Annotated in this window: 52 protein-coding genes and 1 pseudogene; 26 read left to right on the forward strand and 27 right to left on the reverse strand. The window is 61.3% G+C overall.

All coding sequences use genetic code 11. The features are described from left to right. Positions 1-115: 115 nt before the first annotated feature. Positions 116-1,682 (forward strand): annotated as a pseudogene (gene istA / locus AO692_RS27325) (IS21 family transposase). Continuing rightward, a complete protein-coding gene (istB, locus tag AO692_RS27330; protein ID WP_054308547.1) occupies positions 1,615-2,343 on the forward strand; it encodes an IS21-like element helper ATPase IstB in 729 nt (242 codons plus the stop codon). The pseudogene istA and the gene istB overlap by 68 nt, the downstream one beginning before the upstream one ends. A 66-nt stretch (positions 2,344-2,409) precedes the next feature. Here istB and AO692_RS27335 read toward each other — a convergent pair whose 3' ends face one another. After that, positions 2,410-3,384 (reverse strand): site-specific integrase, encoded by a 975-nt coding sequence (locus AO692_RS27335; protein ID WP_152979988.1) that lies wholly within the window; start codon positions 3,382-3,384, stop codon positions 2,410-2,412. A 134-nt stretch (positions 3,385-3,518) separates the two neighbouring features. Here AO692_RS27335 and dusA point away from each other — a divergent pair, with 134 nt between their 5' ends. Continuing rightward, on the forward strand, positions 3,519-4,508 hold the full coding sequence (dusA, locus tag AO692_RS27340; protein WP_054313214.1) for a tRNA dihydrouridine(20/20a) synthase DusA: 990 nt from the start codon (positions 3,519-3,521) through the stop codon (positions 4,506-4,508). Positions 4,509-4,535: 27 nt separating this feature from the next. Here the strand turns inward: dusA and msuE are convergent, their stop codons facing one another. Genes msuE through AO692_RS27365 form a run of 5 tightly spaced genes read right to left on the reverse strand, consistent with a single transcriptional unit; the run spans position 4,536 to position 9,017 of the window. After that, positions 4,536-5,096: an FMN reductase gene (gene msuE, locus AO692_RS27345; protein ID WP_054313215.1), complete on the reverse strand. Its 561-nt coding sequence runs from the start codon at positions 5,094-5,096 to the stop codon at positions 4,536-4,538. 28 nt (positions 5,097-5,124) lie between these two features. Continuing rightward, positions 5,125-6,276: an FMNH2-dependent alkanesulfonate monooxygenase gene (gene ssuD / locus AO692_RS27350; protein ID WP_054313216.1), complete on the reverse strand. Its 1,152-nt coding sequence runs from the start codon at positions 6,274-6,276 to the stop codon at positions 5,125-5,127. A 35-nt stretch (positions 6,277-6,311) separates the two neighbouring features. Then, positions 6,312-7,166: an ABC transporter permease subunit gene (locus tag AO692_RS27355; protein WP_054313217.1), complete on the reverse strand. Its 855-nt coding sequence runs from the start codon at positions 7,164-7,166 to the stop codon at positions 6,312-6,314. After that, a complete protein-coding gene (locus AO692_RS27360) occupies positions 7,163-7,951 on the reverse strand; it encodes an ABC transporter ATP-binding protein (protein ID WP_054313218.1) in 789 nt (262 codons plus the stop codon). The genes AO692_RS27355 and AO692_RS27360 overlap by 4 nt, the downstream gene beginning before the upstream one ends. Positions 7,952-8,006: 55 nt before the next feature. Continuing rightward, a complete protein-coding gene (locus tag AO692_RS27365; RefSeq protein ID WP_054313219.1) occupies positions 8,007-9,017 on the reverse strand; it encodes an ABC transporter substrate-binding protein in 1,011 nt (336 codons plus the stop codon). A 421-nt stretch (positions 9,018-9,438) separates the two neighbouring features. Between AO692_RS27365 and AO692_RS27370 the strand changes: the two genes are divergently transcribed. Beyond that, the gene (locus AO692_RS27370; protein ID WP_244483508.1) at positions 9,439-10,206 is read left to right on the forward strand and encodes a copper homeostasis protein CutC; all 768 of its coding nucleotides are present in this window, start codon (positions 9,439-9,441) and stop codon (positions 10,204-10,206) included. Beyond that, complete coding sequence (locus tag AO692_RS27375; RefSeq protein ID WP_054313220.1) at positions 10,203-10,697, forward strand: GNAT family N-acetyltransferase; 495 nt, start codon at positions 10,203-10,205, stop codon at positions 10,695-10,697. Before AO692_RS27370 ends, AO692_RS27375 begins: the two co-directional genes overlap by 4 nt. Before the next feature lie 176 nt (positions 10,698-10,873). On the opposite strand, the gene AO692_RS27380 is transcribed toward AO692_RS27375, so the two are convergent. Together AO692_RS27380 and AO692_RS27385 are read right to left on the reverse strand one after the other, a co-directional pair. Further along, a complete protein-coding gene (locus tag AO692_RS27380; protein ID WP_054313221.1) occupies positions 10,874-12,250 on the reverse strand; it encodes an OFA family MFS transporter in 1,377 nt (458 codons plus the stop codon). 322 nt (positions 12,251-12,572) lie between these two features. Beyond that, entirely contained in the window at positions 12,573-13,211 is a 639-nt protein-coding gene (locus tag AO692_RS27385) for a class I SAM-dependent methyltransferase (RefSeq protein WP_054313222.1), read from the reverse strand. A gap of 194 nt (positions 13,212-13,405) precedes the next feature. Here AO692_RS27385 and AO692_RS27390 point away from each other — a divergent pair, with 194 nt between their 5' ends. After that, a complete protein-coding gene (locus AO692_RS27390; protein ID WP_054313223.1) occupies positions 13,406-14,266 on the forward strand; it encodes an NmrA family NAD(P)-binding protein in 861 nt (286 codons plus the stop codon). 52 nt (positions 14,267-14,318) lie between these two features. Here the strand turns inward: AO692_RS27390 and AO692_RS27395 are convergent, their stop codons facing one another. From AO692_RS27395 to AO692_RS27405, 3 genes are all read right to left on the reverse strand, one after another. After that, positions 14,319-15,128: a xanthine dehydrogenase family protein subunit M gene (locus AO692_RS27395; RefSeq protein WP_054313224.1), complete on the reverse strand. Its 810-nt coding sequence runs from the start codon at positions 15,126-15,128 to the stop codon at positions 14,319-14,321. Between the two features lie 111 nt (positions 15,129-15,239). Beyond that, positions 15,240-17,582 (reverse strand): xanthine dehydrogenase family protein molybdopterin-binding subunit, encoded by a 2,343-nt coding sequence (locus AO692_RS27400; RefSeq protein WP_054313225.1) that lies wholly within the window; start codon positions 17,580-17,582, stop codon positions 15,240-15,242. Between the two features lie 125 nt (positions 17,583-17,707). After that, complete coding sequence (locus AO692_RS27405; RefSeq protein WP_054313226.1) at positions 17,708-18,208, reverse strand: (2Fe-2S)-binding protein; 501 nt, start codon at positions 18,206-18,208, stop codon at positions 17,708-17,710. A 224-nt stretch (positions 18,209-18,432) separates the two neighbouring features. On the opposite strand from AO692_RS27405, the gene AO692_RS27410 reads away from it, so the two are divergent. Together AO692_RS27410 and AO692_RS27415 are read left to right on the forward strand one after the other, a co-directional pair. Further along, entirely contained in the window at positions 18,433-19,635 is a 1,203-nt protein-coding gene (locus AO692_RS27410; RefSeq protein ID WP_244483509.1) for an FIST N-terminal domain-containing protein, read from the forward strand. Positions 19,636-19,640: 5 nt separating this feature from the next. Then, positions 19,641-20,975 carry a hybrid sensor histidine kinase/response regulator gene (locus AO692_RS27415; protein ID WP_054313227.1) on the forward strand — a complete coding sequence of 445 codons (1,335 nt, stop codon included), beginning with the start codon at positions 19,641-19,643 and terminating at the stop codon, positions 20,973-20,975. 75 nt (positions 20,976-21,050) lie between these two features. On the opposite strand, the gene AO692_RS27420 is transcribed toward AO692_RS27415, so the two are convergent. Then, entirely contained in the window at positions 21,051-21,734 is a 684-nt protein-coding gene (locus AO692_RS27420) for a response regulator transcription factor (RefSeq protein ID WP_054313260.1), read from the reverse strand. Positions 21,735-21,965: 231 nt separating this feature from the next. On the opposite strand from AO692_RS27420, the gene AO692_RS27425 reads away from it, so the two are divergent. From AO692_RS27425 to AO692_RS27435, 3 genes are read left to right on the forward strand one after another with little or no spacing between them, the layout of a single operon-like run. Beyond that, complete coding sequence (locus AO692_RS27425) at positions 21,966-22,661, forward strand: fumarylacetoacetate hydrolase family protein (protein ID WP_054313228.1); 696 nt, start codon at positions 21,966-21,968, stop codon at positions 22,659-22,661. Beyond that, positions 22,658-23,311 (forward strand): maleylacetoacetate isomerase, encoded by a 654-nt coding sequence (gene maiA, locus AO692_RS27430; protein ID WP_054313229.1) that lies wholly within the window; start codon positions 22,658-22,660, stop codon positions 23,309-23,311. Before AO692_RS27425 ends, maiA begins: the two co-directional genes overlap by 4 nt. A 48-nt stretch (positions 23,312-23,359) precedes the next feature. Further along, positions 23,360-24,400: a zinc-dependent alcohol dehydrogenase family protein gene (locus tag AO692_RS27435; RefSeq protein WP_054313230.1), complete on the forward strand. Its 1,041-nt coding sequence runs from the start codon at positions 23,360-23,362 to the stop codon at positions 24,398-24,400. Between the two features lie 106 nt (positions 24,401-24,506). On the opposite strand, the gene phaZ is transcribed toward AO692_RS27435, so the two are convergent. From phaZ to AO692_RS27455, 4 genes are all read right to left on the reverse strand, one after another. Continuing rightward, on the reverse strand, positions 24,507-25,337 hold the full coding sequence (phaZ, locus tag AO692_RS27440) for a poly(3-hydroxyalkanoate) depolymerase (RefSeq protein WP_054313231.1): 831 nt from the start codon (positions 25,335-25,337) through the stop codon (positions 24,507-24,509). A 48-nt stretch (positions 25,338-25,385) separates the two neighbouring features. Then, positions 25,386-27,140, reverse strand: coding sequence for an alpha/beta fold hydrolase (locus AO692_RS27445; protein WP_082407589.1), 1,755 nt, complete (start codon positions 27,138-27,140; stop codon positions 25,386-25,388). 3 nt (positions 27,141-27,143) lie between these two features. Next, positions 27,144-27,629: a MaoC family dehydratase gene (locus AO692_RS27450; RefSeq protein WP_054313232.1), complete on the reverse strand. Its 486-nt coding sequence runs from the start codon at positions 27,627-27,629 to the stop codon at positions 27,144-27,146. Positions 27,630-27,704: 75 nt separating this feature from the next. Beyond that, positions 27,705-29,402, reverse strand: a complete 1,698-nt coding sequence (locus AO692_RS27455; RefSeq protein WP_054313233.1) for a long-chain-fatty-acid--CoA ligase — start codon at positions 29,400-29,402, stop codon at positions 27,705-27,707. 230 nt (positions 29,403-29,632) lie between these two features. On the opposite strand from AO692_RS27455, the gene AO692_RS27460 reads away from it, so the two are divergent. Together AO692_RS27460 and AO692_RS27465 are read left to right on the forward strand one after the other, a co-directional pair. Then, a complete protein-coding gene (locus AO692_RS27460; RefSeq protein ID WP_054313234.1) occupies positions 29,633-31,075 on the forward strand; it encodes a wax ester/triacylglycerol synthase family O-acyltransferase in 1,443 nt (480 codons plus the stop codon). A gap of 99 nt (positions 31,076-31,174) precedes the next feature. Beyond that, positions 31,175-31,951, forward strand: a complete 777-nt coding sequence (locus tag AO692_RS27465) for an alpha/beta hydrolase (protein WP_054313235.1) — start codon at positions 31,175-31,177, stop codon at positions 31,949-31,951. 37 nt (positions 31,952-31,988) lie between these two features. On the opposite strand, the gene AO692_RS27470 is transcribed toward AO692_RS27465, so the two are convergent. The 4 genes from AO692_RS27470 to AO692_RS27485 form a co-directional block, all read right to left on the reverse strand. After that, positions 31,989-33,494, reverse strand: coding sequence for an ATP-binding protein (locus AO692_RS27470; protein ID WP_054313236.1), 1,506 nt, complete (start codon positions 33,492-33,494; stop codon positions 31,989-31,991). A gap of 293 nt (positions 33,495-33,787) precedes the next feature. Then, a complete protein-coding gene (locus AO692_RS27475) occupies positions 33,788-35,056 on the reverse strand; it encodes an alpha-hydroxy-acid oxidizing protein (protein ID WP_054313237.1) in 1,269 nt (422 codons plus the stop codon). A gap of 15 nt (positions 35,057-35,071) precedes the next feature. Next, entirely contained in the window at positions 35,072-35,500 is a 429-nt protein-coding gene (locus AO692_RS27480) for a phasin family protein (protein WP_054313238.1), read from the reverse strand. Positions 35,501-35,598: 98 nt separating this feature from the next. Beyond that, positions 35,599-36,897 (reverse strand): DUF445 family protein, encoded by a 1,299-nt coding sequence (locus AO692_RS27485; RefSeq protein WP_054313239.1) that lies wholly within the window; start codon positions 36,895-36,897, stop codon positions 35,599-35,601. 300 nt (positions 36,898-37,197) lie between these two features. Between AO692_RS27485 and AO692_RS27490 the strand changes: the two genes are divergently transcribed. Continuing rightward, positions 37,198-37,683 (forward strand): phasin family protein, encoded by a 486-nt coding sequence (locus AO692_RS27490; protein ID WP_054313240.1) that lies wholly within the window; start codon positions 37,198-37,200, stop codon positions 37,681-37,683. A 253-nt stretch (positions 37,684-37,936) separates the two neighbouring features. Here the strand turns inward: AO692_RS27490 and AO692_RS27495 are convergent, their stop codons facing one another. Together AO692_RS27495 and AO692_RS27500 are read right to left on the reverse strand one after the other, a co-directional pair. Then, complete coding sequence (locus AO692_RS27495) at positions 37,937-38,194, reverse strand: DUF1344 domain-containing protein (protein ID WP_054313241.1); 258 nt, start codon at positions 38,192-38,194, stop codon at positions 37,937-37,939. Between the two features lie 95 nt (positions 38,195-38,289). Further along, positions 38,290-38,739: a universal stress protein gene (locus AO692_RS27500; RefSeq protein ID WP_054313242.1), complete on the reverse strand. Its 450-nt coding sequence runs from the start codon at positions 38,737-38,739 to the stop codon at positions 38,290-38,292. Positions 38,740-39,083: 344 nt separating this feature from the next. Between AO692_RS27500 and speB the strand changes: the two genes are divergently transcribed. The 3 genes from speB to AO692_RS27515 all read left to right on the forward strand — a co-directional run bounded on the left by speB (position 39,084) and on the right by AO692_RS27515 (position 41,944). Then, a complete protein-coding gene (gene speB / locus AO692_RS27505; protein WP_054313243.1) occupies positions 39,084-40,073 on the forward strand; it encodes an agmatinase in 990 nt (329 codons plus the stop codon). Positions 40,074-40,107: 34 nt separating this feature from the next. Beyond that, the gene (argC, locus tag AO692_RS27510; RefSeq protein ID WP_054313262.1) at positions 40,108-41,040 is read left to right on the forward strand and encodes an N-acetyl-gamma-glutamyl-phosphate reductase; all 933 of its coding nucleotides are present in this window, start codon (positions 40,108-40,110) and stop codon (positions 41,038-41,040) included. A gap of 67 nt (positions 41,041-41,107) precedes the next feature. Then, positions 41,108-41,944, forward strand: coding sequence for an aminoglycoside phosphotransferase family protein (locus tag AO692_RS27515; RefSeq protein ID WP_054313244.1), 837 nt, complete (start codon positions 41,108-41,110; stop codon positions 41,942-41,944). A gap of 23 nt (positions 41,945-41,967) precedes the next feature. On the opposite strand, the gene AO692_RS27520 is transcribed toward AO692_RS27515, so the two are convergent. Beyond that, positions 41,968-43,062, reverse strand: coding sequence for a COX15/CtaA family protein (locus AO692_RS27520; RefSeq protein ID WP_152979991.1), 1,095 nt, complete (start codon positions 43,060-43,062; stop codon positions 41,968-41,970). Between the two features lie 152 nt (positions 43,063-43,214). Here AO692_RS27520 and AO692_RS27525 point away from each other — a divergent pair, with 152 nt between their 5' ends. Continuing rightward, the gene (locus tag AO692_RS27525) at positions 43,215-43,430 is read left to right on the forward strand and encodes a DUF2842 domain-containing protein (RefSeq protein ID WP_054313245.1); all 216 of its coding nucleotides are present in this window, start codon (positions 43,215-43,217) and stop codon (positions 43,428-43,430) included. 105 nt (positions 43,431-43,535) lie between these two features. Continuing rightward, positions 43,536-44,762 (forward strand): GNAT family N-acetyltransferase, encoded by a 1,227-nt coding sequence (locus AO692_RS27530; RefSeq protein ID WP_054313246.1) that lies wholly within the window; start codon positions 43,536-43,538, stop codon positions 44,760-44,762. Positions 44,763-44,801: 39 nt separating this feature from the next. Here AO692_RS27530 and AO692_RS27535 read toward each other — a convergent pair whose 3' ends face one another. Further along, positions 44,802-47,045, reverse strand: a complete 2,244-nt coding sequence (locus AO692_RS27535; protein WP_054313247.1) for an exopolysaccharide transport family protein — start codon at positions 47,043-47,045, stop codon at positions 44,802-44,804. 276 nt (positions 47,046-47,321) lie between these two features. Here AO692_RS27535 and AO692_RS27540 point away from each other — a divergent pair, with 276 nt between their 5' ends. After that, positions 47,322-47,885, forward strand: coding sequence for a polysaccharide biosynthesis/export family protein (locus tag AO692_RS27540; protein WP_054313248.1), 564 nt, complete (start codon positions 47,322-47,324; stop codon positions 47,883-47,885). A gap of 28 nt (positions 47,886-47,913) precedes the next feature. Next, positions 47,914-49,026 carry a glycosyltransferase family 4 protein gene (locus AO692_RS27545; RefSeq protein ID WP_280138683.1) on the forward strand — a complete coding sequence of 371 codons (1,113 nt, stop codon included), beginning with the start codon at positions 47,914-47,916 and terminating at the stop codon, positions 49,024-49,026. Between the two features lie 10 nt (positions 49,027-49,036). On the opposite strand, the gene AO692_RS27550 is transcribed toward AO692_RS27545, so the two are convergent. After that, positions 49,037-49,483, reverse strand: a complete 447-nt coding sequence (locus AO692_RS27550; RefSeq protein ID WP_054313250.1) for an iron-sulfur cluster assembly scaffold protein — start codon at positions 49,481-49,483, stop codon at positions 49,037-49,039. A 241-nt stretch (positions 49,484-49,724) separates the two neighbouring features. Here AO692_RS27550 and folE point away from each other — a divergent pair, with 241 nt between their 5' ends. From folE to AO692_RS27565, 3 genes are all read left to right on the forward strand, one after another. After that, positions 49,725-50,363: a GTP cyclohydrolase I FolE gene (gene folE, locus AO692_RS27555; RefSeq protein ID WP_054313264.1), complete on the forward strand. Its 639-nt coding sequence runs from the start codon at positions 49,725-49,727 to the stop codon at positions 50,361-50,363. A gap of 36 nt (positions 50,364-50,399) precedes the next feature. After that, positions 50,400-50,858 (forward strand): phosphoribosyl-AMP cyclohydrolase, encoded by a 459-nt coding sequence (hisI, locus tag AO692_RS27560; RefSeq protein WP_054313251.1) that lies wholly within the window; start codon positions 50,400-50,402, stop codon positions 50,856-50,858. Between the two features lie 85 nt (positions 50,859-50,943). Further along, positions 50,944-51,915 carry a patatin family protein gene (locus AO692_RS27565; protein WP_054313252.1) on the forward strand — a complete coding sequence of 324 codons (972 nt, stop codon included), beginning with the start codon at positions 50,944-50,946 and terminating at the stop codon, positions 51,913-51,915. A 26-nt stretch (positions 51,916-51,941) separates the two neighbouring features. On the opposite strand, the gene recJ is transcribed toward AO692_RS27565, so the two are convergent. Further along, positions 51,942-53,726, reverse strand: a complete 1,785-nt coding sequence (gene recJ, locus AO692_RS27570) for a single-stranded-DNA-specific exonuclease RecJ (RefSeq protein WP_054313253.1) — start codon at positions 53,724-53,726, stop codon at positions 51,942-51,944. Between the two features lie 62 nt (positions 53,727-53,788). Continuing rightward, complete coding sequence (gene glpX, locus AO692_RS27575; protein ID WP_054313254.1) at positions 53,789-54,772, reverse strand: class II fructose-bisphosphatase; 984 nt, start codon at positions 54,770-54,772, stop codon at positions 53,789-53,791. 310 nt (positions 54,773-55,082) lie between these two features. On the opposite strand from glpX, the gene AO692_RS27580 reads away from it, so the two are divergent. Together AO692_RS27580 and AO692_RS27585 are read left to right on the forward strand one after the other, a co-directional pair. After that, positions 55,083-55,721 carry a GntR family transcriptional regulator gene (locus AO692_RS27580; RefSeq protein ID WP_054313255.1) on the forward strand — a complete coding sequence of 213 codons (639 nt, stop codon included), beginning with the start codon at positions 55,083-55,085 and terminating at the stop codon, positions 55,719-55,721. Continuing rightward, positions 55,631-56,893 carry an amidohydrolase gene (locus AO692_RS27585; RefSeq protein ID WP_348271481.1) on the forward strand — a complete coding sequence of 421 codons (1,263 nt, stop codon included), beginning with the start codon at positions 55,631-55,633 and terminating at the stop codon, positions 56,891-56,893. The genes AO692_RS27580 and AO692_RS27585 overlap by 91 nt, the downstream gene beginning before the upstream one ends. Positions 56,894-57,183 lie beyond the last annotated feature (290 nt).

Genomic DNA, 57,183 nt, shown 5'->3' on the forward strand with positions numbered 1-57,183 from the left:
TGTGTTTCGGCGTGGAATAAGGACCCCGTTTCAGGGGTGACCGGCGTCCAAAAAGGACCCCTGTAACGCAGGGTTGTCACACTGCCTTCGGTTTCATCGGGGGCATTTGTTTTGGATGTTGGTTGTGGAGACGATTGCGAAGATACGTCGGCTTTCGCTGGTCCAGGGGAAGTCGATCAAGGAGATCTGCCGCGAGTTGAGGATATCGCGGAAGGTTGTCCGGAAGGTGCTGCGGTCGAACGCGACGGAGTTCCGTTACGAGCGTGAGCATCAGCCGATGCCAAAGATCGGCCCCTGGCAGGATCAGCTCGACGGGCTTTTAGGTGGCAATCACGGCAAGGCGGGGCGCGAGCGGCTAACGCTGATCCGAATCTTTGAGGAGCTCCGCGGTCTCGGATACGACGGCAGCTACGACGCGGTTCGCCGATACGCCAAGAGCTGGGCGAAGGCGCAGGGATCAGCGACGGCGGAAGCCTATGTGCCGTTGTTCTTCGCGCCGGGTGAAGCCTACCAGTTCGACTGGAGCCACGAGATCGTCCTCATCAATGGCGTGACTGTGACCGTGAAGGTTGCCCATGTCCGGCTTTGCCACAGCCGCATGATGTTCGTCAGAGCCTATCCGCGCGAGACGCAGGAGATGGTGTTCGACGCGCACGACCGGGCCTTCGCCTTCTTTGGCGGCACCTGCACGCGCGGCATCTACGACAACATGAAGACGGCGGTTGAGACGGTATTCGTCGGCAAGGACCGGCAATACAATCGCCGCTTCCTGCAGATGTGCAGCCATTATCTGGTGCAGCCGGTCGCCTGCACGCCGGCGTCGGGCTGGGAGAAGGGTCAAGTCGAGAACCAGGTCGGGCTGGTGCGCGAGCGCTTCTTCACGCCGCGGCTGCGCTTCAAATCCTATGAGGAACTCAACGCCTGGCTGCTCGACAAATGCATCGCCTACACCAAGACGCACCGTCATATCGATCAGCCGGAGCGCACGATCTGGGAGGTGTTCGAGGAGGAGCGCGGCAAACTTGTCGAGTATCGCGGCCCCTTCGACGGCTTCCACACGGTCCCCGCCTCGGTATCGAAGACCTGCACGGTGCGCTTCGACAACAACAAATACTCGGTGCTGTCGACTGCCGTGGGCCGACCGGTCGAGATCCAGGCCTATGCCAGCAGGATCGTCATCCGGCAGGATGGCGTTGTCGTCGCCGAACACGCCCGTTCGTTCGGGCGCGGTGAGACCATTTACGATCCCTGGCACTATGTCCCCGTGCTCGCCCGCAAGCCCGGCGCATTGCGCAATGGCGCGCCGTTCCAGGACTGGGTTCTGCCCTCGGCGATGGAGCGGACCCGGCGCCGACTGAAGTCCTCGGATGACGGTGATCGCCAGATGGTGGCGATCCTGGCTGCGGTGTTGACCGACGGGATCGATGCCGTGGAGGCCGCCTGCCAAGAGGCGCTCGACCAGAACGTCTGCTCGTCAGCTGTCATCATCAACATTCTGGCGCGGCGGCGCGATCCGGCGCCAGCCATCACCATTCTCACCCCGGACGCTCTTCGCCTGCGCCATGAGCCGCAGGCCGACTGTGCCCGCTACGACAGCCTCAGGAGGGCAAGCTGATGGAACGCACGCAGGTTCTGGATCTGATGGGAACGTTGAAGCTCTACGGCATGCGCAGTGCCTATGACGAGGTTATGGCGACCGGCATCAAGCGCCAGCACGAGCCGCCGAGGATCGTCGGCGATCTGCTGTCGGCCGAGATCGCCGAGAAGCAGGCGCGCTCCATCAAATACCAGCTCACCGTCGCAAAGCTGCCGATCGCCAAGGACATCGAGGAGTTCGACTTCGACGGCACGCCGGTCAACGAGGTGCTGGTCAGGGACCTTGCCAACGGCACCTTCGTCGCCGACCAGCGTAACGCCGTTCTCATCGGCGGCACCGGAACCGGCAAGTCACATCTGGCGATTGCCCTTGCCCGATCCCTCATCCGCAACGGGACGCGCGGTCGCTTCTTCAATGTCGTTGATCTCGTCAACCGGCTCGAGACCGAGCACCGCGGTGGCAAGCAGGGCCGTATCGCTGACTACCTGACCCGATTGGACTTCGTCGTCCTCGACGAACTCGGCTATCTGCCCTTCGCGCAAGCCGGCGGGCAGTTGCTCTTCCACCTGATCAGCAGGCTCTACGAGCGCACCTCGATCATCGTCACCACCAATCTGGCGTTCGGCGAATGGCCCGCTGTCTTCGGCGACGCCAAGATGACGACGGCGCTGCTCGACCGGCTCACCCATCACTGCGAGATCATCGAGACCGGAAACGAATCCTGGCGATTCAAGAACCGCGCCTGATCACCCCATAACGCCGATCCGCGCTCGCCGGCCTGCGCAACCCAGACCAGCTTCGCCCGGCGAGCGCTAACCGTGGTGCCCTACAGGGGTCCCTTTTGCGCGCCGATCCAGGGTCCCCATTCCAGGCCGATTGACATCATGGAAATGAAGGTCGGCAATCTCTAGGAACTGGCACGCCCTCGTGAAGCCCGCCGATATCGCGTCGGTGCCAAACGGGAAAATTTCGGCCTTCGTGCGCGGCATGATCTTTATAATGCGCAACGCCTCGGCCGGCAGGTCGCACCATACATCATTTCCGATTTTCTGGCCCGGATGCTTTAGGTCGCGCACAAGCACGCGACTATGCGCCTCGTCGAGGTCCACCCATCGGATACGGGTTACTTCCTCCTGCCGGCGCGTTGAGAAAAGCGCAAAGGCAATAATCTTGCACATCGGTGCAGCGTGAGGCGCGCGCACCTGCCTGTCGGCAAAGTGCTGCATCAAGAGGTCAATCTCAGCTAGCGAAGGGCGTCTATCCCGTTTCGCCGACTTGGTGGTGGTGCCGCGCTTGTTGAGCACAATCATCGCGGCCCGCATCTGCTCGTAATCCAAAGGGATATCGAAGCCAGGCTTTGCCTCGCGAAAGACAGCCTGTAGGTGTGACATGTAGTTCATTACGGTCTGCGGCTTCCTATCGCCTGCGGCCAGTTCTTCGGCGAAGGCGACAATCTGCGGCGAGCGGATAGTGTCGCACCGCATCTTGGCGATTTCGTACGTCTTGGTGCTTTTTAAAACCTGCTCTTTGGTTCGACCGATGTGGCGGTGCGCTCCGATGTACTTGTCAATGGCGTCGGCAAGCGTGGCCGTCTGCACCGCAGCAGCGTCGAGCGCGCCGGGCTTGCGCATCTCGGTTTCTTTCCAGCCGGCCCAAGCCTTCGCTTCGCGCGGGTTATCGAAGGTCTTGGCCTCGCGGAAGACGATTTTGCCTTTTTGCTTTATCAGAATTTGCGCGGTATAGCCGGTCGTTCCGTCTTTGCGCTTACGCGCCGCAATGGTCGCCATCGGTACTACACGCCTCCGCTTCAGTACGACATGTAGTACTATCGTGTGAAAAACCGTGCAATAGCGGGAAAAAGGCTGCTAAAGCAGGAATCGAAATGAACACGCGCAACGCATTGAATTTATATGATAATTCAATGAAATCAAAGGCTTCCGTCGTAGCCATTGCCCCAATGATGGACTGGACGGATCGTCATTGCCGCTTCTTTCATCGGCAGCTCACGCGGCGTGCGTTGCTGTACACCGAAATGGTTGTGGCCGACGCAGTCATCCACGGCCAGCGCGAACGGTTGCTGGGTTTCGATGCGGTCGAACACGCGGTCGCGCTGCAACTTGGCGGATCCGACCCTCGGAAACTGGCCGAGGCGGCGCGCATCGGCCAGGATTTCGGTTATGACGAGATCAACCTCAACGTCGGCTGTCCCTCCGATCGCGTTCAGTCCGGCACGTTCGGCGCCTGCCTGATGAAGACACCGGCACTCGTTGCCGACTGTGTCGCGGCAATGAAGGCAGCGGTGAAAGTCCCCGTCACCGTCAAATGCCGCATCGGCGTTGACGATCAGGATCCGGAGCCGGCGCTCGACACCTTGGCCGATGGCGTCTTTGCCGCCGGCGCGGATGCCTTATGGGTGCATGCACGCAAGGCCTGGCTGGAAGGGTTGAGCCCGAAGGAAAACCGAGACATCCCGCCGCTCGACTATCAGCGGGTCTATCGGTTGAAAGCCCGGCTGCTGGAGCGTTTCATCGGTATCAATGGTGGCATCCCGTCGGTTGAGGATGCCGTTGGCCATCTCGACCATGTCGATGGCGCGATGCTCGGCCGGGCCGCCTACCACACGCCTGGCATTCTGGCTTCCGTCGATGCCTCCTTGTCCGGTGAACAGGCCACGGCGTTCGACTTTGCCGCGCTGATCGACACCATGGCCGGCTATACGGCGCGCCACATCGAACAAGGCGGCCGGCTTGGCCATGTCACGCGCCACATGGTCGGCCTGTTCCATGGTCTGCCGGGCGCGCGCCGCTGGCGGCAGATCCTGTCCACAGGTGCCACACGCCCGGGCGCAGGACCGGACGTACTGAAAGCGGCATTCGCTTCGATCGATTTCAACGCCGAGGCGGCCGCCTAGACGTGGAACGCTGTGGCGAGCGGCGCTTTACTCAGCCGCTACAGCAAGCGGCGCCCGGCTGCCGAGCACCGTCTCCGCCTCACCGATCGCTTGCCCTACCCGCCGCAGCAACGGTTCGGAGACAGGCACGCCGTTATCGAAATCACGGTCCGTGGCATAGACGGCGGTCGGCAGAGCGAAGGCTTCAAAGAAACCGAACAGTGGTCGCAATTGATGTTCGACGATCAGCGCATGACGGTCGCCGCCGCCGGTCGCGGTCAGGAGCACCGGTTTGCCTCGAAGTGCCGTCGGGTCGAGCAGATCGAAGAAATGCTTGAACAAACCAGTGTAACTGCCCTTATACGTTGGTGAACCGATCACAAGCAGATCAGCCTCCGTGATCGCCTGCAGGATCGCTTGCGCCGGATCGTCCAGCGCGCTCGCCCTGCGCGCGCTGACAAGCGAGGAGCCAAGGTCTTCAATGTCCCAGCTTCTTGCCGACAAACCGTTGCGGCGGCCGATCTCCTGGACGATGTGGTCGACAAAGGCCAAGGTTTTGGACGGCCGGGTGATGTTGCCGGAAAAGCCGACAATGCGCGCGCGGGTCATGGGATAGTCTCCTTTACTTCAATGCGCCTCAGGATGCCGAGGCGACAACGCGGGGGCGCACACCGCGCCCGAATTCGACATCCCAGCCGCGCAGTGCCGGCGCGGTTTCACCGTGCAGATTGAGCTTGGGGAACAGCAGTTCGGCAACGTTGTAAGCCTCTTCCAGATGCGGATAGGCCGAGGCGATGATGGTTTCGATGCCGATCGCCTGGTATTCGCGGATACGGGCAGCGACATTGTCGGGGCTGCCGACCAACGCGGTCCCTGCCCCACCACGCACCAGTCCAAGCCCTGCCCATAGATTGGGCCCGACCACCAGCTTGTCGCGGCGCCCCTGGTGCAGTGCCGACATGCGCTTCTGGCCAACCGATTCCGAAACGTTGACGAAATTGTTCTGCGCCTCGGCGATCACCTCGTCGGTGACATGGCTGATCAACCGGTCCGCTGCGGCCCAGGCCTCTTCTTCGGTCTCGCGTACGATGAGATGGATACGCAAACCGAAACGGATGCTGCGTCCTTCCCTAGCCGCAGCCACGCGCACACGTTCCAGCTTTTCAGCGAGTTGATCGACCGGCTCGCCCCAGCTCAGATAAACATCGACATGCTTGGCGGCGATTGCAATGCCGGCATCCGACGAACCGCCGAACCAGAGCGGCGGATAAGGCTTCTGAACCGGCGGAAACGAAATGTCGGAGCCCTTCGCCGAGAGATACTGACCTTCGAAATCCACCTCCTCACCCGAAAGCATGTCACGCCAGATCGTCAGGAACTCATCGGTCTGTGCGTAGCGCTCGGCATGATTGAGCTTGTTGCCGTCGCCAGCAAGGTCGGCGGGGTCGGCGCCGGTGACAACGTTAAGCAGGACACGACCATTCGAGATACGGTCGAGCGTCGCGGCGTGGCGCGCAAACAGCGCAGGCGTGCCGCTCCCAGGCCGCAGAGCCACCAGGAAACGCAATTGCTCGGTCTGCGGGATCAGCGCAGCCGCCGTGATCCAGGCATCTTCGCAGCGCGTGCCCGTTGGAAGAAGCACACCCTTGAAACCGAGCCTGTCCGCTGCCTGTGCAATTTCTCTGAGATAACCAAAGGTTGCCGGGCGGTGCCGCTCGTCGGTACCGAGATATGGCCCGTCGCCATGGGTCGGCAGATACCAGTAGACGTCGAGGGGCGCGTTGGACATGGAATGTTCCTTCTGCGATCGCTTGTATCGGTTGTTCAGATCTTGCCCTTCCAGGGCACCAGTTTGCGCTCCAGCCAGCGCATGCCGATGGCGAACAGGAAAGCCAGGACTGCAATGAGGATGAGGCCGACGAAAACCACATCGGTCGACAGGAAGTTCGCCGCTGACATGATCATGTAGCCAAGCCCGGAACGGGCGGCGATGAGTTCGGCCGCAACGAGGCACGACAGGCCGGCGGCGACCGCGATGCGCAGGCCGGTCAGGATTTCGGGCAACGCCGAAGGCAGGATGATGTTGGTGAAGAGCTGCAACCGCGTGGCGCCGAGCGAAAGCGCCGCGTTGATGCGCTCGACCGGCACCGAGCGCACGCCGGCCTGCGCCGAAAAGCAGATCGGCGCGAAGGTGGACAGCGAAAGCAGAACGATCTTGGAGGATTCACCTATCCCCAGCCAGATGATCAGCAACGGCAGATAGGCAAGCGGCGGCAGCCCCCAATAGAGCCCGATCGGCACAGACAGGGTGCCCCGTACCCAGCGGTTCAGCCCCATAAGCAACCCGATCGGAACGCCAAGCACCACACCGATGCCGAGCGCCACGAGGATCCGCCCGAGGCTCGCCAACGTGTGCTGGAGGAGCGTGCCATCAGCATAGCCGTCAAGAGCAACGGCTTGAAACTGCGTCAACACCTCCGCCGGCGACGGCAGGAACAACGGTGTGGCCCAACCGAGCTGGGTCGCGACAAACCACAGAGCGAGCAACGCCAGCAAGGTGATCGTGCTTATCAGAAGCGTACCGGACGATACCGTTTTGCTCGCCCGGTTCGCGGGCGGACGACGCGCCGCCGGCTGGACGTGTGTGAAGACAGCGCGCGGATCTGCGGCAAGCGTCATTGCAAGGTTCCTTTGCCGGCTGGCCGATGGATGAGCGCGCGGATTTCCTCGCGCAGTTCGATGAAGTGCGGGTTGGAGAGGATCGGGCCGATGTCACCTGTCTCGGCGAATTCGCGCACGAAACCGGCCTTGAAGCGCGCGACGATGCGGCCGGGCCGCGGCGACATCACCACTACGGTGGTGCCCAGCGTCAGCGCTTCCTCGATGGAATGGGTGATGAACAGGACCTGCTTGCCGGTGCGAGCCCAGACCGAAGCCAGCAACTGCTGCATGGTCTCGCGTGTCAGGCTGTCCAAGGCACCGAACGGCTCGTCCATGAGCAGGATCTTCGGATCCGTCGCCAGGGCACGCGCCAGACCGACACGCTGACGCATGCCACCGGACAGCTCATAAGGCGGCTTGTCAGCGAAATCGACAAGACCAACAAGGTCGAGCAGTTCGCGAGCGCGCTCGCGCCGTACCGTCCTCGAGATGCCGGCAAACTTCAGCCCCAGCGCGACGTTGTCGACAACGCTTGCCCAGGGCAGCAGCGTGTCCTTCTGGAAGACGACGCCACGATCGCCACCGGGCCGATCGATCTCCTCACCGTCGAGCGTAATGGAGCCCTCGGTCAACGGCAGGAAGCCGGCGATGGCATTGAGCAGGGTCGACTTGCCGCAACCGGATGCGCCGACCGCAACGACGATGGAATCGGGAGCGATATCCAGCGACACATGATCAAGCGCATGCACGGCGCTGCCGTCAGAGGCTGGAAAAGTAACGCTGGCGTCTCGGATCTGGAGCATGGTGAGGCCCTCAAGGCCAGGCACGAACCGCTTTCGGTCCGTGCCTGTCAATTCATCAGTTGGAGACCTTGGCAGCCGCGGCGTATTGCGGGTCTGCGAAGACGCCGTAGTCGTCCTTCACGGCAGTGATCTTGCGCTGCTCCTTCAGGAAGCCGGCGGTATCCTTGAGGATCTTGGCAACGCCGCTGTTTTCACCACCGCCCAGCCACTTGTCGGAAAGCTGTTCGGCGAGCGGCGGCACAACGGTCGTCTTGATGCGCTCGGCATGGTCGGCCGGTGTACCGCCTTGCAGGCCGGCGATCAGCTTGATGTTTTCCGAATCCGCGCCCCAAGCCGCCTTGTCGTTGGCGAAGGAGGTGAAGTAGCCATCCACCTGCTGCACATACTGCGTCAGGAAGTCGGGATGCTCCTTGGCGAATTCACCGGTCGCGACCAGCGCGCTGAAGGTCGGGGCGCCACGGTCTGCCACCTCACCCGCCGTCAACAGCACCTTGCCGTTCTTCTTCAGTTCGGAGAGCGCCGGATCCCAGACGAAGGCACCGTCGATGTCGCCGCGCTTCCAGGCCGCGACGATCTCGGGCTGGGGAATGGCGATGACCTGGGCATCCTTCTCGGCGATGCCTTCCTGCTTCAGCACCGCGAGCAGCTGGTAGTGGTCGGTGGAAACCGGCGCTGCCGCCAGTTTCTTGCCCTTCAGGTCTTTCGGAGATGTTATCTCGGGACGAACCACCAGCGCCTCGCCGTCGCGCGAGACGGAGGAGATGTAGAAACCCTTGACGTCCAGTCCCTTGGAGACAGCGGCGGCATAGGGGCTGGAACCGACATCACCGATCTGCACGGCACCGGAAGCGATCGCTGCGAAGATGTCGGCGCCCGAATTGAAGCGGCGGAATTCGATATCCCAGCCCGTCTTCTTAGCGATATCGCCATTGGCGATACCGACGAAGTATGGGGTCGAGCCGGTCTGGTAGGCGATGACCACCTTCTTGTCCTCCGCAGCGAAAGCCAGCGAGACGGAAGCGCCGAGCGAAAGCCCCGCGAGGGCGGCGGTGAAGAGTTTGCGCATGCGTTTACCCCTTTCCATGATCGAGGTTTGGCCCTCGAAACTCAGCGCACGTCGCTGATCGGCTTAAACGCTACTGAATTTGTAGAATTAGTTTAGAAAGCTTTTTGCGAATGTCGCCGCACATGCGAACGATCTATCTAACGACACCCCGAAATGCCGAACCCGGGTTCGACATGGGGAATGGTGCGCTCCGGGCCGGCTAAAGACGATCCGACGTAATTCGCCTCGGTATGCGGTACGCCGCCGGAGAGATCGAAGGCCGGCGGTGAAGAGTTCTCGCGGACGCCCAAGCGGGTCTCGTCGAAATTTGAACGATCATTGCTGGTCCACTGGCAGCTTGATTTCATCGCCCTGCCCGCTTCCTCCCCGCGGCATGCAGTGCTAGGGCATCGACACTCTCAAACCGAACTGGAAACGGATCTTGGCCAGCCCCGATGTGACGAAGAAACTCCCAGTGATCGAAATCTGCGTCGAGGGCATCGATGGCCTTCTCGCCGCCGAGAGCGCGGGCGCCGATCGCGTGGAACTCTGCGCCAGCCTGGTGGAGGGTGGCATCACGCCGAGCCTCGGTACGGTTCGCCTGGCGCTGGAACTGGCCAGGATCCCCTTCCACGTCATCGTGCGACCTCGCGGCGGTGACTTCCTCTACAGCGAGACCGAGTATCGCTCGATGCTGGCCGATGTCGCAGCGCTTCGCGAACTCGGCGTCGCCGGCGTCGTGGTCGGCTGCCTCACCGCCGATGGCGAGATCGACGAAGAGCGCATGGCCGGCCTTGTCGACGCGGCTGGACCGCTCGCCGTCACTTGCCACCGGGCCTTTGACATGACACGCGACCCGACCGAGGCGCTCGAAGCCCTGATCCGCTGCAAGGTCGGACGAGTCCTCACCTCCGGCCAGCGCGAAACGGCCATGGAGGGGGCGGATCTTTTGGCCGCGCTGGTCAAGCAAGCAGCCGGCCGCATCATCATCATGGGGAGCGGTGCCCTCGATCCCGACAACATCGGCGCAGTGCGGGCAAAAACCGGGCTGACCGAAATGCATTTCGCATCGCTCAGGGAAGAAGCCAGCGGCATGCTCTATCGCAATCCGCATGTCGGCATGGGCGGTGAAGATCTCGACCGCGAATACCGGAACACCGTTACCGACGAGGCGCTTGTGGCGGCCACCATCAGGGCCGCGCGGGCATGACGATTTCTCTTCCCATCGAGGCCCTCGGGGGTGCCGACGAAGCGGCGGTGCTCGTTCTCAACAATGAGAACGCCGCCGAACTATCCTGGCTGGAACCGGAAGAACTCTCCGCATTGATCGGCACGTCGTTCTCGGCAAGCCGCATCGGTGATCTCGAGGCTTTCCTGCTGACCTTCGACCAGACAGCCGCCTACGACAGTCCGAATTTCCTGTGGTTTCGGGAGCGCTATCCGCGCTTTGTCTATGTCGACCGCATCGTGGTGGCAGCCAGCGCTCGGGGACGCGGTCACGCGCGCCGGCTCTACGAAGACCTGTTCGCGCGCGCCGCGGCGGCAGGCCACGACATCGTCACCTGCGAGGTCAATTTGGACCCGCCCAATCCGACCTCGGATGCCTTCCACGCCGCCCTTGGTTTCCGCGAAGTCGGCGAAGCCGTCATCCATGGCGGCAAGAAAGCCGTTCGCTACTATGCGAAGCAGCTGAAGGGCTGAAATCCGGGATAGAGCGCCACTGCTTACGCTTCATCTCTCGAAGTGCTACCGGAACAGCGGCAAGGCACTGACCAATGTCATCCAGAAGCCCCATACCAACGGGACGCCGACCAGCAGCCAGGCGAGCAGCAGCTTGATCGAACCGCCTTGCGTTTCGTTGGCCATATCATCCTCCCTCAAGCCGGTTGTTCGACTTTCATATGAAAGCGTTCGTTCACCGGCCGCATCAAAAGATTGAGCACAAAGCCGACAACGAGCAAGCCCGCCATAATGTACATGGTGACCGTGTAGGCATCGGCCTTCGCCACCCCGCTGTCGATCTGGTACTGGCGGATATAATTGACCAAAACCGGCCCGAGCACGCCCGCGACCGACCAGGCGGTCAGCAGACGACCGTGGATGGCGCCGACATAACGAACGCCGAACACGTCGCGCAGATAGGCAGGTACGGTGGAGAAGCCACCGCCGTACATCGACAGGATGACACCGTAGAACAGCACGAAGAAGAAGATGCTGCCGGTCTGGCCCGTCCACGGCACGGCCGCATACAGGATAACGCCGAGCAGGAAGAAAATGGCATAAGTTGTTTTTCGACCAATGAAATCGCTGGTCGATGCCCAGAAGAAGCGGCCCAGCATGTTGAAGATCGACAGGAGGCCGACAAAACCTGCCGCTGCTGCCGGCGAAATGCGGCCTGGGAACATTTCCTGGCTCATTGCCGATGCCTGGCCAAGCACCCCGATTCCGGCGGTGACGTTGAGGCAGAGCACGCCCCATAGCAGCCAGAACTGTGGCGTCTTCAACGCATCGTCGAGATGCACGTTGGCATTTGTCACCATCGCGCTTTGCTTCACCGGAGGGGTCCAGCCTGCTGGCCGCCAGCCATCCGGCGGCACGCGCACCAGAGTGGCGCCGATCATCATGAAGATGAAATAGACGACGCCCAGCACCAGGAAGGTTTCGGCGACACCAACGTGGGTTTCGGTCGAAAAAAGCTTCATCAGATAGACCGAGAGCGGAGAGGCAATGAAGGCGCCACCGCCGAAACCCATGATCGCCATGCCTGTCGCCATGCCTGGCCGGTCGGGGAACCAGGTGATCAGTGTCTTGACAGGCGAGATATAGCCAAGCCCGAGCCCAATGCCGCCGATGACGCCGTAGCCCAGGTAGATGATCCAGAGCTGATGCAGATAGACGCCGAGTGCCGATATGAGGAAGCCGCCGCCGAAGCAGCAGGCGGCAAGCGCCATCGCCTTGCGTGGCCCGACCCGGTCCAGCCAGCCGCCGCCGAAGGCCGCTGCGATCCCGAGAAAGGCGATGGCGATCGAGAAAATCCAACCGAGGCTGGTCAATTTCCAGTCATCCGGCGCGGATTCGGCGATACCGATCAGCTTCGACATCGGCAGGTTGAAGACACTGAAGGCATAAGCCTGACCGATGCACAGATGGATGCAAAGAGCCGCTGGCGGTACCAGCCACCGGTTGAAACCGGGTTCCGCGACGGTATGGGTTCGGTCGAGCCAGCTGCCTGGGGCTTCCGTCCTGGCTTGCATCTCTCTCCTCCCTTTTCAGTTGCCGGGAGGATAGAACTGCGACGCGAGCAAGCAACGGCGAATGCCCTCACCACTACCAATGTCTAATTGCGGCGCTGCTAATATACGAAGCTGGACACTCGGCCTTAACGCAGATCCTTCACCAGGAACATTTCTGGGATGGACTGCAGATGCCCGAACGAGACGCTGCCGCCGTCGCGAAAACTGTTCCTGCGGTGCCAGGCTAGCGGCTCTGCTTCGTCGCTTTGCGATGAGGTCATAAGAAGCGTTGCGGCTGTGCTTGTATCGCAGACAGCTGATCTACAGTGGTCGGTGACACAGCCTATCTCTTGCGTGCCACGATATAGGGGCGCCTGTCATTGCCCTTTGCGGCGTGGTTTTCAACCATGAGAACCTCGAAACCGGCGAGTGCGATGCAGAGGCTGAGTTCCTTCGTGCTGAAGGAGCCCGCATAAGGTGCCTTGCCGATGAGACGCATCGCCGGGAGAAGCACCAGGCGGATGAGCGGGTTCATGTCGCCGAGACAAGGCGTCTTGGAGATGAACAGTCCATTTGGAGCGAGCAGGCCGTGGATGCAGCGCAACGTGCTCGGTAGATCGCGTACAAGATGGAGATAGTTGAAGCCGAGAACAGCGTTGAACCACCCAACATCGGCGCCCAGGGTTTCGGCGGTCGCCGTGCGGAACTCGAGCCCGGAGGTGGATGCGGCCGCGTGTTTTTCCTCGGCGATCGCGATCATGGCCGATGAAAAATCTGTCGCCAGATAGCCCCTCACCCCACCCGCCAGCCGCAATGCGGTGGTTCCAGTGCCGCAGCCGAGCTCAAGAACACGATCGTCTGAATTGAGCAGCGAACGTGTCCGCTCAAGCGTTCGATTGTATCCGTCCTCATCCGCAATCGCCGATTTGGCATAATCCCGCGAACTTCGATCCCAGAAGCGGGCGTCGTTCGCAACGCTCATGCGAAGGCTCCTCATGCAGCTATCGGCTCCTGTCCATCAAAGGCAATTCGCATTACCCGAACATTGCGCCGCGATCATCGTCCCTGGAACGGGTGAACCCGACTGCCGATCACGGGTGCAAATGAACCCGCACTCTCCTGACACGTTCCGACAACAGCCACCGCTATGGTGGTTTCAGGATGAGGAGAAGCATGATGCACATCATTGTCGGCGGAACAGGCCAGGTTGGTTCGGCAACCGCACGCACACTTCTTAAACGCGGCAAGCCGGTAACCGTAGTCACGCGCAATGCCGATCACGGCGCAGACCTGCAAAAGGCCGGTGCGAGGATCGTTGTTGCCGATGTTCGCGATACCGATGGGTTGCGACAGGTATTCCGCACCGGTAGGCGTGCATTTCTCCTCAACCCGCCAGCCGCTCCCTCGACCGACACCGACAAGGAAGAACGCGCCAATCTGGCAGCCATCGTGACGGCACTCGACGGCTCAGGACTGGAGAAGGTGGTCCTGGCATCGACCTATGGTGCCCGACCGGGCGAACGATGCGGCGACCTGACCGTTCTTCACGAGTTCGAGGAGGCGCTGAAAGCTCAACCAATTGCGACGGCCATCAATCGCGGCGCCTACTACATGAGCAACTGGGGCGGCATGCTCGATGCCGTTCAAGCCAGCGGCAAGCTGCCAAGCTTGCTGCCGGCGGATCTTTCCATTCCCATGGTGGCCCCACAAGACCTCGGCGAAGCCGCTGCCGAGCGCCTGCTCGAACCGGTCGACGAGACCGATCTACGCTATGTCGAAGGTCCGGAACATTACACGCCGCGCAATGTCGCAAGTGCCTTTTCCGAAGCCCTCGACAAGACGATAGACGTCGAAGTCATTCCACGCGAAAGGTGGGTGGAAACTTTTGAACAGTTCGGATTTTCCAAGCCTGCCGCACAATCCTACGCCCGCATGACAGGCACCGTGGTCGACGAGACCACCAAACTCGACAATGTCAAACGGGGTCGCACCACTTTGCAAAACTACGTCGACGACCTGGTGAAAAATGCTCGCTGAAATGAAGAAGGAGCCTTCCGGCCCCTTCTCCCTGCGGTGATTGCGAGTGCCGTCAGCCGTTGGCGGCAGCCACGGCGCGTTTTGCCATGACGCCGATCAGATTTGCGCGGTAATCGGCCGAGGCGTGGATATCGGTCATCAGGCCATCGGCCGATACCTTGGCACCGGCGACAGCCGCCGGATCGAACGATTTGGCCAGCGCGACCTCGATCGTCTTGGCCCGGAAGACGCCATCATCGCCCGCGCCGGTGACAGCAACGCGCACGTCGTCCTTGCCATTCGCTTTGCCCTTGGCCACGAACACGCCAACGATGGCGTAGCGTGAGGCCGGGTTGCGGAACTTCTGGTAAGCTGCCTTGGCGGGTGCTGTAAACGTGACGGCGGTAACGATCTCACCCTCCTTCAACACCGTCTCAAACAGGCCTTTGAAGAATTTGTCGGCGGCGATCTCCCGCTTGTTGGTGACGATCGTCGCCCCCAATGCCACCATGGCGGCCGGATAGTCGGCGGCCGGATCATTGTTGGCGATCGAGCCGCCGATCGTACCGCGATGGCGCACGGCCGGATCGCCGATCATCGAGGCAAGCTCGGCCAGTGCGGGACACGCCTTCTGCAGCTTGGCGTCGGTGGAGACCTCGTAATGCGTAGTGGCCGCACCGATGGTCACGGTCTTGCCGCTGACCTTGACGCCCTTCAGCGCCGCGATCCTGGACACATCAACCAGATCCGACGGCGCCGCCAGTCGGGTTTTCATGGCCGGGATCAACGTCATGCCGCCCGAAAGCAGCTTGGCATCGCCGGTCTTCAGCAGTTTCACCGCATCCGCGACCGAATTGGCGCGATGGTAGTTGACGGAGTACATGGTTCTTTCTCCCTTCGGGAGTGAGTAGAGAGTAGCGAATAGTGAGTAGAGAATTTCTCCCACTCCACCTCGGCTACCCTGCTCGCTACTCCCTATTCACTATTCGCTTCCTCAATGTTTCTGCGCCGCCGCCCACACCCTGGAAGGCGAGGCCGGCATGGTGAAATCGGCGATGCCCAACGCATCGGTAAGCGCATTGATGACCGCGGGCGGCGAGCCGATGGCACCGGCCTCACCGCAGCCCTTGATGCCGAGAGGATTGCCCGGGCATGGCGTGTTCGAGGTCGAAACCTTGAAAGACGGCAGGTCGTCGGCCCGCGGCATGGTGTAGTCCATGTAGCTCGCCGTCAGCAGCTGGCCACTTGCATCGTAGAAGGCGCCTTCCAGCATGGCTTGGCCGACACCTTGCGCGATGCCGCCATGGACCTGCCCCTCGACGATCATCGGGTTGATGATGTTGCCGAAATCGTCGGCGGCCACGAACTGGATGATCTCGGTCAGACCGGTTTCCGGATCGACCTCGAGCTCGCAGATGTAGCAGCCCGCCGGGAAGGTGAAGTTGGTCGGGTCGTAGAAGGAGGTCTCCTTCAGGCCGGCCTCCATGCCACTCGGCAGGTTGTGCGCGGTGTAGGCGGCAAGCGCCATCTGGAACCACGGCACGTTCTTGTCGGTGCCGGCCACTTTCAGCGCGCCGTTTTCGATGACGATGTCGCCCTCGTCGGCTTCCAGAAGGTGCGCGGCGATCTTCTTGGCCTTGGCCTCCACCTTGTCGAGCGCCTTGACGATGGCGCTCATACCCACCGCACCGGAGCGCGACCCGTAGGTACCCATGCCCATCTGCACCTTGTCGGTGTCACCGTGCACGATGCTGACGGAATCGATCGGCACGCCGAAGCGACCCGCAACCAGCTGAGCGAAGGTGGTCTCGTGGCCCTGGCCGTGGCTGTGCGAGCCGGTCAGCACCTCGATGGTGCCGACGGCGTTGACGCGCACTTCCGCCGATTCCCAAAGCCCGACGCCAGCTCCCAGGGAGCCAACCGCCGCCGAGGGTGCGATGCCACACGCCTCGATGTAGCAGCTCATGCCGATGCCGCGCAGCTTGCCTGCCTTCCTGGCCTTGTCGCGCCGCTTGGCGAAACCGGCATAGTCGGCGGCCTTCATCGCGGCGTCCAGCGAGGCGCCATAATCGCCAGCGTCGTAACACATGATCACCGGGGTCTGATGAGGAAACTGCGTGATGAAATTGCTGCGCCTGAGCTCGGCAGGCGATACGCCAAGTTCCCGCGCGGCCGTCTCCATGGTGCGCTCAAGCAGATAGGTCGCTTCAGGTCGCCCCGCCCCGCGATAGGCATCAACGGGCGCGGTGTTGGTATAGACGGTGCGCACATTGGCGTGGATGGCTGGGATGTTGTACTGGCCCGACAGCAGCGTGGCATAGAGATAGGTCGGCACCGAAGACGAGAAGAGCGACATGTAGGCGCCGAGATTGGCGACGGTGTCCACCTTCAGACCTGTGATGCGATTGTTCTTGTCGAAAGCCATTTCCACCGTCGAGTGATGGTCGCGACCATGTGCATCGGTCAGGAAGCTTTCGGTGCGGTCGGCTACCCATTTCACCGGTACACCAGCCTTCTTGGAAGCCCACAGACAAACGACTTCTTCCGGATAGATGAAGATCTTCGAGCCGAAACCGCCGCCGACGTCGGGGGCGATGACGCGCAGCTTGTTTTCCGGCGCGACATTGTAGAAGGCGCTCATCACGAGGCGGGCGACATGCGGATTCTGCGATGTCGTCCAGCAGGTGTAATGGTCTTCGCCCCGATCGTAGTGCCCAAGCGCTGCCCGCGGCTCCATGGCGTTGGGAACAAGCCGGTTGTTGACGATCTTCATGCGGGTGACGTGATGCGCCGCCTTGATTGCCGCGTCGGTCGCCTTGGCATCGCCGATCTCCCAGTCGAAGATGAGATTGTTATCGGCTTCGGGGTGCAGTTGCGGCGCGCCCTTCTCCAGCGCCTTCACCGCATCGACAACGGCCTTCAATTCCTTGTAGGTGACTTCAACGGCCTCGGCCGCGTCGCGCGCCTCGCCCTTGGTATCGGCAATCACGATCGCCACCGCGTCGCCGACGTAGCGAACGCGGTCGAAGGCGAGTGGCGACCATGCGCCCATCTTCATCGGTGAGCCATCCTTGGAATGGATCATCCAGCCACAGATGAGATTGCCGATGCCATCGGCCTTCAATTCCTTGCCGGTCAAAACGGCGACAACGCCAGGCATGGCCTGTGCCTGCTTGACATCGATCTTCTTGATCTGCGCATGCGCGTGCGGGCTGCGCACGAAGACGGCATGTTTCATGCCGGGCACCACCATGTCGTCGACATAGCGGCCCGCGCCGGTGATGAAGCGCTTGTCTTCCTTACGGGTGACGCGAGCGCCAATTCCTTCCATACCCATCAAAATTCTCCTCCGAACCCTGAAGTGAATTCGTTTTGGCCGTTCAGTCGCCCTGGCGACCAAGTCCCTGATCGGTTTTGCACGATACGAAGACGTGCCAGCCGGTTGTTTCGCGTTGTCGCGACTCAGGCTGCTTTCTTCGCTTTCGGCTTCGATGCTTTCGACATTGCTTGAGAAGCGGCCAGTATCGCCTTGACGATGTTGTGGTATCCGGTGCAGCGGCAGATGTTGCCTTCGAGCTCCACTCTCACCGTCGCCTCGTCCAGTCCTTCCGGATGGCGGGCAATCATATCGGTCGCGGACATGATCATGCCCGGTGTGCAGAAGCCGCATTGCAAGCCATGGTGTTCCTTGAAGGCCGCCTGCACGGGGTGCAGATCCGCACCATTGGCGATCCCTTCGATCGTTACGATGGTCGAACCCGAGACCTGGGCGGCGAGCATCGAGCAGGACTTCATCGCCTTGCCGTCGACATGGACGACGCAGGCGCCGCACTGCGAGGTATCGCAGCCGACATGCGTACCGGTAAGTCCTTGATGTTCGCGCAGAAAATGAACCAGAAGCGTGCGGTCCTCGACAGTGGCGCGCACCTGCCTGCCGTTCACGGTCAACGAAATGTCCGACATGAAACCTCCCTGGGTATTCAACCTCGGTGTGACTGCCGGCTTCCTCCGGACGGACCGGCAGACCGTATTTTGTGTTCTGGAATCGCTTGAAAATTCACTCCGGACAATCCCTGTTTTGTGAGAATGCAATCCGCCCAATACGCCGTATATTGTACTTTCGGTCATGGGCTTGAGGGCGCGCCCATTGCCAATCGAGGAGGCCTATTGCAACAATACGAACGGCGTTGAGGAGCGCCGACAAGATTGGGGAGGAAAAGCTGGTCGCTTCGCGGACGCGCTATGTGTGCGGCCTGTCGGCGCTCACCTCGAGCGAGCCCGATGCGGAACATTTTGCGGCCGAGATCGCCCGGGAAGCCGAGGCGATCGGCGCAGGCTTCATGTTGCTGTTCTTCTCACAGAGCCTGATCGATGCGCAGACGCTTGCTGCCGCCCTGAAGCGCCATGTCCCTACCCTGGACTACGCTGCCTGCTCGACCGCCGGCGAGATCACGCCAGATGGCCTGGAAGAAGGCCATATGCTGGCGATGCTGCTTCCCTCGGCGACCTTCACCGTTGCCAGCTCCATGGTGCGGGACCTGTCATCCTCGGCAATGGACGGTATCACCGGCGAAGTGGAGACGTTGCGGCGCACGCTGCGCGCAACAAGCAAATATGCGCGAACCGGGAACACCTTCGCGCTTTGCTTCATCGATGGTCTCTCCTACGCAGAGGAAGCGGTCACTTCGGCGATCCACTGGGGCCTCGACGACATTCCCCTGCTCGGCGGTTCGGCCGGCGACGACCTCAAATTCGAGACTACCACCCTGATCAGCAACGGCCATGTCGCGTCCGACTGCGCCATTGTCGTGCTGATCGCCACGACCATCCCCTTCCAGGTCTTCAAGACCGACAACTTCGTGCCGACCGACGAGAAGCTGGTGGTGACGGCATCCGACCCCGATCACCGCATCGTGCGCGAATTCAACGCCGATGTCGCAGCCACCGAATATGCCGCTTCGGTCGGCATCGTGCAGCAGACGCTGACGCCATTCTCCTTCGCCTCGCATCCAGTCGTGGTAAAGGTGGGCGGCGAATATTACTGCCGCTCCATCCAGAAGATGAATTCTGACGGCTCGCTGTCCTTCTTCTGCGCCATCGACGACGGCGTGGTGTTGTCGGTCGCGCAACCCTTGGGCATGGTCGAGACCACCAAGGCCGCGCTCAGGGATGTCGAGGCCAAGTTGGGCAGCATCGACATGATCCTCGGCTTCGATTGCGTCCTGCGTCGGCTCGACGCCCGCAACCGCCAGGTGTTCCGGGACATTTCCGAGCTCTACCGCGCCAACAAGGTGATCGGCTTCGGGACCTATGGCGAGCAATACCGGTCCATGCACCTCAACCAGACCTTCACCGGCATCGCGTTCGGGCAACCGCAGGCAGCGGAGTAAGCCGGATGCCGCTCAATGACATTCAGGACATCGAACGGCTAAAGAAGATCAACGCAGCTCTGGTTAGCCGCGTCGAACGTTCCATGGACCAGCAGGGCAATGCCTTCTCGCTGTTCCAGACGGCGATATCGCTGGAAAACCGGGTGCGCATGCGCACCGAGGAACTGCATTCCACGCTGCGCCGGCTGGAACAGTCGAACATGGCGCTTTCGGTCGCCAAGGAAAGCGCAGAACATGCCAACCTCTCAAAGACCCGGTTTCTGGCGGCTGCCAGCCATGATGTGCTGCAGCCGCTGAACGCGGCCCATTTGTCTGTTTCGGCGCTGGCCGAACTGCAGACTTCGGAAGAAGGCCGCAAACTGGTTCGTCAGGTCGAGCGTTCGCTGCAGACCATGGAAGACCTGCTGCATACACTGCTCGACATCTCGAAACTCGATGCCGGCGTGGTCGAACCTGAAACGACCGACGTCAATCTGGAAACGCTGTTTTCGGCACTGCGCTCCGACTTCCAGCCGATCGCCGAAACAAAAGGCCTGTCGCTCCGATTCCGGCCAGTGGCGATCGCTGTCCGGTCCGACCGCACGCTTTTGCGCCGTATCCTGCAAAACATCCTGTCCAACGCGCTCCGCTATACGCGACAAGGCGGCGTACTCGTCGGCACACGCCAGCGCGGCAACGTGATCCGCATCGACGTTGCAGATACGGGCTGCGGCATTCCCGAGGATCAGCGCGAGGCGGTGTTCGAGGAATTCCACCGTGGTACGCGCATGCCCGATGCCGAGTTGGCTGGCGGCGGGCTCGGGCTGGGACTTGCCATCGTCAAGCGCATGGCCGGCGCGCTCGGCCACCCGGTCACCTTCTCTTCCAAGGTCGGCCGCGGCACGATCTTTCATATCGACGTGCCGGTTTCCACCCATTCAGTTCCAGAACCCGGTACGGTCGAGACCGAACGCCAGCCTGGCTACGGCCTGTTCGGGACCAGGGTCCTGCTGGTTGAAAACGATATCGAAGTGCTGGCTGCCATGACCTCACTGCTGGAACGCTGGCAATGCACGGTGCGCGCGGCAACGTCGACCGACGAGGCGCTGGACGCGTTGGGCGATACCGATTGGGTGCCCGACATCATCATTGCCGACCAGCATCTGGAAGGCGGCGACCTCGGCACCATGACCGTTTCACAAGTGCGCGACTATCTCGGCCGTGCCGTGCCCGCCCTGCTCGTGACCGCCGATCCTTCGGAAAGTGTCATGAACGCCGCCCGCGCAGCAGGCATTGAATTCATGCGCAAGCCATTGAAACCGGCACAGTTGAGGGCATTGCTGGCGCATTTGTTGGCGTAGAAGGGCAGTTAAGGGAATAGGGCAATAAGGCAGATGGTGCTTTGCCTTACTGCCTTACTCCCCTACTGCCTCCCCCTAGAACCCCTGCTGATCCCGGAACAGCTCGGCGTTGTCGAGTTTCGACACTTCGATCACGGCCTGGGTGCGGCTGTAGACGTTGAGCTTGCGCAGGATTTCCGAGACGTGCGCTTTCACTGTCGTCTCGCCGACCTGCAATTCATAGGCAATCTGCTTGTTCAGCATGCCCTGGCGCAGCATCTGCAGCACCCGCAATTGCTGCGGAGTCAGGCGCGACAACCGCTGCACCATATCGGCACGATCGCTGCTTTCCGAATCGGGTTGCTCGGCGGTGTAAGTATCGGGCACATAGATCGCGCCCTCCATCACCGAGCGGATGGCAGCGGCAAGATCGTCCTTTCGCACCGATTTCGGAATAAAGCCCGCCGCACCATAGGACAGGGCTTCCGAAATGATCTTGGGATCCTCGTAACCGGAGACGATCACGACCGGCAGGTGAGGATAACGCGTGCGCAGCTGCAGCAATCCCTCGAAACCGTGAACATCCGGCATGGAAAGGTCCAGCAGCGCCAGATCGAATGGCAGGGCCTCGGCCAGCAACTCAACCGCCTCGCCGATCGAACGGGCCTCGACGGTGTCGACCTCGGGATAGGCCATGCGCACGGCGCTGTGCAAAGCCTCCCGAAACAGCGGGTGGTCGTCGATAATCAGAAATCTTGCGACTTCGCTCGCTGCACTCATGGCCGCACTCGCCCTGATCTCGGTCGTCATTGGCCAGCATACGCCCGCACCGACAATCCGTTCATTAGCCAATAGTACATTGGCAAGGAGATCGCGCCAGTGTGCCAGCCATAATCAACTGTTGATCGCGGAAGCTGGCATTTGCGAAAGCTGATGCCTTGCCCCTCGATCCAAAACAAACGAATGTGCGCGCGTTCGGCATGCCGGGTTTCGGCAGGGAAAGGATGTGGCATGAGCGCGTTTGCCTTGGCGGCACCAACGACACCGTCTGTCGCCATCGCTGGTTCTTCCAAGCGTTTCCCGGTGCGGCGCATCTTCTGCGTCGGCCGCAATTATGCCGCTCATGCCCGCGAGCTTGGCAATGACGAGCGCGATCCGCCCTTCTTCTTCACCAAGCCTGCCGATGCCGTGGTCGATTCGGGGCAAACGATCCCCTATCCGGCCCTCACGAAAAACCTGCATCATGAGATCGAGCTGGTCGCCGCCATCGGCAAGAGCGGCTTCCGCATCCCTGCGGCGCAAGCCCTGGATCATGTATGGGGATATGGCGTCGGCATCGACCTGACCCGTCGTGACTTGCAGGAGGAAGCAAAAAAGGCTGCAAGGCCATGGGATTGGGCTAAGGCTTTCGACCTCTCGGCCCCCTGCGGGCCTTTGACACCGGCGGTGCAATCCGGTCACCCTCAAAAGGGTCGCATCTGGCTCTCGGTGAACGACACGGTCAAGCAAGAAGGCGATCTTGCCGAGCTCATCTGGCCAATCGCCGACATCGTGGCGATCTGCAGCGAGGCGGTGGAGCTTCAGCCCGGTGATCTCATTTTCACCGGCACGCCAGCCGGCGTCGGTCCGCTGGTTGCAGGTGATCGCATCAACGGCGGCGTCGACGGCATCGGCACGATCCAACTCACAATAGGACAAGCGCGATGAGCGGAATCGTCCTGCACAATTACTATCGCTCCTCGACGTCGTACCGCGTCCGAATTGCGCTGGAGATGAAGGGTATCACCTACACCTATGTGCCGCACCACCTGCGCCACGGCGAGCATCTCGAGCCAGCCTATCTCTCGGTCAATCCGCAGGGGCTTGTGCCGGCGCTGATCTGGGACGATGGCACCTTGCTGACGCAATCGCTGGCCATCATCGAGTTTCTGGACGAGATCAGACCTGAGCCTGCATTGCTGCCCAAAGATGCTGCCGGCCGAGCCCGCGTGCGCATGCTTTCCCAGATGATCGCCTGCGACATCCATCCGGTGAACAATCTGCGCGTGCTGACCAGCCTTCGCACAGTGTTCGGCGCAGGCGACGAGGACGTCGTCAACTGGTTCCGGCATTGGGTCAATGAAGGCTTCCAACCTCTTGAAAAGATGTTGGCTTCCTCTCCGCAGACGGGAACGTTCTGTCATGGCGACACGCCAGGACTGGCCGACATCTGCCTTGTCGCGCAGGTTACCAACAACGGCCGCTTCGGCGTCGACATGAGCCCCTATCCGATCATCTCACGCATCAACGCCGCCTGCCTGGAGTTGCCCGCCTTCCAGAAGGCCGCACCGCAGAACCAGCCAGACGCGGAGGGCTAGGGCAGCTCACTGCACTCCCGAAGAAAAGACTTTGAACGGAGAATGCCAATGAAGGCCGTCGTGTTCGAGAAATTCGGGGAAACACCCGTGATCCGCACGGTGCCGGATCCCGTTCCCTCGCCCGACGGCGTCGTGATCAAGGTCGCCGCGACCGGACTCTGCCGCAGCGACTGGCATGGCTGGATGGGGCATGATCCCGACATCCGCCTGCCGCATGTGCCGGGACATGAACTTGCCGGCACCGTCGTGGCGGCTGGCCGCCAGGTGCGCAACTGGAAGGCCGGGGCGCGTGTGACCGTGCCCTTCGTTGCAGCCTGCGGACATTGTTTCGAGTGTGCCTCCGGTAATCACCAGGTGTGCGAGCACCAGTTCCAGCCCGGATTTTCGGCCTGGGGCTCCTATGCCGAATATGTCGCGATCGATCACGCCGATACCAATCTCGTCTCCATTCCCGAAGAAATGGATTTCGCCACCGCGGCCAGCCTCGGCTGCCGTTTCGTGACGTCCTTCCGTGCCGTCGTCGACCAGGGCCGCGTCACTCCGGGTGAATGGGTAGCTGTGCATGGCTGCGGCGGCGTCGGCTTGTCGGCCATCATGATCGCCAATGCCATGGGCGCCAATGTCGTCGCGATCGACCTCACCAACGAGAAACTCGAGCTGGCGAAGAAATTGGGGGCTGTCGCTACGATCAATGCTGCGGAGACGCCCAATGTGGTGAAAGCGGTCAAGCAGATCACCAATGGCGGCGCCCACATGTCGATGGACGCGCTCGGTCACCCGACCACGTCCTACAACTCGATCTCGAACCTGCGCCGCCGCGGCCGGCACGTTCAGGTCGGGCTGATGCTCGGCGACCACGCCAAGGCGGCGATCCCGATGGCCAAGGTCATCGCCCATGAACTCGAGATCCGTGGCAGCCACGGCATGCAGGCGTTCCGCTATGGCGCTATGATGGAAATGATCAAGACCGGCAAGCTGCGGCCTGACCTCCTGATCGGCAAGACCTACAGCCTCGACGAAGCACCGGCGGCGCTGATGGCCATGGGCAATTTCGAGGGCACCGGCATTGGGGTGGTGACACGGTTCTGAAGCATCGGCCCGAAAATCGGAGTCGATTTTCGGAAAGCACGATGCGTAGATAAAAGTGTTAGAGTGTCCTTCGCGCGTCCGAAAGGCCGCGCGGCGCTCTGATCGGTCATTCCCTCAGGAAAGCCTCGATCATCTCAGCTGACTGCTTCGGCTTGGTCACCAGGAACAGATGACCGTCGTCGAGCAATTCAAGCCGCGACCGGGGGATCATCGTGTTGAGCATTCTGGCATTGATCACCGGCACCAACGGATCGTCGGTACCGGCCATGATCAATGTCGGCTGGCGCAGCATCCACAGCCAAGGCAGGCTGGTCCAGCCGCTCATCGCGAAGAGCTGCAGGAAGTAGCCGTATTGCGAGGCTCCCTTCATGGCCGACGCATGGCGGTTGATCAGCGTCGGATCCTTGCGGAAATCGCCGCCGTAGATATCGGCAGCAATCGAGCGCATATAGCCTGGATCGGTGTAACGGCGCGGGCTCGCCATCTTGGAGAGCACGTTGGGAGCGCCCGGCACCATGGTGATCCCAGGCGCGGTGGCTGCCAGGATCAGCTTGCGGCAGACCGACGGGTACTGAAAGGCGAATTGCTGGGCGAGCCCTCCGCCCCATGACACGCCGGAAATGTCCAGCCTGTCATGGCCGAGGATTTCGCCGAGACGTTTTCCGAGACGCGCCAGTGTCGAAGGGCGATAGGGAAAGATCGGATTGGGTGAGCCGCCGACGCCCGGCACGTCGAAGATGATGCCGGTGGTGTCCGCCAGCGCTGCCATGAACGGTGCAGCCAGTTCAAGATTGGCGCCGATGCCGTTGAACATCATCAAAGGCGGACGGCTGGAACTGCCGTGACGGATACCGACGCGCAGCAGCTGCCCGTCGACATCGAACATCTTGATGTCCATCGCGCCGTCCGCCTTGGCCTTGCGTGCAGCCATCGCCATTCAGTCCGTCCCCGTTCGTTTCAAAGCTTTTGCGACGTCCCTGAGCAATCAGGGCTCGAACACGTATGTGCCCGGCGCTGCCCCCATTGGCTTGTGCTTGGCACTGCCCGGCGTCTTCGGCGCTGCGACCTCGGCGCCTGAACGCTCCTTGAGATGGGCCGCCCAGTCGAGCCACCAGCTGCCTTCGTGCTTTTCTGCCTTTGCCGTCCATGCATCGGCATCCTTTTCCTTCGTCCTGCCCTTCACATACCAGGCCTTCGGATTGCCGGGCGGGTTGAGCAGGCTCTGCAGGTGGCCGGAATTGGAGAGGATGAAGGTAGTGTTGTCGCCATAGAGCCGCGCGGTCTGGTAGACGGCTTTCCAAGGCGTGATGTGGTCGGTGGTGCCGCCGATGACGTAGGTATCGTGCTTCACCTTACCCATGTCGATCGGCACGCCGTGGATCGACATCTTGCCCGGATTCATGAACGGGTTGGTGAAGATGAGATCGAGGAAGTCGCCATGCAGCCGGGCCGGCAGGCGGGTGGTGTCGGCGTTCCAGTAGAGCACGTCAAAAGCCGGCGGGGCGTTGCCGAGCAGATAGTTGTTGACCCAATAGTTCCAGATCAGGTCGTTCGGCCGCATCCAGGCGAACATCTTCGCCATTTCATGGCCATCGAGGATGCCCCTCGCTTTCGACATCTGCTTGGCCGCCATGATCGTCTCGGGCGTCACCAGGGCCGCGAAATCCGAATCCGTGTCGGCTTGGGTGTTGAGCACGCAGACAGCCAGGATGACGGCGTTGATCTTCTCCTTCTTCTGCGCGGCCAGCCAGGCAACGTAGGTCGACAGCGTGATGCCGCCGGAGCACGAGCCCATGATGTTGACTGTATCGGCGCCGGTGATCTCGCGCGCAGCGTCGCAAGCCTCATCCAGCGCAGCGATATAGGTGTCGAGGCCCCAGTCGCGCTGTTCCGGCGTCGGGTTGCGCCAGGAAACGCAATAAGGCTGAATGCCGTGGCTGAGCAGGAATTTGATCATGCTCTTGTCCGGCGAAAGATCGACCGAATAATACTTGTTGATCTGCGGCGGCACTACCAGCAGCGGCCGCTGATAGACCTTCTCCGTCGTCGCGGTGTAGTGGACGAGCTCGAGCACTTCGTTCCTGAACACGACCGTGCCTGGACTGTTGGCAAGGTTCTCGCCCACCTTGAACTTGGAGGCATCGACCGAGGACGGGAGGCCGCCATTGCGCGTCATGTCGTCGAGGAAATTCTTCAGCCCGCTGACCGCACTTTTCCCGCCGGTATCCACCAGGGTCTTGATGGCGGTCGGGTTCAAGGCAGGGTTGTTGGAAGGCGCCATCGTGTCGACGAAGATGGATGTGATCAGCCGCGCACGCGCCGCGTCCTTCTCGGGCAGATCGGTCTTGGCGACCAACTCTGTCACTGACTTGCTCCAGGCGACATAGGACTGCATCACCGCCTTGTGCAGGCTGCTCGACTTCCAGGCCGGATCGGCGAACCGACGGTCCTTGGGATCGGCGGCAATTTCGGACTGGCCGGTGACGATCTTGCCGAACTCGCTGGCAAAGGCGAGCCATTGCTCGGCCAACGCCTGCGGGTGGCTGGCCAGTGCTTTCAGCACCGAGCCGGTTGCAGCTGCGATATCCTGCGTGCGCAGGCCGACAAGCGGATTGAGCGCCAGCGTGTTTTCGGCTGCCTCATCGGCAATCTGCTCGGCAAGCGGGCGCGTGTCTCTCGCCCTTTCCTCACCGCCACGCTTTTCGCCGTCCTTGCTGTCCTTCGCCGGCGCCTTCGCCATGGATTATCCTCCCGCTTTTCTCCGCCGCTCGTAGAACATGGCCAGAGTCTCGGCCATCAGCGCCGGTTTCTCCTCACCCTCGATCTCGATCGTGTTGGCGAATTTCATCAGGTACTGACCTGGGGCCTTGTCCTCCACCGAGATCAGCGAGGCACGCAGCCTGACCCGTGTGCCGACCCTGACCGGTGCCAGGAAACGCACCTTGTCCAGGCCGTAGTTGAAGACGGCCTGGGTGTTCTCAGGCACGACGTTCATCTGCTGGCTGAGACCGCCGATCAGCGACAGGCTCAGATAGCCATGCGCGATTGTCGTACGGAACGGACTTTCCTTCTTCGCTCGCTCGGGACTGGTGTGGATCCACTGCCGATCCTCGGTGCACTCGGCGAACTGGTCGATGCGGGTCTGATCGACCTCCACCCAATCGGAAACGCCAAGCTCCTGCCCGGTCATGGCCCGGAGCTGTTCGTAGGTCGGAGGTGACTTGCTCATTCCATCATTCCTGATTGTTTCAGCTGCCCCGTCCGACCATGAACGCGCCGCCCTGTCAATTCGGCGACAAGGCACTCATCGTGGCGCCGCCATCTCCTTGATCACCTGGTCGCGCAGCTCACGGCGCAGGATCTTGCCGACATTCGTACGCGGCAGATCGTCCCTGAACTCGATGTATTTCGGCTTCTTGTAGCCGGTAAGATGCTTGACGCAGAACTCCGCCAGCACCTCCTTGGTGAGAGTTGGATCTTTCCGCACCACGAACATCATCACCGCTTCGCCGGAATTCTTGTCCGGCACGCCGACGACAGCGGCTTCCAGGACACCCGGATGCAGCACGGCGACGGCCTCGACCTCGTTCGGATAGACGTTGAACCCCGAAACCAGGATCATGTCCTTCTTGCGGTCGACAATCCTCACATAGCCATTGTCGTCCATGATGCCGACATCACCGGATTTGAAGAAGCCGTCCGGCGTCATCACCTTCTCTGTCTCATCGGGCCGGTTCCAATAGCCGGACATGACTTGCGGCCCACGGATGGCGATCTCGCCGGGCTGACCATGCGGCACATCATGGCCGTCATCATCGAGGAGCCTGATCTCGACATTTGGCAAGGGCAAGCCGATCGTGCCGGTGTAGGCATCGTTGTCGGTTGGATTACAGGCGATACCGGAAGAGGTTTCAGACAGGCCATAGCCTTCGACGATCGGACAACCGGTCACCGCCAGCCATTTCCTGGCCACCGCCTCCTGCACCGCCATGCCGCCGCCATTGGCGATGCGGAACTGCGAGAAATCCAGCTTGGCGAATTCCGGATTGTTGGCGAGCGCGTTGAACAGCGTGTTGACGCCCGGCATGACGTGGAAGCGGTATTTTGCCATTTCCCTGATCGTCGCCGGGATATCGCGCGGATTGGGGATCAGCACATTGACCCCACCGGTACGCATCGCAAGCAGTCCGCAAGTGATGAAGGCGTAGACGTGATAGAGTGGCAGTGCGGTGATGAAGGTCAGCTGGCCGCTGATCGGCCTGCGTTTGAGACCAGGCTGCGTCCACGCTTCGGAAGCAAGCAGGTTGGCGATGATGGTGCGGTGGAGCAGCGTCGCCCCTTTGGAAACGCCGGTGGTGCCACCAGTATATTGCAGTACCGCCGCATCGTTGGGCCCGATTTCCGGCCGATCGAATTTCTTGCCCCTGCCTGCTGCCAGCGCAGCGCCGAAGCGCACCGCGCCGGGCAACGAAAAGGCCGGTATCGCCTTCTTGACCTTGCGCAACACCAGATTGGCGACCATGCCCTTCGGGAAACCCAGCAAATCGCCGACACTGGCCAAGACGACATGCTTGACGGGCGTGTTGCGGATGACCTCCTGCAAAGTGGCTGCGAAATTCTCGAGGATGACGATCGCCTGCGCGCCGGAATCGTTGAGCTGATGCTCCAGTTCGCGCGGCGTGTAGAGCGGGTTGACGTTGACCACGATGAAACCGGCACGCATGACGGCCGCGACTGCGATCGGATATTGCAGCACATTCGGCATCATGATGGCGACGCGGTCGCCGCGCTTCAAACCGAGCCCCTGCAGATAGGCCGCGAAATCGCGTGAAAGGCTGTCGACTTCGCCGAAGGTCAGGGCCTTGTCCATGAAGACATAGGCCTTTTCGTTCCTGTATTTCGCGAAGCTCTCTTCGAACAGCGCAACGACCGACGAATACTGATTGATGTCGACCTCGGCCGGCACGCCGGCAGGGTAATTCCTTACCCAGATACGCTCCATGCGCTCCTCCCCTGGATCGCGCTTTCCTACAATCTAGACGCGCAGGAAATGCTTGGGAAGCGGCACATAGTGTCTTAGGCGGCTCACAGTGATTACCCAGCGGAAACGTGTTGCGGCATGCAAGACCCGACCTCACCGTGCGGCAGCTTGCCTTTGCCCACGATCCGGCAAATGATCCGAAAAGGAGGGCCGGAGCGGCTATTGAGCGCTACGGTGGCCGGGAGGAACGCATGAAGCAGCTCGGCGGCATCGATGCCACCTTTCTCTACATGGAGACGCCGGAAACGCCGATGCATGTCGCCGGGCTGACGCTCTATGAGCCGCCCGCCGACCTTTCAGGCTCGTTCTACGACCACTTCAAGGAATTCTTCCTCACCCGTATGCATCTGGCGCCCATCTTCGAAAAGAAGCTCGCCCGCACGGTGCTGGAACTCGACCACCCGGCCTGGGTCGACGCCGGCGAGATCGACGTTTCGTATCATTTGCGCCGCGCGACCTTGGGCTCGCCGGGCAATTGGAAGCAGCTCGAGGACCTGGTTGGCGAACTGCATTCAACCCTGCTCGACCGCTCGCGGCCGCTTTGGCAGTTCACGGTGATCGATGGTCTCGAGGACGGCAATGTCGCCATCTACTCCAAGGTGCATCATGCCGCCATCGATGGCGGTGCCGGCATGGCGATCGCGGCAGCCCTCTATGACATGTCGCCCCAGCCGCGAAAGGTGAAGCCGCCAGAACCAAAACCAGCCGTCCGCAAGCCGACGATCGAGGAACGTGCCATCCTCGGCATCAATGATGTGGTGCAGAATGTTATGCGCCAGCAGATCAAAGCGCTGGAAGCCATGCCGCAGGTCCTCGGAACGCTGACGGACCTTCTCATCGCCAAAAGCGGCAGCGGAGAAGGCCTGCCTGGCATTCCCGACCTGTTGGCACCAAAGACGCCGTTCAATGTCACCATTACCGCGCAGCGATCTTTTGCAGCCCGCGCCTTGTCGCTGAGCGATGCCAAGACAATCGCCAAGGCGACGGGCACCAAGATCAACGACGTGGTGATGGCTGTGAGCGCTGGAGCGTTGCGCGCCTATCTGGAGGATCACGAAGCGCTACCGAAGAAACCGCTGGTGGCTTTCGTGCCAATTTCGCTGCGCCAGCCGGGCGACATGGACGCTTCCAACCAGGTTTTCGGCATGTTCTGCCCGATTGCCACGGAACTTGCCAATCCGCTGGAACGACTGATGAAGATCCGCAAAGACAGTGGTGATTCCAAGAGCTTGGCTGGAACTGTGAAAGACGTTTCACCGAAGGACTATACGCTGCTGGGTGCGCCGATCCTGTTCCCCGGCCTCGCCCAGCTCTATGGCCGTACCGGCCTCGCCGACGTGATGCCGTCGACCACAAACCTGACCATCTCCAATGTTCCTGGCCCTCCAATCCCGGTTTTCTGTGCCGGGGCCAAGGTGCTCGCGATGTTCCCCGTTTCGATCCCCATCCACGGCATCGCACTCAACATCACCGTGCAGAGCTATCAGGACCGGCTCGATTTCGGCATCACCGCCGACCGTCGCGCCGTACCCGACATCGATCACCTCGGCGACCTGTTGATCACGGCGATGGCGGAGCTCAAGGCGGCAGCCGAAAAGCTGCAGCCGCCTTCGCCGAAAGATGCAAAACGGTGAACCCGCTGCCGCTGCGGAAACCGTGCGCAATATTGCAGTTTTGTGAACAAAAGCGGCATAGTCTGCGTTGAGTGCAGCTGGAATCAACCGACGGGAGCCGTGATGGCCCACGCTGATACGCTGAAACCGCCTTCGCGACTGCTGTTCGCGCTTGAACTCAGGGCATTGCCCGAACTTGGCGGTTTCGTCGCCTCACTGCCACTTCTGACGGCGCTGGCGCCACGCGGCGACGGACATCCCGTGCTGGTGTTACCGGGCCTCGTCACCAGCGATCGCTCGACGGTGGCGCTGCGCGGTTTCCTGAAATCCAAGGGTTACGCCACCTATGGCTGGGATCTCGGCCGGAACTACGGCCCCTTGCCTGGGGTCGAGCGCAAGATGGTTGACCGCCTCAAGGCGCTGGCCGACAAGCATGGCCGCAAGGTGAGCCTCGTCGGCTGGAGCCTTGGCGGCATCTATGCGCGGCAACTCGCCAAGATGCTGCCCGACGAAGTCCGCCTGGTAATCACCTTGGGCAGTCCGTTCAACGGCGATCCGCGCGCAACCAACGCCTGGAAACTCTACGAGTTTACCTCTGGCCACAAGGTTGATGACCGCGAAGGCCATATGGGCGGCGCGATCTCGGAATCACCCGAGGTGCCGACGACGGCAATCTATAGCCGTACTGACGGCATCTGTGCCTGGCAGGCCTGCATGGAAAACGAACTGCCGCACACCGAGAGCATCGAGGTTGAAGCGAGCCATTGCGGCCTCGGCCATCACCCTGCAGCGGTCTATGCCATTGCCGACCGCCTGGCGCAGATCGAGGGCGAATGGAGACCTTTTGACCGCAGCGGCTTCAAGAGCCTGTTCTTTCCCGACCCGAAACGGAACTGAGACCGGCCGCTATTGTGGCCCAAGGCGCAGGCCTCTGCTACTCGGCCGCCTGCTGTTCCGGCACGTCGTCCAGCCGGTTGGGGTCCCCCGGCGCAGTCTCGCAACCGAGATCGGGAAACGCAACGACGCGCCGTCCGTGGAAATCGGTGCGCAATACAGCCAGGCCGCGCTCTTCGAAGAAAGACAGGAGCCGGCGTGCGCGGCGTGCCGACTGCGTGCCGTAGGCTCGCGCCAGCGCGGCATCGGAGGGACAGGGCGAGCCCGTCACCGCCGCCTGCGCGACGATCAGGAACACCGCCTGCAGATCCTCGGGAACGTCGGCGGAAAGCCCCAGCGCCTGCTGCCAGACATCGCTTGCTGCCGTTGTCTCGTCGATACCGGTCTTGGCGATGGCCAGCCGCCGCCGGAAGACCGAAAGCCCAAGGGGTTCACCTGGTACGCGGCGAATACGGCAACGCACCAGGAAATCCTGGTAAAGCAATGAATCCGCTCTGAAAGCAGTATCCGGATCTTCAACGATCTCCGCCAGAACCGCCTTGATCAGCGCCTCGCGCTCGACCTCGTCGAACAGGGTCGGCGCCGGCTCCGAAGTCGCAGCCTGCTCAGGCAATGCACGCGACAGCTGCTCCAGGATGTCAGCGGTGGGTGTCGGCGCGGGCGGGCGTGGACGACGCACCACCGGCTGGCGCAACTCCTCCGGGCTCGGCGTCAGGATCAGGCTCTCGACATCCTCGATCGCCTCCGGCAGCGGAGTCAGCTTGGGGCTGACCGAGCGCGCCGAAGTCTCGACCGTGCCGATGGCGACCGGCAGTGGCCGCCGCGACATGGCTGGCCCCAGCGCCACGAAATTGCCACGCGCCAGATCACGAAACATCTCCGCCTGGCGCCGTTCCATGCCGAGCAGATCGGCAGCGCGTGCCATGTCGATGTCGAGGAAGGTGCGCCCCATCAGGAAGTTGGAAGCTTCCGCCGCCACGTTCTTGGCCAGCTTGGCTAGGCGCTGCGTGGCGATGACGCCGGCAAGGCCGCGCTTGCGGCCGCGACACATCAGGTTGGTCATGGCGCCGAGCGAGACCTTGCGTGCTTCGTCGGAAACCTCACCGGCCACCGCCGGCGCAAACAGCTGAGCCTCGTCCACCACCACCAGCACGGGGTACCAGTAGTCACGCTCGGCATCGAACATGCCGTTGAGAAAGGCGGCGGCGCCACGCATCTGCTGTTCGACGTCGAGACCTTCCAGATTGAGCACGACCGAAGCGCGATGCTGGCGAATGCGGCCGGCAATGCCCGTGAGTTCAGCTTCCGTGCGCTGCGCGTCGACCACGACATGGCCAAAACGGTCGGCGAGCGTAACGAAATCGCCTTCCGGATCGATCACCACCTGCTGAACCCAGGGCGCGCTCTGTTCGAGCAGACGGCGCAGGAGATGCGATTTACCAGAGCCGGAATTGCCTTGCACCAGCAGGCGCGTCGCCAGCAATTCTTCAAGATCGAGCGTGGCGGCCGCGCCCGACGCCGTCCCCATCTCGATGGCTACCTTCATTCAAAACCCCGGCCCAATTCTAGAGCGTTTCCGCATTGTCGGAAACGCTCTAACTCTTTGTTTTTACGCAATTCCGGACGCAAAACCGCTGCGCACTTTTGCTGGAATTGCTCTAAAGTGGAGCACGATCACCGTGAATCGGCACTCCGCTCCATATTTTGTTTTGCGCATGATTCTTTCCCGAAAAGTCTGCAACTTTTCGGAACCATGCTCCAGACATTTGGAGGCGACGTCTAACATCCCGCCGGCTTGCGATGCAGGGGACGAATGTCGAAACCCACAGAAGAGCTGCCCTACCCCGCCAGGATCGAAGTGTCGAGGTCACTCGCCTTGGTCAGTCCGGCCAACGCCAGCGTCAGGTCGAATTCAGCGACGATGTTGCGGATCACCTCGCGCACGCCGTTCTCACCTGCGAGCGCCAATCCGTAGACATAGGGCCGGCCGATCAGCACGGCGGTCGCGCCGAGTGCCAGTGCCTTGGCGACGTCGCTGCCCGAGCGGACACCGGAATCGAGCAGGACCGGCAAGCCATTGGCTTTGGAAACGATACTCGGCAAGGCGTCCAGTGTGGCGATCTCGCCGTCGACCTGGCGACCGCCATGATTGGAAACAATGATGCCGTCGACGCCCTGCTCCTGCGCCAGCCGTGCATCGTCGGCATGGCGGATGCCCTTCAGCAGGATCGGTAGCTTCGTCATGTCGCGCAGCCGTTTGATATCAACCCAGTTCAAGTCCGGTCGCGAATAGGTCGCGGTGAAATGGGCAACGGCAGCCCGCATCTGCTGCATCGACAGGCCGAACTCCTTGCCCTTGCGGCGCAAGCTGAGCGCAGTCGAAATCAGATCGAACCCGCGCGGCCTGATTCCGGTTTCCGGAGGACCGGGCGGAATCTTGCTCTTGAAGACGGGATCGCTGAGATACTGGCCGAGCCCCAGACCGCGCAGAAACGGCAGGTAGGCAGCGTCGAGATCGCGCGGGCGCCAGCCGAGCAGCGTCGTGTCAAGCGTGACGGCGATCGCCTCGCAGCCGCATTTCTCGGCCCGCGCGACCACCGAACGGACAAAATCATCGTCACTCGACCAATAGAGCTGAAACCAGCGCGGCGCATCGCCCATGGCGGCAGCGCATTGCTCCATCGGCACGGATGCCTGGTTGGAAAAGACATAGGCAATATTTTCCGCAGCTGCGGCGCGAGCAACGGCAAGGTCCGCCTCCGGATGCACCATCTCCAGCACGCCGATCGGGTCGAGCAGGACAGGAACGGCGTGACGGCGACCAAAGAGCGTAACTGAAAGGTCGCGGCGGGAAACATCACGCAACACGCGCGGAACGATCTGATGACGATCGAATGCGGCTCGATTGGCCCGCATCGTGACTTCACCGCCGGCCCCTCCGACAATGTAGGCAGCCGCTTCCGGCGTCATCTTGCGGATCGCCGCCTGCTCCAGAAGGTCCGGAGCGACCGGCACGGTCGGACGTTTGCCGCCGGCGCCGGTTACATAGATCTGCATCTGGCGCAGACGGCCTGGGCTGACGTCCGGCTTTTTCTGCTCGGTGCTCATGGAATGCTGAGGAGATTATTTCTTCTCGTAACTCTGCCGGATCTCGTCCATTGCATCCTTGATACGAGCCCGCAGGATATCGACCGATTCCGTGCCCGATTTCTTGACGATATCGGCCACCTCGCCGGCGTTCTTTACTGCCGCTTCGAAGGATTTGCGGGTAAAATCCGCCTGTTTGGCCACCAATTCCTGCGGATTGCCGGGAGCGCGGTAGTTTTGGACGAGCTCCGTGATCTCACGCAATGAATCCTGCAGTACCTCACGTTGCTTGGTCATGACTGACGAAGCGCCTGTTGCTGTGGCTCTAGCCGATTTCTCCAGCGCCTCGAGGTTCTTGCGGTGGTGGCTGAGGATGGCGTCGATATCCACCTGCGGCATTCTCAGATCGCGGCCGAGCTTGCTGAACATGTCCATGAAGGATTCGGGTTCGGGCTGTTTGGCCATGGTCGTCTTCTCCTCCTCTAGATTTCGATCTTCGGGGTCATGCGCTTGTCGCTGGCACGATTGCCGCAAAGGTCAGAATAGACCAGGGAATACAACCGTCAATTGACGAGAAACAGCCGTTCCATCATGTAGAGCGCCAAGCCGGCCAGACCGCCAATGATCATGCCGTTGAACCGGATGTATTGCAGGTCGCGACCGATGTTCATTTCGATCAACCGGGTCAGTTGCGCGAGATCCCAGCGCTTGACCTGATCGGCGATGAATTTCGAGACCCCGCTCTTCTGGCTTTCCACGAAGGAGGCAAGAGCAACGACAAATCCCTGGTTCATGTCGGCCCTGATCTGCGGATCACCGGCCAGGTGCCGCCCGACTTCGATGAACATGCCGGTCAGATGTTGCCGGATCATCGAATTCTCGGCGACCGCGTCCTGCTCGATGAAGCGACGCAGGCTGTCCCACATGTCATGCGCCAGGTCACGGATTTCCGGCCGCGCAAGGAAACCGCGTTTCAGCCGCTCGGCGCGACGGGCATATTCTTTCGATTGGCGCAGCCGCTCGATGAACTTCGCGACGAAACGGTCGAACTCCTCGCGCATGGGATGATCGGGATCGGCCCTCACCTCCTCCAGCAACGAGCCAGCGGATGCAACGATCTTCTTCAGGAGATAGGCGTCGGCGCGGAACAGGTTGAACAGTGAAGGCAACTCCTCGCGGATCTTCTCACGCATGGCTGCCAGCGCCTGCTCGTCATTGAGGAAGCGACCGATGACCCGGGTGAATTCGTCGAACAGCTTCTGGTGGCGGCGATCCTCTGTGAAAGCCTCGAGCAATTCCGCAGCCAGCGGGGCCACCTGGACCTTTTCCATCTGTTCCAGCATGCGCTGGGTGACGAAACCGCGCAGGCCAGATTGCTCGATGGCCCCAAGTGTCTGGGGCACCAGCCGCACGACGAAGCGCGAAAGACCCGCCGCCCGCTCTTCGTCGGCCAGCCAGTCGGCGACCAGGGAAGCAAAGTCGACTTCGTTCAGCTTTTCCCGGACCGGATCGGGCGCGAGGAAATTGACCTCGATGAAACGGCCGAGATTGTCGGCGATGCGGGTCTGGTTCTCCGGGATGATCGCCGTATGCGGGATCGGCAATCCGAGCGGTCGCTTGAACAGCGCCACCACGGCATACCAGTCAGCCAGGCCGCCAATGGTGGCAGCTTCGGCGAAAGCAGCAATGAAAGCGAGCCAAGGATAGCTCCCCTCCAGCGACTTCGAGATGGCGAAAACCACCACACAAAGCGCAAGCGCTGCGGCCGCCACGAACTTCGTGCGCCGTAGCGCGGCGAGTTTCACTTCGGCATCCTTGTCGGTGCTCAGAAATCCCGTGGCGGTAGCATCCTGCTGCGACATCGACGGTCCGCTCCTGCCTGTTGCTTGAAACAAAGCTTAGCATCGGAAAATGGGATTGCGCATGCCGATTGCTATGCGACATCGGCCACAAGCCGAGCCATATTACGGCACTCCCAGCCTCATATCGCTTAGCCAGCAATAATTTAAATGTTTTTCTGACAATAGGTTAGCTGCAATATTGCAATGCAACAAAAATCCATGTTGCATTGCACAAAAATCGTCTCTATATGCTCGCCATGCTCCGGGTCGATCATGAACGGAGCGCAACCCATAGCTCCTTTATGAGGATGGAGAATCGCCATGACCAAGACCGCCAAGACCACCGCGCCTGCTTCCAACTATTTTTCCTCGATCAAGAACGCTTTCGATGGCGTTCAGTCGAAGCTTGAAGTTCCTGCTGCTGCCCGCGATTTCGTGAAGCGCGGCGCGTCGACCGCCAAGGAGCGCGCCGAGACCGCGCATGGTGGCGCTGCCAAGCTGACCGACGGTGTCGAGAAGTTCGCCGCCTCCTTCGTTGCCGGCTATGCCAACTTCTCCCGCGGCCTGCTCGATGCGACGCTGGCCAATGTCCAGCACACGCTGACCACGGTTGAGAAGATCGCCGGTGCGCAGTCCTTCAACGAAGCCGTTCAGATCCAGGCCGATTTCGTGCGCGAAAATGCCTCGGCCAACATCGAGCGCGTCCGTGGCGCAGCCGAGACCGCCAAGACCACCGTTGTCGAAGGCGCCAAGACCATTCAGGCTGAAATCGGCAAGCTCTACACCTTCGACAAAAAGGCCGCCTAAACCAGGCCGGACAAACCCGGCCTGCACTGAAAACCATCCGCGCGGAAAATTCCGCATAACCGGTTCTGATTTTCTGTACGAGTGCAAGTCGCGTAAGAGTTCGCGTAACAAAGGCCCGCTTTCCGGCGGGCCTTTCTGTTTCTGCCGCACACCTTATGGGCCAGCAAAAAGGCCGGGTCGACGACCCGGCCAGTTCGCGTCAATTACCATGACAATTTCAGTCCGAGGCGCCGGAAATGGGCGCCTCTGCTGCTTATTTCGACGGCTTGATGCTCTGTACTGTGGTCTTGCCTGCGGCGTCCGTCGAATAGCTGACCAGCACCTTGTCGCCGGCCTTCAGGCTGGCAGCCTTGACGCCCGCCGGCAGCTTGACCGTCTGGCCGTTGTCGAGCGTCACCGAGCTGGTCAGCGCATCGACCTTCTTGACAGTGGCCTTGAGGTCCTTGGCGATGGCGCCGTTGACGCCGGCAAGTGCGAGCACGATAGCGGTAGCGGCAATGTACTTCCTCATGGGGGCAACTCCTTTTGTTGAGGCACCACCACATTGAAGGCCCGATCTCACGGGCGCATTGCCGCCACCATACGGATTGGTAAGGTGGCGAAAACCTACTTTACCACCAGGACCGGAATGGACGAGTGCGCCAGCACTTCCGAGGTTTGGCTGCCAAGCAGCACACGCTCGACGCCGCGCCGGCCGTGCGACGCAATCACGATAAGATCGGCCTTATGCGCCTTGGCGGCCTCCAAAATCGCATCGGCAGCGCGCTGATCAGGCACATGGACGAGGTCGGCATCGACGCCGGCCTTGGTTGCCTCCGCCTTGACGGCAGCCAGGATTTTCTCGGCATCCTCTTTCTGCGCAGCGCTGAATTCCTGCATGTCGGCACCGGATGGAACCCAGCCGGCGCCGAGTGCAAAGCCTGACACCGGGAACGGCTCGGTAGCGGTGACCACCGTCACCTTGGCGCCCAGTGCCTTGGCAAGCGCCAAACCCTGCTTGACACCCTTGCCGGCAAGGTCGGAACCGTCGGTCGGAACGAGAATATGTTTGTACATCGCAATCTCCATTGGTCAGTTAAATCTCCCATAGAGAAGGTGGGCATGTGTTGACCGAGATCAACCGGACAGGCGACACGCGAGGATAAGGCCAGGTGACGAGAGCAGACCCAACCCTTTGGGCGTAGTTACGACCTGTCGTCTTCGTGCAATGAAACCGTGATCGAAGCGTCCGGCAGGCTTGCAAGCTTCCAGGCCGAATCGAGACACGGGACTTGCACGGGCCTCGATCGGCATCCTGGCGCGCCGGCACGGCTGGGGCCACAAGCGTTCCTGTCTCGTGACTGGCAAGTTTCTTAGCGGTCCGTTATGTGTCGCTGCCCGAATAACCGTAGGAACACGTGATGGCGAACAAGAACATCGATCACGCTTTTACCGCCCGCGGTAAGACCGGCCACTCTTACGAGCCGACCTATGCCGGCGCCCTATCGTTCATGCGCCGCAAATACACCAAGGACGTGAAGGGTGCAGATGCCGTCGTGTGGGGCATTCCGTTCGACGCAGCGGTCACAAACCGTCCCGGCGCGCGCTTTGGCCCGCAGGCGATACGTCGCGCCTCCGCCATCTTCGATAACGATCCGCAATATCCGTTCTCCCGCGAGTTGTTCGACCATCTCGCTGTGATCGACTATGGCGATTGCCTGCTGGACACCGGTAACCACCAGAAGACACCTGGCATCATCGAACGCGAGGCCGCCAAGATCCTGAAGAGCGGCGCGTTCCTGCTTTCGCTCGGCGGCGACCATTTCGTCACCTACCCGCTGCTCAGGGCCCATGCCGCCGTGCACGGTCCGCTGGCGTTCGTGCAGTTCGACGCGCATCAGGACACCTGGCCGGACGACGGCAAGCGCATCGACCACGGTTCCTTCGTCGGCCGCGCCGTCAAGGAAGGCCTGATCGATCCCGACCGCTCGATCCAGGTCGGCATCCGAACGCACGCACCGGACACTTTCGGCATCAAGATCCTGCACGGCTACGAAATCGAGGAGATGCGCGCAGCCGATATCGCCTACGCCATTGTCGAACGCACCGGTGGCCGCAAGACCTACCTCACCTTCGACATCGACTGCCTCGACCCAGCCTTCGCACCGGGCACAGGCACCCCGGTATCGGGCGGCCCGAGCTCGTCCAAGATCCTGTCCACGCTGCGGCTGCTCAGCCAGATCGATATGGTCGGAGCGGATGTCGTGGAGGTTGCGCCGGCCTATGATCATGCCGATATAACGGCCATCGCCGGTTCGACCATCGCCATGCACTATCTCGGCTTGCTGGCCGAACGAAAGGCGAGAGCCGAAGAAAACACCAACCAGACCCATGCCGGTCAGGACATCTGACGTCCAGGCCAGAAAGATCGGATCAGACAAGGCAATGAAACCGAAAATCTTCATCGACGGCGAACACGGCACCACCGGCCTGCAGATCAGGGCCAGGCTGGCGGACCGCGGCGATCTCGAGATCATCTCCGTACCGGCCGAGCGCCGCAAGGAGGCCGCAGCCCGTGCCGAGTTCCTCAATGCCGCCGATGTCGCCATTCTGTGCCTGCCGGACGATGCAGCAAGGGAAAGCGTGTCGCTGATCAAGAACGACACGACCCGCGTCATCGATGCTTCCACCGCGTATCGTGTCGCTGCCGGCTGGGAATACGGTTTCCCGGAAATGGACAAGGAGCAGATGAAGCGCATTGCGGTTGCGAAGCGCGTCGCCAATCCCGGCTGCTGGCCGCAGGGGCCAATCGCGACACTGCGGCCGCTGGTCGAAGGCGGCCTGCTGCCGGCCGACTATCCGGTCACGTTCAACGGCATCTCCGGCTATTCGGGCGGTGGCCGCACGATGATCGAGGACTATGAGGCCAAAGGCGAGAGCGCGTCGGAATTCACGCCCTATGCGCTTTCTTTGAAGCACAAGCACCTTCCGGAGCTGAAAGCCTATGCGAAGCTGAAGCATGACGCGCTGATGCAGCCGGCAGTTGGTAACTTCGCGCAGGGCATGATCACCGTCGTGCCGCTGCAACTGGCCCAGCTCGACCACATTCCGACGGGTGCCGAGCTGCATGCGGCGATCGCCGACCATTTCGCCGGCATCGAGGGCGGTGTGGTGGAAGTGGCGCCTTACGAAGCTGTCGACCGCGTGCCGGAACTCAATCCGGAGCAGTACAACGACACCAACCGTATGAAGGTCTACGTTTTCGCCAACGATGCCCGCGCGCAAGCGCTGCTGGTGGCCGTCTATGACAACCTCGGCAAGGGAGCATCGGGAGCAGCCGTGCAGAACCTGGACCTGATGCTCGGCCTCCACGGCTGATCTTACCTGATATCAGAACCGGGCCGCGCCATGGCGCGGCCTTGCTTTCAACACCTGGAAAGAAGCCATGCACCCGCCTGCCCTGCCGGCGCGCTGGAACGTCAGCGAGCCTTTTCTTGTCACCGAAACCTTCTCCAGCCGCATCTGGAAGGTACGCCAGGCCGACGGCACGCCTGCCATCGTCAAGGCGCTGAAAGACTTCGACGACGTCGAAGACGAACTGCGCGGCGTTCACCTGCTATCCTGGCGACGCGGCGAAGGCCTCGTGCGCCTGCTCGACAGCGAAAACAAGATGATGCTGATCGAATATGCCGGAGAACGTCACTTGCGCGCTGTTCTGGACGACGCGAGCGATACCGCCGCAACCGAAATTTCGGCTGAAGTGATGGCACGGCTGCATTCGCCGTCGCGGCACCCGGCGCCGGGCGACCTGCAGCCGTTGCGCGAACGCTTCATCAGCCTCTTCGACAAGGCCACCGCGGACAAGCACGGCGGCCTTGAAAGCCCTTATGTCGAGGCTGCCGAAATCGCCGAGCGCCTGCTCTCCGATCCGTTGGACGTGCGCCCGTTGCACGGCGACATCCATCACGACAACATCATCCAGTCACCGCGCGGCTGGTTGGCGATCGATCCCAAGGGCATATTGGGCGACCCGGGCTTCGACGCGGCCAACATGTTCTTCAATCCGCTGGATCGGCTTTGCACCGAACCCGAGCGTATCGCAACGATGGCAACGATCTTCTCGCGGTCGATGGGCCAGGACCCTCGCCGCTTGCTCAACCATGCCATTGCATATGGCTGCCTGTCGTCATCCTGGCACAATCAGGACAAGAACGACGTCGAGGAAGCGCGGGAATTATCGATCGTCGAGGCTGTACGCTCGGTGCGCGACAGCGCTTTCTGAAAGTCGGCCAAGCGCCGCCGCCGTCAACTACTGACGATCACTTCTGTCTCGAGCGGATAAGCGCCCTTGGTGCCGCGCCAATGCGCGGTCGCGAAGATCAGCACGACCATCGCGAAGGCCTGATGGGTCAGTGCCACATCGATCGGCGCTTGCAGCAGCAGCGTGGCAACGCCGATGGCGGCCTGGCCGACAATGAGCCCGAAGAGAACCCACGCGCGGCGCGCGTGCGTGCTGCCGGGCGCGGAGCGCGCCGTCGAGAGCGCGTGCCACAATGCGACGACCAGGACAAAGTAGGCGAACATGCGGTGTACGAACTGCACCGCCTTTGGGTTTTCGAACAGGTTGAGCCAGGCCGGGTCGAGGATGAACAGGTCGCCAGGGATGATGGCGCCGTCCATCAGCGGCCATGTGTTGTAGGTGAGGCCGGCATGCAGGCCGGCGACCAGCGCGCCGAGATAGATCTGGATAAGGACCAGCAGCACCATGATGCCAGCGAACCGCTGCGTGCCGCGCCGGGCCGGCGGCTCGCTATACGGCGCAAGGCCCCGTGCGATGTAAACGACCGCCGTGATGATGATGCAGGCGAATGTCAGATGCGTTGCCAGCCGGTACTGGCTGACTGAAACGCGCTCGCTGAGGCCGGAGGCAACCATCCACCAGCCGATCGCACCCTGCAGTCCGCCAAGCGCCAGAAGGCCGATCAGCCGCGGTTTCAGGCGGCTTTCCAGCCGGCGCGTCACCCAGAAGAAGACGAGCGGAACGGCAACGAGAAAGCCGACGCCGCGCGCCAGCAGCCGATGCGCCCATTCCCACCAGAAGATGCCCTTGAATTCGTTCAAGGTCATATCCTTGTTGATCTGCTGGTATTGTGGGATCTGCTGGTATTTCTCGAACTCTTCCTGCCATTCGGCCTGGTTGAGCGGTGGGATGACACCGTGGATAGGCTTCCACTCGGTGATCGAAAGACCGGAACCGGTCATGCGAGTGGCTCCGCCCACCATGACGAGCGCAAAAAGCACCAGAAGCACGACATAAAGCCAGCCGCGCACCAGCGCGCGGTTGCGCAGCTCGCGGTTCTGTTCGGCAACGGGAGCGGCGATTTCGGTTGTGGCTGCCATGGCTGGTCCGGGCATCTGATTTTGCGGTCTCAAGTGAACCATAGCACCAAAACTGGCAAGCCAGCGCGGCGCGGCACGCCGTCGCGCCGGCGCTGGCCGGTTGCGCGTCACCGCCATTCGGCATAATCCGAAGATCACAAAGGATTGTCGCCATGCCCATGCGTCTGAAGAAGCTGATCGGAGCCGTGCTCCTGGTGGCGCTCGTCGTCGTCTACGCCATTGTCGCGACCATTGTTGCCGTCGCTCAGCTGTCGCAGTCCGGCCCGCTGGCTCATCTCGCCTTCTTCGCTCTCAGCGGCCTGCTCTGGATCCTTCCTGCCATGGGCATCATCAAGTGGCTTATCCTCGAGCCGCGCCCGAAGAACTAGCAAGCAAGACCAAGATTCATTTATCTTTTTAGTCTAATATGCCTGCATCACTATGCGTCCGTCTGATGCAGGCTCACTGCACGGCGCCAACGGGACGATGCAGGCATGGCGGACGCGACGGCGTCGGAGGAAAACAAGGCTTTCGCGTCACGTACGGCGCCTCACCTGGCTCCGGCTGCGGCGGCGATCACGGCTTCCGTACAAGCCGCGACTGAAGACGCGATCTCTTCCTATGCGGAATTCAGTCAGACTGCTCTTCACGCACCACCGCAGGATCCGCTCTGGGTGCGTCATTGGGTCGAACATCTGCGCCCGGATGCGATCATCGCGTCACTGATGGCCAACGGTCAAACCACGTTTGCCTTGGCCTTGGAAATCGAACGCAGCGGTCCGTTCCGTGTCGCCCGTTTTCTTGGCGGACGCCACGCCAACGGTAATTTCCCAGCAACCTCAGCGGCTTTTGGGCAAAACCTCGCGCCCTCGTGGCTGCCGATCCTGTTTGAGGCGATCAAGTCGACCCGTCCCGACATCGATCTCATCGCCCTGCAGCGTCTGCAGCCCGACCTCGATGGCATCAGCAATCCGCTGGCGGCACTTCCTTCGTTTCCCAGCCCCAACCTGGCTCTTGCCGTCGATCTGGACGGCGGCTTCGACAGTGTGCTGGAACGCGCCAGCGGCAAACGCAAACGCAAGAAACATCGCTCGCAGGCGCGCAAATTCGAGGCTGCGGGCGGTTTCGCCAGGATCGAAGCCAGGACCACGGCGGACGCACGCCGTCTGCTCGACGCCTTCTTTGCCATGAAAGAACAGCGTTTCCGCAAGATGGGCATCAGCAACGTCTTTGGTGACGAACGCGTACGCAGCTTCTTCCAGACGCTGTTTGCAAGCGCCCTCGACGACGATAACCCCGCCTTCATCCTTCATGGGCTCGAAGTCGCCGGCAAGCTGCGTGCCGTGACCGGCTCCAGCCGTTCGCCAAAGCGGCTCGTCTGCGAGTTCGGCGCAATCCTCGAAGACGAGCTTTCCTTTGCCAGTCCCGGCGATTTCCTGTTCTTCGACAACATCCAGGAAGCCTGCCGGCATGGCAATGTTCTCTACGACTTCTCGGTCGGGGACGAGCCGTACAAACGACAATGGTGCGACGTCGAGATCAGGCAGTGCGATGCGCTGGTGCCACTCACGACTAAAGGCCGTACGCTGGCAGGCATCCTGCATCAAGGCGCAAGGGCCAAGGCCTTCATCAAGAACAATCCGATGATCTGGAAGGTCACAAAGGCCCTGCGCCGCAGAGCGCAAGGCCAGGAGCCGACACCGGGAGTCGACGAAAACTAGAGCGTCTCCGCACTTTTGCTGGAATTGATCTGCTGCCCTCTAGGCAGCAGATCGCCCAAGCGGCGCACCTGGCCTGCCGTAGCCCGCGGGCGTCACCAGAACCAGATCCGGATAGCCGCTCTCGATCAGCTTAACAGCGGCATCGGTGACGGCATCGCTTGGTTCCAACACGCTGACGAAGACTTCCGTCGCCTCACCAACGAGGCGGCGGATACCATCGGCATCGGCAGGCCCACATTCCACCACCACGATATCGTAGGCCGTGGTCAGCGACTGCATGATGATGGGCAACCGATCAGCCGCCCGCATGGCGCGCACCGGATCAGCAGTACCAGCCGGAATCACATGGCAATCCGAATAGTGGTCGGCATGGATGACATCGCTGAACTGAGCTTCCGAAGCCAGCAGATTGGTGACGCCAGCCTGACTGCTGCCGTCCAGCATCGGGCGTGAAGCGGCCCCGGAGGCGGTAAGGTCGAGCAGAAGCACACGCAGGCCCGCATCCGCGACCTCGCGGGCCACCAGGATGGAGCTGGCGGCGGCTTCATCACCTTCAGGCGAGATGAAGATCGCGCGCGCAGCGCCGCTGGTGATCAGCCTGTCGGCAGCTTTTTCGACATTGATTTCGCCGAGCCCCAGGCTCGGCACTTCCGGCTTCGATATCTCCGCCTCGGGCTCATCGACAGGCGAGCGTCCTGCCGAAGCGTTCTCAATCAGCGCCGCAGCCTTGCGCACAGAGGCTGCACGTTCGTCGCCGGATGGCTGCTTCACCGGCGCCGGGGTTTCCACGATGGACTGACGCATCTCCTCGGCTTCAGGCTCCACACCAACCTGTGCGGCAGGCATCGGCACCTGCCTGACCGGTTCAGGCTGCGGCCCACGCGCCGGACGCATGGCGCGACCGGAGAACAGCTCACGCAGCAGGGCGAAGATCGACATGATCAGCAGCGAGGCGACGAAAGCGGCACTGACGATCGGAACGATCTTCGGGAAATAGGGTTCGATGGGCACGTCGGCGCGCGAGAAGATGCGCGCGTCCACCGGCAGGTAGTTGCGGCCCTGACGCGAGGCGGCTTCCCGATATCGGGCGAGATAGTCTTCGAGCTGCTGGCGCTTGGCGGCGGCATCCCGCTCCAGCGCATTCAGCTCGACTTGCTCTTCGCCGGCACGCGCCGATTCGGCCTTGAGGCGGTTAAGGTCCGTGACGAGCTGATTCTCGCGCTCCTGCGCGGTTTGTGCCTGAGTAACGAGACTCGACAGCACATTCTGTGCTTCCGCGCGAATCTGCCGATCGATATCGGTAAGCTGGGACCGAAGCGAGCGAATGCGCGGGTGATTCTCGAGCAGGGTCGTCGAGAGATCGGCGATGTCACTCTTGATCTGGCCTTCCCGATCGCGCAGGCGCTGGATTGCTGGCGAAGCCTGCACCTCCGGGAAGGAATCCAGGGACCCGCCATTCTGCAGGGCCTTGCGTACGCCTTGCGAAGTCGCCTCGGCGGAAGCCCGGTTGGCGCGCACGCGCGACAGTTCGCTCGACATTTCGGAAAGTTGCTGGGTGGCCAGAACAGCGTTGTTCTGACCGATCAGAAGATCGGACTGCGCGCGGAACTCAGCGACCTTCGCCTCGGCGTCTTTCACGCCTTTGGAAAGATCGGCGATTTCCGGCGCCAGCCAATCGGTGGCTTCCGAGTTCGATTCCTGCTTGGCGCTCCGCTGCATGGAGATGTAGGCGTCGGCGATGGCATTCGGCACATCGGCAGCGAGCTTCGCATCGCGCGACGAGAATTCGATACCGATAACGCGAGATCTTTCAACACGATAGACGTTGAGCTTCTCGCGCATCTTCTTCAGGACGCGCTCTTCCGGAGGGATCTCGTTGGGGTCGCTTTTCAATCCTGCCAGGATCAGCAATCGACTGATCGGCGACATGTTCACCGTCTCATCGAACTCCGCCAGCTTCGCGAGATTGAGCTGCTGGGCCACCTGCTTCAGGATGTTCGTCGAGGAAATCAATTCGACCTGGCTGGCCACCGTCTCTTCATCCAGATTCGGACGGTCAGCCTCGTTGCCCGTATTGGGCCGCGTGAAGATCGACTCACGCGCTTCAATCAACAACCGGGTTTCGGACTTATAAAGCGGTGTCGCGAGCCATGTGAGAACCAGGGCCAAGCCAGCCACCACCAGCGCGCCCAAGAGAATCCATAGCCAGTTTCGCGCAAGACTCGCGAAGAGCTGCCTCAGATCAACATCAACATCTGCCGCGCTAGATTGTACGCTCGACATGCATCCCGCTCCCGCTTTGGGTTGCAGGCATGGTAAACAACCATGGTAACTCAGCCGTTAAAAAAGCCGCACCTCAATAAGCCGGCGGTGGTTTCCCCTGCGCCCAGATTCATTCAGGCCCAGCCGACACGAAGCGCTTCGACTATAAAATCAGCACTTACGCATATTCGGCGCCATTGAATTTTACCGGCCATTAACCCTAACAGACCGATAACAAGACTCGATCCTGAACGTCAGCCGGCCACCCGGCGACCAGCCGAAGGCATATATCTGGTGATGAGAAGCCCTGCCCCGCTCCTTGGTGCGTTGCTTGCAGTGTCGCTGCTGGCGGGTTGCACCAGTTATCGACCGACACCACCGGCTTTCCACGACGCGCTTACACAGCCTTACCGGCTTGGTGCCGGCGATCGCGTGCGGGTAACCGTCTTCGAACAGGATGGCTTGACCAACACCTACAGTGTGGACCAGTCCGGCTTCATATCCTTTCCGCTCGTCGGCACGGTGCCTGCGCGAGGCAGCACGGCCCAGCAGCTTGAAAAGGCCCTTGCTGTAAAGCTGCGCCAGGGTTACCTGCGCGATCCCGACGTTTCAGTCGAGATCGACCGCTACCGGCCGATCTTCGTCATGGGCGAAGTCGGTGCGGCCGGCCAATATTCCTATGTGCCGGGCTTGACCGTACAGAAAGCCATCGCCATTGCCGGCGGCTTTTCGGCGCGTGCCAATCAGTCAGAAGTCGACGTTACGCGCGACATCAACGGAGAAGTGATGACTGGCCGGGTCGTGACATCCGACCCTCTGCTGCCAGGTGACACAATCTACGTTCGCGAACGCCTGTTCTGAGCACGTGGTATCTCCTTCCTCACTCCGCATCGTTCACTGCTTCCGCTCACCCGTAGGCGGGATTTTCCGCCATGTGCGCGACCTCGCGGATGCACAGGCGGCAGCCGGTCATCACGTCGGAATCGTCTGCGATTCGACGACGGGCGGTGCGTTCGAGGAAGCTCTGTTCGAGGACATGAAGGAAACGCTGGCGCTTGGCGTGCATCGCACACCCATGCAACGGCATATCGGGCCTGGAGACGCCGCCTCGGCCTGGCGAACCTTCAAGATTATCAAGGAATTGCAGCCGGATGTGCTCCATGGCCATGGTGCCAAGGGCGGCGCCTATGCGCGTCTGTTCGGCTCACTGTTGCGGGTTTCAAGGTCTCGCGTGGCCCGCCTCTATTCGCCGCATGGCGGCAGCCTGCACTATGACGAGCGCACGGCAACCGGAAAGCTGTTCTTCGCGCTCGAGCGAACGATGGCGCTCTTCACCGACTATCTTTTGTTCGTTTCCGACTATGAAAGACAGGCCTATCGTCGCAAGGTCGGCGAACCGCGTATTCCGAACGTGCTGGTGTATAACGGTCTGCGCGATATCGAATTCGAGCCGGTTGCCGCGGACACGAACGCCGCCGACCTTCTCTATATCGGCATGATGCGCGACCTGAAGGGTCCGGACATTTTCATCGACGCCCTTGCCCAGGCCGAGATTCGCTCCGACCGCACCATCAGCGCGGTCATGGTCGGCGATGGCGATGACTTGCCCCGCTATCACGCGCAGGTGAAGCGGCTTGGCCTCGACGGACGTATCCGCTTTTTCCCGCCTATGCCGGCGCGCGCGGCTTTCGCGCTGGCGCATGTTGTGGTCGTGCCGTCGCGCGCCGAGGCCATGCCCTACATCGTGCTCGAAACCCTGGCGGCAGGAAAGCCGATGATCGCCAGCGCGGTTGGCGGCATACCGGAAATCTTCGGTGCTGGCTCACCCGCTCTCGTGCAGCCGGATGCCGGCGAAATCAGCGAGAAGATGGACGAGGCGCTTACCAATCTGGATGCCTATCGACAGGCAATGCCGGAAACGAGTGAACTCAAGTCGCGTTTCGGCGCGAACGTCATGGCGGCGGAGATCGAGAAGGCTTATTTCGCGGCTCTGGCTGGTTAGGGTTCTGACTTCAGGCCGCGGCTTCGGCGCGTTTTTGTTCAATCTGGTCAATCGCGTCGATGACCGCGTCGAAGGTCAGCATCGTGGAGGCGTGACGCGCCCTGTAGTCACGAACTGGCTCCAGATACTTCAAATCGGCGAAACGCCCTTCTGGCGGCGCGCCATTCTCCTTCAACATCTTCCACATGACCTCGCGTACGGCGCGCAACTCTTCCGCGGTGGCGCCGACGACATTGGCGGCCATGATGGAAGATGAAGCCTGGCCGAGCGCACAAGCTTTCACGTCGTGTGCGAAATCGGTGACGATACCATCCTGCATGGCGAGATCGACCACCACGGTCGAACCGCACAGCTTGGAATGGGCCTTGGCTGTCGCGTCAGGATTCTCCAGCCGACCGATGCGGCCGATATTTCCCGCGAAGCCAAGAATTTTCGTGTTGTAGACGTCGTCGATCATAATGTTTCAGCCTGCCATGCTGGCACGATCATCGAATGCTGCTGGCGTATCTTTCATTCGCTCGGCACGACCATATATAATGCTTCGGGTCCGGTATCGACAAGGCGACGGGCAGTCGCGTCAGCCGGCCTTTTTCACGCCGCCTCCGGGCGGGAATCCGGGTGGGATTCCCGCTACCGTAAAAGGCAGTGGTCCGTTCAACTCGTTCCCTCTATGAAGGGAACTACGGGAGATGCCTTTCATGGATGCCGCCATCAAGAAGATGATGCCGCAGTCGGCCTATATGGAGAAGCCGGTTACCGACCGGCCGAGCCAGGAGGAAGTCGAGGCGGCAGTTCGCACGCTTTTGCGTTGGACCGGAGACAATCCGGACCGCGAAGGGTTGGTCGACACGCCGAAACGCGTTGCCAAGGCTTTTCGCGAGATGTTCGGCGGCTACGATATGTGCCCGGCCGAAGAACTCGGCCGGACCTTCGAGGAAGTCGCCGGCTATGACGACCTCGTCATCGTGCGCGACATCAAGTTCCATTCACATTGCGAGCACCACATGGTGCCGATCATCGGCAAGGCGCATGTCGGCTATCTGCCGGACGGCAAGGTCGTCGGGCTTTCGAAGATCGCCCGTGTCGTCGACATCTTCGCGCACCGCCTGCAGACGCAGGAAGCGATGACCGCGCAGATTGCCGGTGTCATTCAGGATGTGCTAAATCCGCGCGGCGTTGCGGTGATGGTCGAGGCCGAGCATATGTGCATGGCCATGCGCGGCATCCGCAAGCAGGGGTCGACGACCCTCACCTCCACCTTCACCGGCAGCTTCCGGGACAATCCCGAAGAACAGATCCGGTTCGTTACCATGGTGCGCGCCGGCAGCGGAGCCTGATCCGCTTCTCCGGCTCCAGATTTCCAGGATCCGGCGATGACGACTTTGCAATTTTCCGAACCATCCAGCGACAAGCGCCGGCTGGAGGAAGGTGGAGATTTTACCCCACGCTTCGACGCCGGCGGCCTTGTCACGGCCGTCGTCACCGACGTGGATGACGGCATGCTCCTGATGGTCGCGCATATGAACGCGCAAGCGCTCGCCCTTACGCTCGAGACCGGCATCGCTCACTACTGGTCGCGCTCGCGCAACGCGCTGTGGAAGAAGGGCGAGACGTCGGGAAACTTCCAGCATGTCGTTGAGATCAGGACGGATTGCGACCAGGACGCGGTCTGGCTTCGCGTAAAAGTTACAGGACACGATGCAACCTGTCACACCGGTCGGCGTTCTTGTTTTTATCGGACAGTGGTGCTTGTCGACGGCAAGGGGACGCTCGCCGGAGATGGCTCCGAGCCACTGTTCGATGCGCAGGAAACCTATCGGACGCCTCGTTGATTATCCCGCCGGGACCCAACTTTGCCCGATTCATGATTTCGATACGGCCATTTCGTAAGATGGCCGTGGGATAAGGGAGACTGTGATGCTCGAATGGGCGTCATTGCGTGGCAGGGGAATTGTTCGCGAAGCGAATGACCCGTCGTCGTCGGACGGGGCGCCGGCACTCAAGCATCCGAAGAAATGCGGTATCGCACTGGCTCTTGGCGGCGGCGTGGCACGCGGCTGGGCCCATATCGGGGTCCTGCGCGCCCTGGATGAGGTCGGCCTCGAAATCTCGATGATTGCCGGGACTTCGATCGGCGCGCTGGTCGGCGGCTGCTATTTTGCCGGCAAACTGGATGAGCTGGAAGAATTCGCGCGCAGCCTGACCCGGCGGCGCATTTTCGGCCTGCTGGACATCAATCTGGGTGGCAGCGGCCTGTTCGGGGGCATGAAGCTCGATGCCCGGCTGCGCGAACATCTCGATGGCCTTCGCATAGAAGACCTGCCCAAGCCATTCGTTGCCGTCGCGACGGAAGTGAGGACGGGCCATGAAATCTGGATCAATCAGGGCTCGCTGGTCACCGCAATGCGGGCATCCTATGCCCTGCCCGGGGTCTTCGAACCGGTCAACTGCAATGGCCGTGTGTTGGCCGACGGAGCACTGGTCAATCCGGTTCCGGTATCGGTATGCCGTGCCTACGAGCAGCCGATGGTGGTCGCGGTGAACCTCCACTACGACCTGTTCGGCCGCGCCGCCGTCATCAAGCACAATGCCGGTGAGTTGGTGGTCCAGAAAGACGCGCCGAGATCCGGCCGCTTCGACCCCAATGCCACAGCGCAAGGAACGCGGCTCGGCATTACCGGGATGATGGTCGAAGCCTTCAACATCATCCAGGATCGCATTTCGCGCGCCCGCATGGCGGGCGATCCGCCAGACCTGTCGTTGCAGCCCAAGCTCGGCCATGTCGGCCTGACCGAATTCCATCGCGCCGACGAAGCGATCCGCCTCGGCTATGAAGCAACGATGGCGCATGTTGAGGAATTGAAACGATTGCAGGCCGTTCTGGCCTAGCCGGCCTGCGCCAACCTTTTTATCGATCAGGCGATCGCCGCATCGGTGATGCGGAACTGCACGCTGCGGCTGCCGTTCCAGTAGTTTCCCGAAACCGAGCCGGCCACGTGCAGGGTCTTTCCCCTGTTCTTGAACAGGAATTCACCCAGGGTGGTGTCAACCGCGCGGAAGGCCATCGCCTGGATGCGTCCGCCGCTTTCGGAGGCCAGATCGGCGCGAATGTGGTTGGTACCAACCGCACGCGCGTCAACCAGCCGATGACGCGGCAGCACGAAGAGTGGCGGCACATGGGCTGTGCCGTACGGTCCGGCCTTTTCGAGCGTGTCGAGCAATGTGAGCGTTGCCCCTTCCGCGGCGAGCGCGCCATCCACCAGAAGGCTTTCCTCGTCGCGCAGGCGGAACACGTCGGCAGCCGCGCGCGCTTCAAAGAAGGCACGCAAAGCGCCAAGCTTTTCGCGTTCGACGGTGATGCCTGCCGCCATGGCATGGCCACCGCCCTTGACGATCAGGCCGGCGTCTGCGGCCTCACGCACCAGCCGGCCAAGGTCGAAGCCGACGACAGAGCGCCCGGACCCCGTGCCGATGCCATTGGCATTGAAGGCGATGGCAAAGGACGGCCTTCGTGCGTGCTCCTTCAGCCGCGAGGCGATCAGCCCGACGATACCTGGGTGCCAGCTGTCGGAGGCCGTAACGATCACCGCCGGCCCATCCCCGCCGGCCAATTCGGCGTCGGCCTCGGCGCGAGCCTGGGCAAGCATCTCCTGCTCCATGGTCTGGCGCTCCTGGTTCAACCGATCGAGCGTTTCAGCGATGGTGCGAGCCTCGACGGGATCGTCCGTCGCCAACAGGCGGCTGCCCAGAGCCGCATCGCCGATGCGCCCACCGGCATTGATACGGGGACCGATCAGGAAAGCGAGGTGGAAGGTGTTGACCGGTTCGCCGATGCGTGAAACGCGCGCCAGCTCGGCCAGACCAACATTCCTTTGCTGGCGCACGACCTGCAGCCCCTTGACGACGAAGGCGCGGTTGACGCCGACCAGCGGCACGACATCGCAGACCGTTGCCAGGGCGAGGAGATCGAGCATGGCGAGCAGATCCGGTCTCGGCGCATCCGGCACCCGTTCGCGCAGCAGCTTGGCGGTTTGCACAAGCGTCAGAAAAACCACGCCGGCGGCACACAGGTGCCCCTGCCCCGAAAGATCGTCCTCGCGGTTCGGATTGACGATGGCGGTCGCTGTCGGCAGCGCGCCGCCGACCTGATGGTGGTCCAGAACCACGACATCGGCGCCAGCCTCCCTGGCAGCATCTATGGAAGCCGCGCTGTTGGTGCCGCAGTCGACCGTTACGATGAGTTTCGCGCCACGCCCGACCAGTTCGCGCATCGCATCGGGATTGGGACCATAGCCCTCGAAGATGCGGTCGGGAATGTAGATTTCCGACGGCACCGAGAAATGCGTCAGGAAGCGCTTGAGCAGTGCCGAGGAGGCGGCACCGTCGACATCATAATCACCGAAAATGGCGACCCTTTCACCGCGTATGATCGCTTCGGCCAACCGTATGGCGGCCTTGTCCATATCGGTCAGCGATGCGGGATCCGGCAGGAGATCGCGGATAGTGGGGTCCAGGAAACGCTCGGTGCCCACCGCAGTCACGCCACGCCCCGCCAGGACGCGTGCAACGATGTCCGGAACGCCATGGCCCTGGGCAATGGCAAGTGCGGTCATATCCTGCCGCTCGGACAGCCGATGCACCCAGGCAAGCCCGGTAGCCGATCGCCTGACATCGAGGAAGAACCGCTTTTCACCGGTCATGCGGGGCTACCATTCGCCGTATTGAACCACATGACGGCTCAATACGGCGAAACCGGCAAAAATCAAAACTTATCGAGGTCCTGATGGCGGGCCTTGATCTCACGCACCGTCCGTGAAGAGGAACGCAGCACGATCGTGTCGGTGGTGATGTAGTTACGGCCGAATTTCACGCCGGCCAGCATGTTACCGTCTGTGACGCCTGTTGCCGCGAACAGCACGTCGCCACGCGCCATTTCATCGACACGGTAGACCTTGTTCGGATCGGAAATACCCATCTTGGCGGCACGCGCGACCTTTTCCGGCGTGTCGAGGATGAGCCGGCCCTGCATCTGGCCGCCGGTGCAGCGCAAGGCTGCCGCGGCCAGAACACCTTCAGGTGCGCCGCCGGAGCCGATATAGATGTCGATGCCAGTTTCTTCCGGGTCGGTGGTGTGGATGACGCCGGCGACATCGCCATCACCGATCAGGCGGATGGCCGCACCGGTCGCACGCACCGCTTCGATCAGCTTGGCGTGGCGAGGCCGGTCGAGAATGCAGGCCGTGACCTCGTTCACCGGCACGCCCTTGGCCTTGGCCAGGCTGGCGATGTTGTCAGCCGGGGAAGCGTCGATGTCGATGGTGCCCTCCGGATAGCCGGGACCGATGGCGATCTTGTCCATGTAGACGTCAGGCGCGAACAACAGGCTGCCCTTTTCGGCGATCGCGATGACGGCCAGCGCATTCGGCAGGTTCTTGGCGCAGATCGTTGTGCCTTCCAGCGGGTCAAGCGCGATGTCGACCGCCGGTCCCTTGCCTGAGCCGACCTCTTCGCCGATGTAGAGCATCGGCGCCTCGTCGCGCTCCCCTTCACCGATCACCACGGTGCCCTTGATGTTGAGGCGGTTCAGTTCAGACCGCATGGCATCGACCGCGACCTGATCGGCCGCCTTCTCATCGCCGCGTCCGCGCAGCCGCGCCGCCGCGACGGCAGCACGCTCGGTGACGCGCACCAGTTCCATGGTGAGAATTCGGTCGAGACCGGCGATCGTGTTCTGAATAGCATTCATGAAGTGGAAATCCTCATTTGCAAGGCGCCAATAGGCGCAGGCGCGCTTCTTGTGTCAAAGCCTCATGACAACAGCAAGACCCGGAGAGAAGCTTTCCTGGCCAAGAAACAATATCAATCGATTGAAAGAGATAACGGCTTTTTCTGCCGCACACGCCGGCATGGTTCTGCTTGGCGTCGCCAGAGACGGCTGCGGATATCTTATCTTTCCATCGTCTCCAGGCCCGCCAGAGAAACATGCGCCAGATCCCGGTGCGCAGCGAAGTCCCAAGTGTTGACAACACGTGCCTCTACTAATATTGGATACAATCATGATTTCGGATACAAACATAACACAAGCTGAAGCAGCCGCAGCCCAGATCAGGACATTGATCCTGAATGGCACTTTTCAACCGGGTCAGCCGCTGCGGCAGGAAGCGTTGTCGGAACAGCTGAACGTCAGTCGTACACCGTTGCGGCACGCCCTACAGTCACTTGTCGAGGACGGGTTGGTCGAGGCAACAGACTACAAGGGAGCAAGGGTCGCAGCACTTGACCCTGGGATGGTCGACGACTTGTTCGAGATGCGGCTCCTGCTTGAGCCGCTGGCGCTCAAATCCGCCTTTCAACACCATACCAAGCTTGATTTTGCGAAAGCCGAGATGGCGCTCGACGCAGCGGAAGCAGAACGGCAACCGTCGAAGCTTTCAGCGCTGAACTGGGATTTTCATCATGCCCTGTACCGCCCATCCAATCGGCAGACACTTCTGAAAACCATCGAGCAGCTTAACCGGGCGTCGGCGCTTGCGGAGGTGATCGCGAGTTCCATTGTCGCTCGCCCGGAAAAATCGGCCGCCGAACACCGGAAACTGCTTCAGGCTTGCCGGAATGGCGACGAAGCCGGCGCGATGTCAATCCTGAGCGAGCACTTGCGGTTCGCCCACCACGACATACGAAACCGGGAAGAATAGCGATGCCCGTCATAAACAGGATCGCCGAGTTTCACGATGACATGACGCAGTGGCGGCATCATCTTCACGCCAACCCGGAGCTTTCCTACCAGGAGCAGGAGACCGCCAGATTCGTCGCCGAAAAACTCCGTTCCTACGGAATCGAAGTAACCGAAGGTGTCGGCGGAACGGGTGTTGTAGGCGTCCTCTACGGCAGCCGGAAAGGCGCACGCTCCATCGGGTTAAGGGCCGACATGGATGCGCTCGCGATCGAGGAGCGCAATGATTTTGCGCATCGCTCGATGAACAAGGGCGTCATGCACGCCTGTGGACACGATGGGCATACCACAATGCTTCTTGGTGCTGCGCGCTACCTTGCGGAGACGAGAAATTTCGAGGGCCGTGTGGTCTTCATCTTCCAACCCGCCGAGGAGATGGGCGGTGAAGACGGCGGCGCTGCGCGCATGATCCGGGAGGGTCTGTTCCAGTCGTTTGGGTGCGATGAAATCTACGGCCTGCACAATTGGCCGGGAATGGACGTCGGAACCTTCGCCGTGAAAGCGGGGCCAATGATGGCGTCGGGCGATGCCTTCGAAATCGAGGTCATGTCCACCGGAATGCATGCTGCTCAACCGCAGAAAGGCGTCGACGTGGTTATGACGGCCGGGCATATCCTAGTCGGACTCCAGCAGATTTCGGCACGCAACACCGACCCTCTGGATGCAATCGTCGTGAGCGCCACGCAAATTCACGGCGGTGACGCTTACAATGTCTTGCCGAACAATGTCACCATTCGAGGCACCGTAAGAGCATTCTCTCCCGAGGCGCGCGCAGCGGCCGAACCCGCGATACGGCGCATCGTGGAAGGCATCGGGTTTTCGACGGGCGCCCAGTGCAAGGTTTCCTACGTCCAGCAATATCCGACACTCATCAATTCGCAATCCGCTGCCCGATCAGCAGAGGCTGCGGGATCGTCGGTGTTCAATAGGATCGAGACCAACCCGCCACAAACGATGATCGTTGAGGACTTCGCATTCATGCTCCAGGACCGGCCCGGATGCTACGGCTGGATCGGCAATGGACCGGATGACAACGGCCGCATACTTCACAGCGCATGGTTCGATTTCAACGACGAGGTGCTGCCCTACGGGGCTTCCTACTTTGCCTCGCTCGCTGAGGCCAGGCAGAACTAGCTTCTGCAAAACGACAGTGCGGGCTTTGCCTGGACGTGGCGACAAAGTGCGACAGGCAAGCCTGTCCGAAGCTACGAAAATTCCAGTCTGGATCGAGTTGGAAGCGCTCACAACAGCCTCAGTGGAGTTGTTCGAACGCTCTCTTCTGCGGCATCCCGAGATCGAGGAGTGTTACGCGGTCGCCGGCAATCCGGACTATTTGTTGTTTGTCTCCGTCAGGGAGATGCAGGAGTTCGATCGGTTGCACCGGAACGTCCTTTCAAGGCTTCCTGGTGTCAGGAAGATCAGGA

It is taken from the genome of Mesorhizobium sp. 1M-11 (assembly GCF_001303895.1).
Lineage (GTDB): Bacteria > Pseudomonadota > Alphaproteobacteria > Rhizobiales > Rhizobiaceae > Mesorhizobium.

Bases quoted from the DNA above. Each gene is read 5' to 3' on its own strand.
- istB (WP_054308547.1), top strand. From the start codon at position 1,615: ATGGAACGCACGCAGGTTCTGGATCTGATGGGAACGTTGAAGCTCTAC.
- AO692_RS27335 (WP_152979988.1), bottom strand. From the start codon at position 3,384: ATGGCGACCATTGCGGCGCGTAAGCGCAAAGACGGAACGACCGGCTAT.
- dusA (WP_054313214.1), top strand. From the start codon at position 3,519: ATGAAATCAAAGGCTTCCGTCGTAGCCATTGCCCCAATGATGGACTGG.
- msuE (WP_054313215.1), bottom strand. From the start codon at position 5,096: ATGACCCGCGCGCGCATTGTCGGCTTTTCCGGCAACATCACCCGGCCG.
- ssuD (WP_054313216.1), bottom strand. From the start codon at position 6,276: ATGTCCAACGCGCCCCTCGACGTCTACTGGTATCTGCCGACCCATGGC.
- AO692_RS27355 (WP_054313217.1), bottom strand. From the start codon at position 7,166: ATGACGCTTGCCGCAGATCCGCGCGCTGTCTTCACACACGTCCAGCCG.
- AO692_RS27360 (WP_054313218.1), bottom strand. From the start codon at position 7,951: ATGCTCCAGATCCGAGACGCCAGCGTTACTTTTCCAGCCTCTGACGGC.
- AO692_RS27365 (WP_054313219.1), bottom strand. From the start codon at position 9,017: ATGCGCAAACTCTTCACCGCCGCCCTCGCGGGGCTTTCGCTCGGCGCT.
- AO692_RS27375 (WP_054313220.1), top strand. From the start codon at position 10,203: ATGACGATTTCTCTTCCCATCGAGGCCCTCGGGGGTGCCGACGAAGCG.
- AO692_RS27380 (WP_054313221.1), bottom strand. From the start codon at position 12,250: ATGCAAGCCAGGACGGAAGCCCCAGGCAGCTGGCTCGACCGAACCCAT.
- AO692_RS27385 (WP_054313222.1), bottom strand. From the start codon at position 13,211: ATGAGCGTTGCGAACGACGCCCGCTTCTGGGATCGAAGTTCGCGGGAT.
- AO692_RS27390 (WP_054313223.1), top strand. From the start codon at position 13,406: ATGCACATCATTGTCGGCGGAACAGGCCAGGTTGGTTCGGCAACCGCA.
- AO692_RS27395 (WP_054313224.1), bottom strand. From the start codon at position 15,128: ATGTACTCCGTCAACTACCATCGCGCCAATTCGGTCGCGGATGCGGTG.
- AO692_RS27400 (WP_054313225.1), bottom strand. From the start codon at position 17,582: ATGGGTATGGAAGGAATTGGCGCTCGCGTCACCCGTAAGGAAGACAAG.
- AO692_RS27405 (WP_054313226.1), bottom strand. From the start codon at position 18,208: ATGTCGGACATTTCGTTGACCGTGAACGGCAGGCAGGTGCGCGCCACT.
- AO692_RS27415 (WP_054313227.1), top strand. From the start codon at position 19,641: ATGCCGCTCAATGACATTCAGGACATCGAACGGCTAAAGAAGATCAAC.
- AO692_RS27420 (WP_054313260.1), bottom strand. From the start codon at position 21,734: ATGAGTGCAGCGAGCGAAGTCGCAAGATTTCTGATTATCGACGACCAC.
- AO692_RS27425 (WP_054313228.1), top strand. From the start codon at position 21,966: ATGAGCGCGTTTGCCTTGGCGGCACCAACGACACCGTCTGTCGCCATC.
- maiA (WP_054313229.1), top strand. From the start codon at position 22,658: ATGAGCGGAATCGTCCTGCACAATTACTATCGCTCCTCGACGTCGTAC.
- AO692_RS27435 (WP_054313230.1), top strand. From the start codon at position 23,360: ATGAAGGCCGTCGTGTTCGAGAAATTCGGGGAAACACCCGTGATCCGC.
- phaZ (WP_054313231.1), bottom strand. From the start codon at position 25,337: ATGGCGATGGCTGCACGCAAGGCCAAGGCGGACGGCGCGATGGACATC.
- AO692_RS27445 (WP_082407589.1), bottom strand. From the start codon at position 27,140: ATGGCGAAGGCGCCGGCGAAGGACAGCAAGGACGGCGAAAAGCGTGGC.
- AO692_RS27450 (WP_054313232.1), bottom strand. From the start codon at position 27,629: ATGAGCAAGTCACCTCCGACCTACGAACAGCTCCGGGCCATGACCGGG.
- AO692_RS27455 (WP_054313233.1), bottom strand. From the start codon at position 29,402: ATGGAGCGTATCTGGGTAAGGAATTACCCTGCCGGCGTGCCGGCCGAG.
- AO692_RS27460 (WP_054313234.1), top strand. From the start codon at position 29,633: ATGAAGCAGCTCGGCGGCATCGATGCCACCTTTCTCTACATGGAGACG.
- AO692_RS27470 (WP_054313236.1), bottom strand. From the start codon at position 33,494: ATGAAGGTAGCCATCGAGATGGGGACGGCGTCGGGCGCGGCCGCCACG.
- AO692_RS27475 (WP_054313237.1), bottom strand. From the start codon at position 35,056: ATGAGCACCGAGCAGAAAAAGCCGGACGTCAGCCCAGGCCGTCTGCGC.
- AO692_RS27480 (WP_054313238.1), bottom strand. From the start codon at position 35,500: ATGGCCAAACAGCCCGAACCCGAATCCTTCATGGACATGTTCAGCAAG.
- AO692_RS27485 (WP_054313239.1), bottom strand. From the start codon at position 36,897: ATGTCGCAGCAGGATGCTACCGCCACGGGATTTCTGAGCACCGACAAG.
- AO692_RS27490 (WP_054313240.1), top strand. From the start codon at position 37,198: ATGACCAAGACCGCCAAGACCACCGCGCCTGCTTCCAACTATTTTTCC.
- AO692_RS27495 (WP_054313241.1), bottom strand. From the start codon at position 38,194: ATGAGGAAGTACATTGCCGCTACCGCTATCGTGCTCGCACTTGCCGGC.
- AO692_RS27500 (WP_054313242.1), bottom strand. From the start codon at position 38,739: ATGTACAAACATATTCTCGTTCCGACCGACGGTTCCGACCTTGCCGGC.
- speB (WP_054313243.1), top strand. From the start codon at position 39,084: ATGGCGAACAAGAACATCGATCACGCTTTTACCGCCCGCGGTAAGACC.
- argC (WP_054313262.1), top strand. From the start codon at position 40,108: ATGAAACCGAAAATCTTCATCGACGGCGAACACGGCACCACCGGCCTG.
- AO692_RS27515 (WP_054313244.1), top strand. From the start codon at position 41,108: ATGCACCCGCCTGCCCTGCCGGCGCGCTGGAACGTCAGCGAGCCTTTT.
- AO692_RS27520 (WP_152979991.1), bottom strand. From the start codon at position 43,062: ATGGCAGCCACAACCGAAATCGCCGCTCCCGTTGCCGAACAGAACCGC.
- AO692_RS27525 (WP_054313245.1), top strand. From the start codon at position 43,215: ATGCCCATGCGTCTGAAGAAGCTGATCGGAGCCGTGCTCCTGGTGGCG.
- AO692_RS27530 (WP_054313246.1), top strand. From the start codon at position 43,536: ATGGCGGACGCGACGGCGTCGGAGGAAAACAAGGCTTTCGCGTCACGT.
- AO692_RS27535 (WP_054313247.1), bottom strand. From the start codon at position 47,045: ATGTCGAGCGTACAATCTAGCGCGGCAGATGTTGATGTTGATCTGAGG.
- AO692_RS27540 (WP_054313248.1), top strand. From the start codon at position 47,322: ATGAGAAGCCCTGCCCCGCTCCTTGGTGCGTTGCTTGCAGTGTCGCTG.
- AO692_RS27550 (WP_054313250.1), bottom strand. From the start codon at position 49,483: ATGATCGACGACGTCTACAACACGAAAATTCTTGGCTTCGCGGGAAAT.
- folE (WP_054313264.1), top strand. From the start codon at position 49,725: ATGGATGCCGCCATCAAGAAGATGATGCCGCAGTCGGCCTATATGGAG.
- hisI (WP_054313251.1), top strand. From the start codon at position 50,400: ATGACGACTTTGCAATTTTCCGAACCATCCAGCGACAAGCGCCGGCTG.
- AO692_RS27565 (WP_054313252.1), top strand. From the start codon at position 50,944: ATGCTCGAATGGGCGTCATTGCGTGGCAGGGGAATTGTTCGCGAAGCG.
- recJ (WP_054313253.1), bottom strand. From the start codon at position 53,726: ATGACCGGTGAAAAGCGGTTCTTCCTCGATGTCAGGCGATCGGCTACC.
- glpX (WP_054313254.1), bottom strand. From the start codon at position 54,772: ATGAATGCTATTCAGAACACGATCGCCGGTCTCGACCGAATTCTCACC.
- AO692_RS27580 (WP_054313255.1), top strand. From the start codon at position 55,083: ATGATTTCGGATACAAACATAACACAAGCTGAAGCAGCCGCAGCCCAG.